The organism is Thermaurantiacus tibetensis (assembly GCF_015354055.1).
Lineage (GTDB): Bacteria > Pseudomonadota > Alphaproteobacteria > Sphingomonadales > Sphingomonadaceae > Thermaurantiacus > Thermaurantiacus tibetensis.
In genome coordinates this window covers 170,087-226,216 of the sequence record NZ_JACHTM010000003.1, presented here as the reverse complement: position 1 = coordinate 226,216, position 56,130 = coordinate 170,087, and the positions used below count along the sequence as shown (strand labels likewise).

The window sequence follows — 56,130 nt, the reverse complement described above, 5'->3', positions numbered from 1 at the left end:
GCGCCTGGTCGCCAAGCCGCTGCTTGCGGCGCCCGCGACGCTTGGCGCGCGCGGCTTCGTCGCCGTGCAGGATGGCTGCGCCCACGCCTGCACCTTCTGCGTGACGCGGCTCGCGCGCGGGGCCGCCCGCTCGGCGCCCGTCGAGGCCGTGGTCGAGGCGGTGTCCGCCCTCGTCTCCCGCGGCGCGCGCGAGGTGGTGCTGACGGGCGTCGACCTTTGCGGCTGGGGCGCGGACCTTCCAGGCGCGCCGCGCCTTGGCACGCTCGTCGAGGCGGTGCTGGCGCGCGTGCCGGCTCTCCCGCGGCTGCGGCTCTCCACCCTCGACCCGGCAGCCGTTGACGACCGCCTCGTCGCCCTCTTTGCCGAGCCGCGGCTGATGCCCCATGCTCATCTCTCGCTCCAGTCGGGCGACGACCTGGTGCTGAAGCGCATGCGCCGGCGTCACCTGCTGGCCGATGCCCGCCGCCTCGTGGCCAGGCTGAAGACCGTGCGCCCCGACATCGCCATCGGCGCCGACCTCATCGCCGGCTTCCCGACCGAGGGCGAGGCCGCGCACCGGGCGAGCCTCGCCGCGCTCGCGGCGCTCGACATCGTCCACGCCCATGTCTTCCCCTACTCGCCGCGGCCAGGCACGGCGGCCGCGCGCATGCCGCAGGTGCCCCCGGCAGAAGCGCGCCGCCGCGCGGCCGAGCTCCGCGCGGCTGCCTCGGCCCGGCAGCAAGCCTGGCTCGCCGGCTTCGTCGGGCGGACGCTCGAGGTGGTGAGCGAAGGCGCAGTCGGGCTTGCCCCGCACTTTGCCGAGGTCCGGCTTGCCGCGCCGCTGCCGCGGGGAGCGCTCGCGCGAGTCACCGTTCGCGCCGTTTCGGACGGGAGGCTGGTCGCATGACCGAGGGCGGCAGCACCGAGGTCACGGGCAGGGGCGGGTTCCTCGCCCGGCTGCGTGCAGGGCTCCAGCGCACCAGCGCGAAGCTCTCCGAATCGCTCACCCTTCTCGTCGGCACGCGCACCCTCGAGCCGGCCGACCTCGACGCGCTCGAGGAGACGCTGATCGCGGCCGACCTCGGGCCCGCGGTGGCCGCGCGCATCACCGACCGGCTGCGCGAGGCCCGCGTGGTGGGCGAGGTGGATCTTGCCGGGGTGAAGCGGATCGTCGTCGAGGAAGTGACGGCCATTCTCGCGCCGCTTGCCCGGCCGCTTGCCGTCACCGCCTTCCCGCGGCCGCACGTCATCCTCGTCGTCGGCGTCAACGGCACCGGCAAGACGACGACCATCGCCAAGCTCGGCCACCTCTTCCAGGAGGAGGACTATGAGGTGATGTTCGCCGCCGGCGACACCTTCCGGGCCGCGGCCGTGGAGCAGCTGAAGGTGTGGGGCGAGCGGCTCGGCGTGCCCGTGGTTGCTGGCGCGGAGGGGACGGACGCTGCCGGCCTCGCCTACCGCGCCATGGAGGAAGCGAAGGCGAGCGGCCGCGACGTGCTCCTCGTGGACACGGCTGGACGGCTCCAGAACAAGGCGGGCCTCATGGACGAGCTTGCCAAGATCCGCCGGGTGCTCGCCAAGCAGGACCCGAGCGCGCCGCACGATGTGGTGCTCGTGCTCGACGCGACGACCGGGCAGAACGCCCTCTCGCAGATCGAAGTGTTCCGCGAGGTGGCGGGTGTCACGGGGATCGTCATGACCAAGCTCGACGGCACGGCGCGCGGCGGCGTGCTGGTGGCGGCAGCCGAGACGTTCGGCCTGCCTATCCATGCGGTCGGGGTTGGCGAGCGGCTCGGGGATCTGCGCCCGTTCGACCCGCGCGCCTTCGCCCGTGCGCTGGTGGGGGAGGGGGCGTGACCGAACCCGCGCCGCCCGCGGCCGAACGCGCCCTTCCGCCGCTTGCGAAGCTTGCGCTCGATCTCGGGCCGCTCCTCGTCTTCTTCCTAGCCTACGCGCGCTTCGACATCTTCGTGGCGACTGGGGCCTTCATGGCAGCCTTTGCAGTGGCGGTGGCGGCAAGCTGGTGGCTTACCCGCCACGTGCCGGCCATGACCTGGTTCTCGGGCGCGCTTGTGGCAGTCTTTGGCGGGCTCACTCTTTGGCTCCACGACGAGACCTTCATCAAGGTGAAGCCCACCATCCTCTTCCTCATGTTCGCAGCCATCCTCGGCTTCGGCTCGCTCACGGGCCGCAACTACCTGCGGATGCTGCTGGGTGCGGCCATGCCCGGCCTTTCCGACCTGGGCTGGAGCCTGCTCCAGCGCCGCTGGGCGTGGTTCTTCCTCGCGCTCGCCGGCCTCAACGAGCTGTTCTGGCGCGGCTTTCCGACCGAGGTGTGGGTTCACTTCAAGGTCTGGGGCGACACGCTCCTCACCTTCCTGTTCGCAATCGCCCAGATCCCGCTCTTGAAGCGCCACGGGCTGAAGCTCGACTGAGCCTCAGCGCCGCTCGTAGCCCTTGAGCAGCTCGTGGAGCAGGCGCACGCCCCAGGCGGACGCGCCCTGCGGGTCGACGCCCTGGGTCGGGGCAAGGCGCCACGCGACGCCCGCGATGTCGAGGTGCGCCCAGGGGATGGCCGCCGGCGTGAAGGCCTCGATGAAGTGGGCGCCGAGGCTGGCGCCAGGGCCGGCGCCCTCGGTCGAGTTGCGCACGTCGGCGATATCGGAGCGGACGAGCCGGGCATAGGCGGGGTGGAGCGGCAGCCGCCACACGGCATCGCCGCTCGCCGCCGCGGCCGCCTCGATCCGCCGGCCGAGCGGCTCGTCGCGCGCGAAGAGCGCGGCATACTGGTCCCCGAGCGCGGCCGCCGCCGCGCCGGTCAGCGTTGCCATGTTGACGATGGCCGCCGGCCGGTCGCGGGCGGCATACTGATTGGCGTCCGCCAGCACCACCCGGCCCTCGGCATCGGTGTTGATGATCTCGATGGTCTTGCCTCCCAGGGTGCGCACCACGTCGCCCGGGCGAGTGGCATTGCCGTCGGGCATGTTCTCGGCGAGTGCCGCGACCGCCGTCACGTTGACTGGAGCGCCACGGCGGGCGGCGGCGAGCGTCGCCGCCATCACCCGCGCCGCGCCCGACATGTCGTACTTCATCCGCCACATGCCGGCGGCCGGCTTGATCGAGATGCCCCCGGAATCGAAGGTGATGCCCTTGCCCACCAGCGCCACGGGCGCGGCATCGCCCGCGCCGCGGTAGCGCACCACGAGGAGCCGAGGCGGCCGCCTCGACCCCTGCCCGACCGAGAGGATGCCGCCCATGCCGAGCCGCTGCATTGCGGCCTCATCCAGGACCTCGATGGACACGCCGCGCACGCCGCGGAACGCGTCGCGCACCCGCTCGACGAAGCTCTCGGGGTAGAGGACGTTGGCCGGCTCGGTGACGAGGTCGCGCGCGAACGTCACCGCCTCCACGAGGTGGGCGCCTTCGGCTCGGAACCGCGCTTCGGAGGCGGCCGGTTCGGCCGACACGAAGGTGGCGGGCTCGGTCGGCAGCGCGCGGCGGCCTTCGGTGCGGTAGCGGTCGAAGCGGTAGGCCCCGAGGCCGAAGCCCGTCGCAAGCTCCGCCGTCACGTCCGCGCCGTCTCCGGCGACGCCGGCCGCGAGCACCGAGACGGGCCCGCGATCCTCGCGCGTGTCCTGGCCGATCCGGCCGCCGAGGTCCTGCAGGCGGGCTGCTGCGAGCTTCGGCTCGGCGCCGTAGACGCGGATCCGCGCGTGGCCGGCCGCGTTGACGAGCACGAGCGTCTGGTCGGGCTTTGCTTCGAAGCCGGCCGCTGCAGCGCCATCGCGCACGGCGGCAGCGAGGGCGGCGGGCAGGCCCGAGGTGGCCGACGCCAGGTCTCCGGCGACGACGAGGGCGAGGGTTCCGCCGGACGCGGGCGCGGTGGCGAAGCGAATGGGCCGTGGCGCCGAGTTGGGAATGGTGGAGGGCGGCACGAGCGTGCCGGTCGCGGCAGCCGGAGGCACGGCGAGCGGCGGGGCGGCAGCGAGGAGGGCGGCGACGAGCAGGCGGGCGGCAGGGGTCATGACGTCTCCCGGAAAGGCGCGTGGGGCCTTCCAGAAAGCCGGTCCGGCGGGCTAGGGCAAGGGCGGACACGGGGAAGGAGAGACGCATGCGGGAGGCCCTTCGCTTCTACATCGACGGCGCGTGGGTGGAGCCGGCGCCGGGCTGGCAGCCGCTCGAGGTCATCAACCCGGCAACCGAGGAGCCGATGGGGCGCGTGGCGCTCGGGACCGCGGCCGACGTCGATCGCGCCGTTGCCGCCGCCCGCGCGGCCTTCCCCGCCTTCTCGCGCACGAGCCGGGCCGAGCGGCTGGAGCTGCTTGGCGCCATCGCGGCCGAATACCAGAAGCGCTACGCCGAGATCGCGGCCGTCATCACCGAGGAGATGGGGGCACCGGCGTGGCTCGCCATGCAGGCGCAGGCGGCGCTCGGGCTTGCGCATCTCCAGACGGCGATGGCCGTGCTCCGCGACTACCGCTTCGAGGAGGAGCGCGGCACGACCCTGCTTCTCAAGGAGCCGATCGGCGTCTGCGGCTTCATCACGCCGTGGAACTGGCCCATCAACCAGATCGCCTGCAAGGTGGCGCCGGCGCTCGCCGTCGGCTGTACCATGGTGCTGAAGCCCTCGGAGGTGGCGCCCTTCAACGCCATCCTCTGGGCGGAGGTGCTGCACGCCGCTGGCGTGCCGAAGGGCGTGTTCAACCTCGTGAACGGCGATGGGCCGACCGTGGGTGCCGCGATTGCTGCCCACCCGGAGGTGGACATGGTGAGCTTCACTGGCTCGACTCGGGCCGGAGTCGATGTCGCGGTGAAGGCCGCGCCCTCCGTCAAGCGCGTGCACCAGGAGCTCGGCGGCAAGTCCCCCAACATCATCCTGCCCGGTGCTGATCTTCAGAAGGCCGTCGGCGCCGGCGTCCAGACGATGATGATGAACTCGGGCCAGAGCTGCAACGCGCCCAGCCGCATGTTCGTGCCGCGCGCGCGGATGGAGGAGGCGAAGGCGGTCGCGAAGGCCACGGCCGAGGGCATGACGGTGGGAGACCCGACGGGCAACAGCCAGCTTGGCCCTGTGGTCTCGCAGGCGCAGTTCGATAAGATCCAGCGTCTCATCGAGACCGGCCTTGCCGAAGGGGCGACGCTGGTGACGGGCGGCCCCGGCCGGCCCGATGGACTGCCCCGCGGCTATTATGTGAAGCCCACCGTCTTCGCCGACGTGACGAACGACATGACCATCGCCCGCGAGGAGATCTTCGGCCCTGTGCTGGCAATGCTGCCATATGACAGCGTCGAGGAGGCGATCGCGCTGGGCAACGACACGCCCTACGGGCTTGCCGCCTATGTCCAGGGGCCCGAGGACGAGGCGCGGGCGGTGGCGCGCCAGCTTCGTGCCGGCCAGGTCATCCTCAATGGCGCTGCCCCCGACTTCATGGCCCCCTTCGGCGGCTACAAGCAGTCCGGCAACGGCCGGGAGTGGGGAGACCACGCCTTCGCCGAGTTCCTCGAGACGAAGGCGGTCATCGGCTGGAGCATGGCGCAGGCCGCCGAGTGACCTTCGCGGCCGCATGCGGCGCGGCGGCCCGTTGAGCCGGGCGCGCCGGTGAGGTGGCTTGCCCGAACCATGGCCGTCGCGGTCGCGGCGGTGCTGCTCCTCGCCGCGCGCGGCTACGCCGAGGCCACGCGCACGCCCCGGCTCGTGGAAGCGGCACTCCCCCTGCCCGGGCTTGCCGAGGGCACCGAGGTGCGGGCGCTCCTCATCGCCGACACCCACGGCGGGCTTCCCGACATGCCCCGTGGCCGGCTCGAGCGGATCGTGGCACAGGCCAACCGCGCAGGCGCCGATCTCATCCTCCTCCTCGGCGACTATCACACGGCGCATGCCTTCGCCTGGCCCGGCCGGCATCGGCTCGAGGACTCGCTTGAGCCCTTCGCGAAGCTGCGGGCGCCGCTTGGCGTCTTCGCCGTTCGCGGCAACCACGACAACTTCTGGACCGACCGCATCATGGGCCGGCTGGGTTCCCCCGTCCTCCTCGTCAACACCCACCGGGACGTGGGGCCGCTGGTGGTTGCCGGGCTCGACTCGGCCGCCTACCGGCCCGACCTTGCCAAGGCGCTTGCCGGGATCCCGCCGGGCCGGCCGGTGCTCCTCCTCGCCCACGAGCCGGAGCAGTTCGCGTGGATGGACGCGCCGCCGCGCCCGCTCGTGATGGTGGCCGGGCACACCCACGGCGGGCAGATCCGGCCGCCGCTCCTCTCGGCGCTCCTCGATCGTCTGCGCCCCTACCGCTGCCTGCGCGGCATCTGCCGGGACCGCGGCTGGACCCTGGTCGTAACCAGCGGCGTCGGGACCTCCTGGGTGCCGCTGCGGCTGGGGGTGCCGCCCGAGATGGCGCTTTTGACCCTTTACGCGCCCTCGGGCAGGAAGTCGGGCACCGAGAGGTAGCGCTCGCCGGTATCGTAGGTGAAGCCGAGGATGCGCGCGCCGCCAAGTTCCGCCAGCTTCTGGTGGATGGCGGCAAGGGTGGCGCCCGACGAGATGCCGACCAGCATGCCCTCGGTGCGGGCCGCCCGCCGCGCCCAATCTTTCGCATCCTCGGGGGCCACCTGGATCACGCCGTCGAGGAGGCGGGTGTCGAGGTTGCCGGGGATGAAGCCGGCGCCAATGCCCTGGATGGGGTGGGGCGCGGGCTGGCCGCCGCTGATCACGGGGGAGAGCGTGGGCTCGACGGCGAAGACGCGCAAGCCCGGCCACGCCTTCTTCAGCCGCTGGGCGCAGCCGGTGATGTGGCCGCCGGTCCCCACCCCGGTGATGAGCGCGTCGATGGGCGAATCGGCGAAGTCGGCCAGGATCTCCTCGGCCGTGGTGCGGGCATGGACGGCGATGTTGGACGGGTTCTCGAACTGCTGCGGCATCCAGGCGCCAGGAGTGCTCTGGACGAGCTCGATGGCCCGGGCGATTGCGCCCTTCATCCCGCTCTCGCGGGGGGTGAGGTCGAAGGTGGCACCATAGGCCAGCATGAGCCGCCGCCGCTCGACCGACATGCTCTCGGGCATGACGAGGATGAGCCGGTAGCCCTTGACGGCTGCCACCATGGCAAGGCCGATGCCGGTGTTCCCCGACGTGGGCTCCACGATCACCCCGCCCGGCTTGAGCAGCCCCTGCGCCTCGGCGTCTTCGATCATGGCAAGGGCGATCCGATCCTTGATCGAGCCGCCGGGGTTGGCCCGTTCGGACTTCACCCAGACCTCGGCGTCAGGGAAGAGGCGGGCGAGGCGGATGTGAGGCGTCTGGCCGATCGTCTCGAGGATGGACTGCGCACGCATGTTGCACTTCCTAGCCGCGTGCGGCCTTCAGGTCATCGGGAATGTCGAGCCGGTCGGCGCGTGCGAGCGCGGGGAACAGGCGCGCCCACAGCAGCGTCACGAGGAGCGCGAGCACGCCGCCCAGCACGGTCGCCTGGACTGCGCCGAGGAGAGCGGCGAGCGTGCCGGCGCGAAACTCGCCGAGCTCATTTGATGCGCTGATGAAGACGAGGCTGACCGCCGACACGCGCCCCCGCATCGCATCCGGCGTGTGGAGCTGGATGAGCGAGGCGCGCACGTAGACCGAGACCATGTCGGCCGCGCCGAGGATGACGAGCGCGGCAACCGCGACTTCGAGGTTGGGCGCAAGACCGAAGCCGATGGTGGCCACCGCGAAGATGCCGACGGAGGCGAAGAGCTTGCCTCCCACCCGGTTGCGGAGGGGGAAACGGGTGAGGGCAATGGCCACCAAGGCCGCGCCGATGGCGGGAGCCGCCCGCATGAGGCCGAGCCCCTCGGCGCCGACATGGAGGATGTCGCGCGCGTAGATGGGCAGCATGGCGGTGGCACCGGCCAGGATCACGGCGGCAAGATCGAGGCTGATGGCGCCGAGCACGATGGGGTTCCGGCGGACGTAGCGAAGCCCTTCGCCGACGGAGGCCCGGCCGGCGTCGCTGCGCGGCACGGGCGGGATGGCAAGGAGGGCCGACAGCGAGGCGACGAGAAGCAGGGCGGCAGCGAGGTAGGGGAGGGGCGCGGCGCGGTCGTAGAGCAGGCCGCCGGCCAGCGGCCCCAGCACGGCGCCTGTCTGGAAGCCGATCGAGGACCAGGCGATCGCCGTCGGCAGCACGGCGGGCGGGACGAGATTGGGGGCGAGCGCCGTCATCGCCGGGCCGGCGAAGGCGCGGGCGGCGCCCAGCGTCGCGGCCACTGCGAAGAGGGGCCAGAGCGGCGGCTGAGGCAGCCGGGCGAGGGTGAGCAGGGCAACGGCGCATGCCAGCTCCGCCGCGATCGCGGCGCGGGCGATCAGCCTCCGGTCGAAGCGGTCGGCGAGCTGGCCGACGAGGAGGGTGAGGCCGACGATGGGGAGGAACTGGGCAAGCCCCACCATGCCGAGCAGGAAGGCGGCTTCCGAGACCGGCATCGTCCGGCGGGCGAGGTCATAGACCTGCCAGCCGATGACGATGACCATCATCATCTGCGCGAGCGTCGCCGTCAGCCGGGCGAGAAAGAAGGCCCGCCAGGCGGGGAAGGCAAAGGGGGAGGGGCCAGTCATCGCGCCCCATGCCCGGGGGCGGCCGGCGAGGGGGGGCGGCTCAGCTGCCCTTGCCGGGGGCCGGCGAGAAGAACTGGTCGAACTTGCCGGGCTTGCCCTTCCACTCGTCGGCATCTGCCGGCGTCTGGCCCTTCACCGTGATGTTGGGCCATTCGGCGCTGTACTTGGCGTTGAGCTCGATCCACTTCTCGAGACCCGGCTCGGTGTCCGGCACGATCGCCTCGGCAGGGCACTCCGGCTCGCAGACGCCGCAGTCGATGCACTCGTTGGGGTTGATGACCAGCATCGACTCCCCTTCGTAGAAGCAGTCGACCGGGCAGACCTCGACGCAATCCATGTACTTGCAGCGGATGCACGCTTCGGTCACGACATAGGCCATCGGACACCCCTCTTGCGGAACGGTCAGGAGCTGACGCGCTAGCGAAGCGCCGGCGCTGCCGTCAACGCTCGCGTTCTTTGGCCAGGCCTAGGCTGCCTTCGGCAGCGCTGGCGCCCCGTCTCCCATGAGCAGCGTGTAGAGCTGGCGGGCTTCGGCGAACGGGCCGCGGCGGTCGGCAAGCGCTTCCACCCTCAGGGCGATCACCTGGTCCCCGCGCGGGAAGGCCAGCACGTTTCCGGGCCTGACCCGCGTGCAGCTGCGGTCGATGACGCGCCCGTCGAGCCGGAGGCGCCGGCTTTCGCACAGCGCCTGGGCGTCGCTGCGGCTGGCAGCCAGCCGCGCGTACCAGAGCCACTTGTCGAGACGCAGACCCGGACCATGGACCAATGCTCAACCTCCCGTGAGTTGCCGGAGTACGGAGAAGTGCGGCGAAGGTGGTGACCTGTCGCGGCGGCGTCGCCGCGCAGCGAAGGCGTAGTGGCCGTCCTGGTCGGTCACGCGGAAGCCGAGCGCCCGCATGAGGAGCCCGAAGTCCGCCGGAGACAGGCCCAGCGCGCCGGCCAGTGCCGGATCGGGCTGGATGCCGCGAGCCCCGGCGCGCTCGGCGAGACGCTGGGCGTGCAGCAGGCGCGCGGTGCGGTCGACCATGTCGACCCTGACCGCAAGCCCCGAGACCAGCCAGTAGCCGGCGACGGCAAGAAACCCCGGAGGCGCGCAAGGGTCCGCGGCAAAGGCGATCCGGCCGGGCGGCGGCGGGGGCGGTAGCGCGTCCGCCCGGGCGTGGACGCCCCAAAGCGCGAGGCGCCAGCGCGTCGCCTCGGGCTTGAGCACGCGGCCGATGAACAGGTGGACGACCCCCAAAGTCACGCCGGCCTTGCGCAGCAGCTGCCGGTCCTCGCGGGAGAGCGCGGCCAGAAGATCCTCGACGGCTGCGCGCGGCACGATCCCCATGGTCTCGACGAGCTGCACGGCGAGCCCGCGCGCAGGCGGTGACAGGCGGTCCGAGAGCGCCTCGAGCGCCGTCAGTGGCGCGAGATGGCGTTCGCGCGCCGCCGCGACCCACTGGCCAAGCCGCTCCTCCACGCGCGCCCGCTCGAGTGGCGGCAGGGCGTCGAGGCTGCGGTCGAGCTCGATCCGCGGCGCAAGTGCCGAGCGGCCGCGCCGGAGCGCTGCAACCCGCGCGCCGTTCCACGCGATGCGGGGCGGCATGGCGCCATCGAGGGCGAGCGCGAACGCCGAGTCGGGTGCGGCAGCGAGCGCGCGGGCGCGGGCGGCGAGCTCGCGCGCCAGCCGGCGTTCGGCGGCCGCGAGCAGCCGCCGCTTCTCTCCGGCACGTGCGGCCGGGTCGGGCGTGAAGGCGAAGCCGGAAAGGGTGCCGATGATCGCGCCGTCGACGAGGACTGCGCCGTCCGGGTCCACCGACACGGCGAGATCGGGGTCGCGCAGCTTGAGGTCGCGGATGAGGACGGCGGTGCGGCGGTCCACGAACCGCTGGGTGAGCCGCTGGTGGAGCGCATCCGAGAGCTTGTCCTCGACGGCCCGCGCCCGCTCCGCCCAGCCCTCGGCATCCTCGAGCCAGCCGGGACGGTGGGCGATGTAGGTCCAGGTGCGGGCCGCGGCGATCCGGTCGGAGAGGGTCGCGATGTCGCCGGCGACATTGTCGAGGACGGCGAGCTCGGAGCGGATCCATTCGCCCGGGAGATGGCCGTTGCCTTCGGACAGGTGGCGGAAGATCCGGCCGACGAGGCGGGCGTGGCGCTCCGCCCCGGTCTTGCGGTAGTCGGGAAGGCCGCAGGCGGCCCAGAGCCGCATCAGCCGGTCACGGCCCTGGGCCCGCTCCATCACCCACGGCTCGCCGGCCAGGCGCTTCAGCACGGCGACGTCGATCGCGTCATCGCCGCGGATCAGCTCGTGGCTTGAGGGACGGGCGTCGAGGCTCATGATGAGCCGGTGGAGCGACGTGTAGTCGAGCCGGGCGTTGCGCCAGTAGAGGCCCTTGAGTGGCGGGAAGACGTGGGTCTCGATCGCCTCGATCTCGTGCGGCTCGAGCAGCAGCGGGCCAGCCTCCCCGCTGCCGAGCTGGACCGTGCCGAAGCTGCCGTCCCGCTGGTGGCGGCCCGCCCGCCCGGCGATCTGGGCGAGCTCGCTTGCCGTGAGGCGGCGATGGCGGCGGCCGTCGAACTTCGCGAGCCCGGCGAAGGCGACGTGGGCGATGTCCATGTTGAGGCCCATGCCGATCGCATCGGTGGCAACCAGATAGTCCACTTCGCCCGACTGGTAGAGCGCCACCTGGGCGTTGCGGGTGCGGGGGCTGAGGCCCCCCATCACCACCGCGGCTCCGCCCTTGTGGCGGCGCAGCATCTCGGCGAGCGCGTAGACGTCCTCGGCCGAGAAGGCGACGACGGCCGTGCGGGGCGGCAGCCGGGAGAGCTTCTTCGGCGCCACGTGCTCGAGCTTCGAGAAACGCGGCCGCGAGCGGATGTCGGCATCGGGCAGGAGCCTGCGCACCAGGGGCCTTAGGGTCTCGGCGCCCAGGATGAGCGTCTCGGAGGTGCCGCGAAGGTGCAGCATGGCGTTGGTGAAGACGTGGCCGCGCTCGGGGTCGGCCCCCATCTGCCCTTCGTCGATGGCGACAAAGGGAAAGGCCCGGTCCGTCGGCATGCTCTCGGCCGTGCAGAGGAAGTAGCGGGCCCCTGGCGGCACGATCCGCTCCTCGCCCGTGAGCAGGGCCACCTGCGCCTTGCCCTTGAGCACGACGACCCGGTCGTAGACCTCGCGGGCGAGAAGGCGCAGCGGGAAACCCATCATGCCGCCGCTATGGGCGCACATGCGCTCGACGGCGAAATGGGTCTTGCCAGTGTTGGTGGGCCCGAGGAGGGCGGTGAGCTGCGAGGCGAGGGTCAAGCCGGGCGACCCGCAGTTTCGGAGGGCCGAGCGTGCCACGACGCCAACGCGACCGCAGGCCCCTGCCCCGCCCCTGCCGCGCCGCTGCCGAACCTGGTGCCGATGGCGCCCTCCAGCTGCTCTGACGCCACATATGGTGGCAGCCGCTTGCCTCGTGCGCAAGTCATAGTTTCATGACGCTCCCGCGACGGGGCGTCGCTTCAGGCGCGGTTCGCTTCGTCGCGCGCCCCGGGCGCCCTGCCGCAACGGCAACCGGGCCACGCTGCCTTGCCGTTGACCGCTGGCCTGAGGCTGATTCATGCGGGGAGTCATGCAGTTAAGAGGACGCGCTGGTAGGCTGCGGCAAGCGCCGGCGGCCCCGTGGGTGCGTCCCGCCCGCCGCGCCACCATGCAAGCTGGGAAGCAGGGTCGCCGTGACAGTCGCATGAACCGGTGCGCTGCTGCGCGCGAAGGGAGGGGCTGAGGCGTGGCGTTGCTGGCATCCGTGGCAGCGGTCGATGCGAGAACCTGGGCGCTGCCGCGCATCCGTGAGCCGGTCCTCCGCGACCTCGAGCTCGTCGTCGACCTTGGCGACCGCATCGGTTCGGCGCGCTGGTGGCGGGGTCTTGCCACCCTCGGCCTTCTCGTTGCCGGAACCGTGTCGGTCGGGCTTTCGGTCCCGCGCCTGCCCGCCGGTAGCGGCGAAGTTCTGACCGGCCCGCTTCTCGAGGAGCGCCGCGCCCTGCGCATCGGCGCGCTGGCCGACGGCAGCCCGCACGGGCGCGTCGTGGCGCCGGGGCCTGCTGCCGTCCGGCTTTCCGAGATCCCCGAGCGGCCGCGGATCGAGCTCGTCGCCCGCGTCGGCGCCGGCGGCAGCCTCGAGGCGGCCTTGCGTCGCGCCGGGGTGGGCCGGGAAGATCTCGACGCCATCCTGTCGCTTGCGGCAGGCGCTGGCGCTCCGCGCGCCCTGCCAGCCGGTACCGAGCTCGCCCTCGTGCTCGGCCGGCGCGAGACGCGGAGCGTCCCCCGGCCGGTTGAGAGCCTCGCGTTCCGGGCCGCCTTCGACCTTCGGCTGGCCTTCACCCGCGGCGAAGGCGGGCTTGCCGTCGAGCGGATCCCGATCGCCGTCGACTCGACTCCGGTCAGAATCCAGGGCGAAGTCGGCCGCTCGCTCCATGTCGCGCTCCGCGCAGCCGGCGTGCCGGCGGCCGTCATCGCCGACTACGTCCGCCAGCTCGGCCACGTGGTCGACATCCAGCGCGAGGTGCGCGGCCGCGATCGGTTCGACCTGATCGTCGCCCACCGGCAGGCCGAGACTGGCGAGCGCGAGTGGGGGCATCTTCTCTACGCCGGGCTCGTCGACGGCCCCCGCAGCGTCGCCCTCATGCGGTTCGGACCCAAGGGCGAGTTCTACCGCGAGAACGGCGAGAGCGCGCGGCGCGGTCTCATCCGCACGCCGGTCGAAGGCGCCCGCCTGTCTTCCAACTTCGGCATGCGCTTCCACCCGATCCTGGGCTACTCGCGCATGCACCAGGGGATCGACTTCGCCGCGCCCACGGGCGCGCCGGTTCTGGCGTCTGCCGGGGGCAAGGTGGTGGCGGCCGGCTGGGCAGGCGGCTACGGCAACCTCGTCGCCGTGCAGCACGGCCGCAATATGGTGACGCGCTATGCCCACCTCTCGCGCATCCACGTGAAGGTGGGCGATTCGGTCAGCCAGGGCCAGCGGATCGGCGCGGTCGGCTCGACCGGGCTCTCGACCGGCCCCCACCTCCACTACGAGGTCTGGGTGGACGGAAAGCCGGTCAACCCGGCGCAGGCGCGCTACCTGTCGGGCAACCAGCTCGAGGGCGCCGAGCTGCAGCGCTTCAGGGCCGAGCTGGCCCGGATCCGGCAGATCGCGCGGCCGCTTTCTTGAGGACGAGCGGCAGGCCGGCCACCACGAGGGCCAGCCCGCCAAGCCCGAGCCAGCCGGCAAGCTCGCTCTGCCCGGCGAGGACGCGAGCATAGCCGATGGATGACCAGAGCATCCACAGGCCGGCGGCGGCGAAGGGGATGGCGGGGAGGCGCAGGCGCCCGAGCCCGGCCACCCGGAACGGCACCAGCGCGACCAGCACGAGGAACAGCCAGAACACCGGCGCGGTGAAGGCCACCATCGCCTCGAAGCCGTCGCGGGCAAGGCCGCCGAGGCCGACGAGACCGAGGGCGACTGCGCCCTGCACCAGAAGGGAGACAACGGGAACGGCCCGCGCCGCGTCCCAGCGGCCGAGCGCAGCGAGTGCCGGAAGGTCACGCCCCAGCGCGCACATCGCCCGCGCGCCCGTGAGCGTCGTGACGTTCAAGGTCGAGAAGGCCGCGAGCGCGACGACGAGCGCCACGACGGCGGACCCTGCCGGGCCAAAGGCGGCCTCGGCGATCCGCGCAGCCGGCGCCGGTGTGGCGGTGAGGCCGTCGAGCCCGAGCGCGGCGATGTAGGACAGGTTGACCGCGACATAGAGCAGGGCAACGAGGAGGATGCCGCCGAGAAGCCCGCGCCGCAGCGCTCTCTCCCCGCCGCGAGCCTCGCCGGAAAGGTAGGCGGCCTCGTTCCAGCCGCCATAGACCAGCATCACGAACACGAGGGCAAGGCCGAGATTGCGGTCCCCGGCCGGGGTCTCCCCGGCCGCTGGCGCAAGGCTCCCCGATGGCAGCGCGAGGCCCGCCACCACCAGCGCGGCGAGCGCGAGGATGATGGCGAGGCTCACCAGCCGCTGCGTCCCGGCGCTCACCGAGAGCCCGGCAAGGTTGAAGAGGGTGACGAGCGCGACCGAGGCGAGCGCCCAGCCGAGCTCTCCGCCAGGCAGAAGCGTCGCGAGATAGGCCCCGGCGACGAAGGCGACGGTTGCCAGCGCGCCCGTCTGGATGACCGCCATCCGCGCCCAGACGAAGAGTCCGGCGATCACGCGCCCCCACCCTTCCGCAAGAAAGCGGTATTCCCCGCCAATCCCGGCCATGGAACGGGCCATCCCGGCATAGGTGACGCCGCCGAGGATGGCGATCGCGCCGCCGAGCAGCCAGAGGCCGAGGAAGGCCGGGAGGTCGCCGGCGAGCCGGGCAACGTCGGCCGGCGCGCGGAAGATGCCGGCGCCAATGACGATGCCGGCCACCATCATCGCGATGTCGAGCGCCGAGAGGCGCCGGGAGGTGTCCGCAGCGACTGTCAGCGGTTCAGCCGGCGATCCGGGTGGCAGTCCAGCCACGGCCGACGAGCCCGGCCTCGCCGAGTTCGCCGGTCAGCTCGCGGCCGTCGGCAAGCGTGAAGGTCACCTCCCGTCCGCGGACCCGGCCGCCGTTGAGCGGCCCGCCCCTGGCCGTCAGCTTCTGGTAGGTCTGGCTGATCGTCGCGGTGAACCGCTGGTTGCCGACCTCGAAGGCCCAGCGCCCGGCGAGGTTGGCGGGCACGATCCAGAGGTAGCCGGTCGCCTCGTCGGTGCGGATGGTCTCGTCGGGTTCCCAGTCCCCCATGTCGAAGGCGTGGCTCACCACCCGCGTGCCCGGCTTCATGGCGAGGATGGTTGGCCGCAGCTTCAGGTTGAGGTTGGGCAGGAGATAGAGGGTGACGACGGTGGCCGACGAGAAGTCGGACTGGAAGATGTCCCCCCGCTGGAAGGTCACGCGGGTGCGCACCCCGGCCCGCTCGGCATTGCGCCGCGCAAGCGCCACCATGTCGCCATTGTAGTCGATGCCGTGGGCCCGCGCGCCGAAATCCCGCGCAGCGGCGATGGGGAAGCGGCCGTCGCCAGAGCCGAGATCGACGACATAGTCGTCCTTGGTGACGCGGGCAGCCGTGAGCAGCGCCTTCACCAGGCTCTCGGGCGTGGGCACCCAGATCACGTCCTTGCCGGCCTGGCCGACCGAGGGGCGATACTGGTCGTCGCCGAGCTTTTCCTGCCCCTCGATCTCGGAAAGCGGGGTGACCGAGGGGATGGCGATGGCGAGCGGCGAATCGACCTCGGTCCCGAGCGGGTCTGGCGGCGAGACGGCAAGGGACAGCGGCAGGGGTGGCGCCGCCGGCACCAGGCGCACCTGCGCTGACACGCTGGTGGCCGGCACGAGGAGACCGAGAGAAACGAGAAGGGCAAGCGTGCGAGGGGGCATCGACCGTTCCCGAAGACGAGGCCTGCCGAGGGCGGCGACGGCGAGATAGGCGGGCCGCATCATGCCGTCCAGCGGGCAAAGATGGCGGTGGGCAGAAGGCTGCCACGTGCCTCCTCGGCAAGCGCCATCTCGCCCGCCGCGACGGCGCCGCCGAGCGGCCGGGTTGCCGTCTCGACGGCCCGGGCAAGCGCGAGCGCCGACAGGCGGACCGCGTAGGTGGTGACGATCATCAGCCGCCCCTTGCCGTCGAGAAGCTGAGCGCAGGCTGAAAGCAGGGGCAAGAGGTCCGTCTCGAGCGACCAGACCTCTCCGTTCGGTCCGCGGCCGTATTTCGGCGGGTCGAGCAGCACCGCCGTGTAGCGCCGTCCGCGCCGGATTTCGCGGGCGACGAAGCTGCGCGCATCCTCGACGATCCAGCGCACCGGCGCTGCTTCCAGTCCGGAGAGCAGGGCGTTCTCGCGTGCCATGGCGATCGCCTTGCGGCTGGCATCGACATGGACGACTTCGGCACCCGCCCGTGCTGCCACGAGGCTTGCGACACCGCTGTAGCCGAAGAGGTTGAGAAGGCGGGTGCCCGGGCCGCACGCGGCCGCAACCGCCTCCCAGTGCGGCGCCATGTCGGGAAAGAAGCCGAGGTGGCGGAAGGGCGTGGGCGTGGCCCAGAGGCGGATGCCCGCCTGCACGATGGGCCAGCGCGGCGGCAGGGAAGGGGAGAGGCTCCACCGGCCGCCGCCCGTCTCGTCGCTGCCGCCGGTGAAGATGCCGTCGGCCTGCCAGTCGTCCGAGGCCGGAGGCCACATGGCCTGGGGCTCGGGCCGGATGAAGCGGAACGGGCCGCAGCGCTCGAGCTTCCGGCCGTTGCCCGAGTCGACCAGCGCATAGTCGGAAGACGGGGCGACCGCGAGGGTCGAGAGCCTCACGGCAGGCGCTTGAGCGGCTTCGGCCCGACGCTGGCGAGCGCGACCGGGCCTTGGAGCATGGCCGCGCCCGCCGCCCGCGCGGCCTCGACCGTGACGCCGTCGATGGCGGCTTCCACCTCCTCGGGCGGAACGGCGCGGCCGTGCGCGAGGAGCGTCTGCCCCACCCAGCTCGCCTGGCCGGCGCAGCCCTCGAGGCCCATGAGAAGCCCGGCCTTGAGCTGGGTGCGCGCCCGGGCCAGCTCGGCCTCCGAAAGGGTGGCAGCCGTCGCCTCGGCCACCTCGCGGGCAAGTGCCGCCGCGCGCTCGGCATCCTCCGGGCGCGTCGCCAGATGGATCGTCATGAGCCCGAGGTCGGCGAAGGGCGCGTGGCTTGCCGACACGCTGTAGGCGAGCCCGCGCGCCTCCCTGAGCTCCTGGAACAGCCGCGAGGAGGCTCCCCCGCCCAGCGCGGTTGTGAAGAGTTCGGCGGCATAATGGTCGGGCGCGTGCACTCCCGGGCCGCGGAAGCCGAGCGCCACCTGCGTCACGTCGGCGCGCCGGCGCTCGCCGCGGACCTCGCCTTCGAACCGGGCGGGCGCGCAGGCCGGCGGCGGCTCGGCGGGGAGGGCAGCGAACAGCGGCGCGGCCGCCGCCACGACGTCGGCATGAGTCACGGCACCGGCTGCCACCAGTGCAAGCCCCGGCCCGCGGAAGCTGCGGTCGCGCCAGTGGCGCAGCGCCTCCGTGCCCAGCGCGGCAAGCGTCGCCGGCGTGCCGAGGATCGGCCGGCCGAGCGGCTGGCCAGGGAAGGCTGCCTCCTGCAGCAGGTCGAAGACGCGGTCCTCGGCCGCGTCGAGCGCCTCGCGGATCTCGGCGTCAACCACCTGCTTCTCGAGCGCGAGGTCGGCCTCGGCGAAGCGCGGCTGCATGACCATCTCGGCCAGAAGCTCGACGGCCAGCGGCATGTCGGCTGCCATCACCCGCGCATGGAACAGGGTGAGGTCGCGCGAGGTCCAGGCGTTGAGCGCGCCGCCCACGTCCTCGATCGCCTCGGCAAGGCCGCGGGCATCACGCAGCTCCGTGCCCTTGAAGAGCATGTGCTCGAAGAGATGGGCAAGCCCGTTCTCGGGCTCGGCCTCGTGGCGGGCGCCGGCGCCTGCGCAGAGCCCGACCGCTGCCGTCCGTACGCCCGGCATCGCGACCGTCGCGATAGTGAGGCCATTGGCAAGGCGCGTGGTCTCGGCCGGGGTCATGCGGGAAGCCCGTCGATGAAGGCGGCGACCGCCCGGGCATCGGCCGGCAGCCGCGTCATCCGCTCGGGCCGGTCGAAGAGGCCGGCAAGCCGGGCCGGAAGCATGGGGAACACGCCCGTCGCGGCCTCGACCGCCTCCGGGAACTTGGCGGCATGCGCGGTCGCCAGCGTCACGACCGGCCCTTCGACCTGATCGGCCAGGCGCCGGGCGGCCGCAAGGCCGATGGCGGTGTGCGGGTCGAGGAGCTGGCCCGTGGAGTCGAGCGCCCAGCGCAGCGTGGCCGCCATCTCCTCCCTGTCCACGCGCGCGGGCCGGAACAGGCGGGCGGCCTCCGCCCACAGCGGCTCGGGGATGGTCATGCGCCCGGTCGCCTCGAATGTGGCCATCGCGTCGGCCAGCGCCCGCGCGTTCCTCCCGTGGAGGTCGAACAGCAGCCGCTCGAAGTTGGACGAGACCTGGATGTCCATGGAAGGGCTCGCCGTCGGCTGCACGGCCCGGCGCGAATAGTCGCCAGCCCCCAGGGCCCGGGCGAGGATGTCATTCTCGTTGGTGGCAACCATGAGGGCGGAGACGGGCAGGCCCATTTGGTGCGCCACATAGCCGGCGAAGACGTCGCCGAAGTTGCCCGTGGGCACCGAGAAGGCGACCGGCCGGTCGGGCGCGCCGAGGCGGACGGCGGCGTGGACATAGTAGACCACCTGGGCGGCAAGCCGCGCCCAGTTGATCGAGTTGACGGCCGAGAGCCGGTGCCGTGCCCGGAACGCGGCGTCGTTGAAGAGCGCCTTCACGATCGCCTGCGCGTCATCGAAGGTGCCGGCGATGGCGACGTTGTGGACATTGGCGGCCTCCACCGTCGTCATCTGCCGCCGCTGCACCTCCGAGACCCGGCCCTCGGGGTGGAGCATCACGATCCTGAGGCCTGGAAGGCCGGCGACTGCGGCAATCGCGGCCGAGCCGGTGTCGCCCGACGTGGCACCGATGATGGTGAGCGGGGTGGGCTCGTCCTTGAGGAACCGGGCGAACAGCCGGCCGAGCAGCTGGAGCGCAAGATCCTTGAAGGCGAGAGTCGGGCCGTGGTGGAGCTCGAGGAGCCAGTGGCGGTGGTCGAGTTCGACGAGCGGAGTGACGGCCGCGTGGGCGAAGCTGCCGTAGGCGGCCGAGACGAGCGCCCGGAGCTCCTCCCGTTCGAGCGCGCCCCCGACGAAGGGGGCGAGCACCGTGACTGCGGTTTCCCCATAGTCGGCCGTGCGCAGCCCGTGGAACGTCTCGGCCTCGAGGCGGGGCCAGGCGTCTGGCACGTAAAGCCCGCCGTCGCTTGCGAGACCGGCAAGCGTCACGCCGCGGAAGTCGAGCGGGGGGGCTGCCCCGCGGGTCGAGACATGCTGCATGGGTGCCGGGCGGTTAGCCGCGGGCGTTCCCCGGTTCAACCGCCGCGCCGCCAGCGCACGACGTAGGCGCCGTAGATGGCGGCAAGGATGGCGGCGAAGCCGAACCACTGGGCTGCGTAGGCGCGGTGATTGTTGGGGATGGACTCGAGCGCTGGCGGCGCAGCGGCCTCGAGCGGCGCTGCTCCCGTCGAGGCGACCAGCATCCAGGCCGGCGAGCCGTCGCGCCCGACCAGTACGCCCTCGACTGGCCGAGGGTCCCGGGGCGGCCAGGCCCGCACCGCCTTCCAGCTGTCGGGGCGCTCCCCCCAGCCGATGGCGAGCAGCAGACCGTCCCCGCGGGACGCGGCGCCCTCCCGAGTGCAGCGGACCAGGGCGACATAGCCCGCACGGCCCGCGGCGTTCCGGCCGGCCTTGACCGTCGGCGGCGGCGGATCGCAGCCAAGCACAAGGCGGACCCGACGGAACTGGACGCGCTCCAGCTCGTCCCCGGGCCCGAGTGCTGCCACCGGCAGCGCCGCATTGGCGCGGAGCTCAGCGAGAAGCCCTTCCTTCCACTCCGCCCGCTGCAGCTGCCAGACGCCGAGCGCGACGAGGAGCGGCAGGGCTGCCGCCGTCATGAGGGTCGGCACGAGCGGCAGGCCGCGCCGGCGGCCCGCCCGCTCAGCCGAAATAGGGGGTGGCGGCCCGGCCGAAGTCCGAGCCCCAGATGTAGATGGCAAGGAACAGGAAGAGCCAGACGACGTCGACGAAATGCCAGTACCAGGCGGCCGCCTCGAACCCGAAGTGCTGGCGGGGCGTGAAGTCCCCGGCATAGGCGCGCCACAGGCACACGGCGAGGAAGATGGTGCCCACGATCACGTGGAAGCCGTGGAACCCCGTCGCCATGAAAAAAGTGGCGCCGTAGATGTTGCCCGAAAAGCCGAACTCGGCGTGGCTGTACTCGTAGGCCTGGAGCGCAGTGAACAGCACGCCGAGCCCGATCGTGACCCAGAGCCCCTGCTTCAGCCCCTTGCGGTCGCCGTGGATGAGCGCGTGGTGCGCCCAGGTGACGGTGGTGCCCGAGAGCAGCAGGATGAGGGTGTTGAGGAGCGGGTAGACGAAGGGGTCGAGCACTTCGATCCCTTTGGGCGGCCAGACGCCGCCCACGGCATCGCCTGCGGGCGGGAAGAGGGCGGCGTTGAAGTAGGCCCAGAACCAGGCGACGAAGAACATCACCTCGGAGGCGATGAAGAGCAGCATCCCGTAGCGGTGATGCAGCTGGACGACGGGCGTGTGGTCGCCGCTGTTGGCTTCGGTCCTGACGTCGGACCACCAGGAGAACATGGTGAAAAGAACGCCCAGTACGCCCGCACCGGCCAGATACTTGCCCCACCAGGCGTCGTGCCACCAGAAGGCGAAGCCTGCCGTCATCATCGCCGCCGCGATCGAGCCGATGATGGGCCAGGGGCTGGGAGGCAGGATGTGGTAATCGTGGGTCTTGCCGGCGGCCATGGTCGTCCTTTCGCGTGGGGCTCCCTAGCTCGCGAAGATGCCCGACGCTAGCGCCGCCCTGCGGCAATGGCTGCCATGCCGGTCGCGCGGATGCCGGCGGGCTCAGTGGGCGCCTCCACGGGGAAGAAGCTGTAGGAGAGGGTGATTTCCTTGATCCGGCTGGCATCCGGGTCGTCGCGGATGGCGGGGTCAACGTAGTAGATGACCGGCATCTCGACGGCCTCGCCGGGCTGGAGCGTCTGCTCGTTGAAGCAGAAGCACTGGATCTTGACGAAGTAGCGGCCCGCCGCCTCGGGCGTCACGTTGAAGGTGGCAACACCCGTCACCGGTGCGTCGCTCGTGTTGCGGGCGTGGTAGAAGGCCATGCGCCGCTCGCCGAGGGGAAGATCGACGAACCGCTCGGCCGGCCGGAAGTCCCAGGGCATGCCCCTGCGGACGTTGCCATCGAAGCGCACCCGGATCGAGGTTCCCGCCACCGGTTCCGGGGTCGCCGCGGCGTCGGCTGCAACCATCGGGGTGCCACCGAAGCCGGTCACCTGGCAGAACAGGCGATAGAGGGGCACGCTCGCGTAGGCGAGGCCGACCATGCCCGCGGCGACGCTGGCTGCGAGAAGCGCGGTGCGCCTGTTGGCGGCGGCCGCGCTCATGCGCTCATCCGCCCGATAGTGATGGCGTAGAACAGCATGACCAGGAGCGCGAGGACAACGGCGATCGCCACGTTGCGACGGCGGCGCCGGGCAAGGAAGGCCTCGAGCTGATCGGGCGTCCACGTCATGGCAACCACCGCGCGTCGGCGACGAGCGCGCCGAACAGCAGGAAGAGGTAGAGGATCGAGTAGCGGAACAGCGCCTTTTCCTCGGCCATCGCCCGCGGTTCGGTGATGGTCGAGCGCCGCACCCGCCAGGCAAGGAGCAGGAAGACGGCACCGAGCCCGGCAGCTGTAAGCCCATAGACGGCGCCGGCAAGGCCGAGCGGCCAGGGCGCGACGCTCACGGCGACGAGGGCGAGCGCATAGGCCCAGATCTGGCGGCGCGTCTCGGCCGTGCCGTGAGTCACGGGAAGCATCGGGATGCCGGCCTTGGCGTAATCGGGCGCCACAAACAGGGCGAGCGCCCAGAAGTGCGGCGGAGTCCAGAGGAAGATCACGAGGAACAGCAGCACCGGCATGAGCGTGACATCACCGGTGGCCGCGGCCCAGCCGATGACGGGCGGGAAGGCGCCGGCGGCTCCGCCGATGACGATGTTCTGCGGTGTGCGCGGCTTCAGCCAGACCGTGTAGACGAGGGCGTAATAGACGATCCCGGCTGCAAGCAGCGCTGCGGCCACGAGGTTGGTCGCAAGCGCCAGCGTCGTCACGGCACCGACCGCGAGGATGACCGCGAAGGCCAGCGCCTCGTCGGCGGGCAGGCGGCCCGCGGCGAGAGGCCGGGCGGCCGTCCGCCGCATGCGCGAGTCCGTGTCGGCCTCGATCCACTGGTTGAAGGCGCCCGCTGCCCCTGCGCCGACAGCGATCGCGAGGATCGCGACAGCGGCAAGCAGGGGATGAAGGGACACCGGTGCCGCGAGCAGGCCGCAGGCCGCCGAGAAGACGGCAAGCGACATCACCCGGGGCTTGAGCAGCGCGAGCCAGTCCCGCCAGTCGGCGGCCGAGAGGGCGCCGGCTGCCGCCACCGCGGCGGCCGGTGCCCCCGCCACGTCAGGACGGCGGCTCGCCATGCTCAATACGCCTTGACCCGGGTGAGGTCGGGCAGGGTTTCGAACTGGTGGAACGGCGGCGGCGAGGACAGGGTCCATTCGAGCGTGGTCGCACCCTCGCCCCACGGGTTGCTCGCCGCCCGACGTCCGGCAGCAAGCGACCAGATGACGTTCACGAAGAACACCGCCATGCCCGCCAGCATCACGAGGTAGCCCCAGGAGGCGACTTCGTTCCACCCCGCCATCGCGTCCGGATAGTCCGGGTAGCGACGCGGCATGCCCTGCTGGCCGAGGAAGTGCATCGGGAAGAAGATGATGTTCGTGCCGAGGAAGAACAGCCAGAAGTGCAGCTTGCCGAGGAATTCGTTGTACTCGCGGCCCGTCATCTTGCCGAACCAGTAGTAGAAGCCGGCAAAGATCCCGAAGGTGGCGCCAAGCGACAGAACATAGTGGAAGTGCGCCACCACGTAGTAGGTATCGTGCATGTAGGTGTCGAGACCGCCGTTGGCGAGAAGCACGCCGGTCACGCCGCCCACGGTGAACATGAAGATGAAGCCGAGCGCCCAGAGCATCGGCGTGGGGAAGCGCAGCGAGCCCCCCCACATGGTCGCGATCCAGGAGAAGATCTTGATGCCGGTCGGCACCGCGATGATCATGGTCGCGGCCGTGAAGTACATCTTGGTGTTCACGCTGAGACCCACCGTGAACATGTGGTGTGCCCACACGATGAAGCCGACGAAGCCGATCGCGACCATGGCGTAGGCCATCGCAAGATAGCCGAACACGGGCTTCCGGCTGAAGGTGGCGACGATCTGGCTGATGATCCCGAAGGCCGGCAGGATCATGATGTAGACTTCGGGGTGGCCGAAGAACCAGAAGAGATGCTGGTAGAGGATGGGGTCACCCCCGCCGGCCGGGTCGAAGAAGGTCGTGCCGAAGTTGCGGTCGGTGAGCAGCATGGTGATCGCGCCCGCGAGGACGGGAAGCGACAGCAGCAGCAGGAAGGCGGTGACCAGTACCGACCAGGCGAAGAGCGGCATCCGGTGGAGCGTCATGCCCGGCGCGCGCATGTTGAAGATGGTGGTGATGAAGTTGATGGCGCCAAGGATCGAGGCCGCGCCGGCCAGGTGCAGCGAGAAGATGGCGAGATCGACCGCCGGCCCCGGGTGACCCGAGGTCGAGAGCGGCGGATAGACCGTCCAGCCGGTGCCGGCGCCGATGCCACCCGGCGGGCCCGGCACGAAGAGCGAGATGCACAGGAGCACGAAACCGGCCACCGTCAGCCAGAAGCTGATGTTGTTCATGCGCGGGAAGGCCATGTCGGGCGCCCCGATCATGATGGGCACGAACCAGTTGGCGAAGCCGCCGATGAGCGCGGGCATCACCATGAAGAAGACCATGATGAGCCCGTGGGCCGTGATGAACACGTTCCAGAGGTGGTAGGCCTGATCGACGTTGCCTTCGGTGAACCAGGGCAGCACCTGCATGCCGGGTTGGGCAAGCTCCCAGCGCATGAAGCCGGAGAGCGCGCCGCCGATGATGCCGGCGACGATGGCAAAGATGAGGTAGAGTGTGCCGATGTCCTTGTGGTTGGTCGAGAAGAGCCAGCGCTGGACGAAGCTCAGCTTGTGCTCGTCTGCGGCATGGCCGTGGGCTTCGGCATGGGCGTCGAACGTTGTCGCCATCGGGTGTCCTCGTCTCAGGCGGCGGGATCGGGGGTGGAAACGGCAGCGGTCTCGGCCGGCGTGATGCCCTGCTCGGCCTGCATCTTTGCGACCCAGGCGTTGAACTGCTCCTCAGGCACCACTTCGACGGTGATGGGCATGAAGCCGTGCTTGGTGCCGCAGAGCTCCGAGCACTGACCGTAGTACACGCCCGGCCGGTCCACCTTGAACCAGGTCTCGTTGATGCGGCCGGGCACCGCGTCCATCTTGACCCAGAAGGACGGCAGCGCCCAGCTGTGCAGCACGTCTGCGGCCGTGATGAGCAGCTTCACCGTCTTGCCGGCCGGCACGACGACGCGATTGTCGGTCTCAAGGAGATAGGGCGCGCCCCGCTTGTCGGCCTCTTCCCGGTTCACCATCACCGCGTCGAAGCTGATGCCCCCATGGTCCGGATACTCGTAGCCCCAGTACCACTGGTAGCCCGTGACCTTGATGGTGAGATCGGCCTTGGGCGGATCATACTGGTTGGCGAGCAGCCGGAAGCTCGGCACCGCGATGATGACGAGGATGAGCGCCGGGATGAGAGTCCACGTCACCTCGAGGCGCACGTTGTGCGAGAAGGTGGCGGGCACCGGGTTGGCTCCAGCCCGGTAGCGCAGCACGGTCCAGACGAGGAGCGCGAAGACCAGCGCCGAGATGCCGAGCATCACCGGGTTGAGGAGCCAGTGCACCATCCGCAGCGCTTCCTCGCCGATGGGCGTCACCTGCGGCAGGATGTCGATCCCCCAGGGGGTGGGCTGGCCCATGCCGGGCTCCGGCCGGAGTGGGGTGTAGGTGGCGGCGACCGCTTCGGCTGCTGCGGGAAGATTGGCCATCTCGGGCGCGGGAAGTTCCTGCGCCTGGGCGGCGCCGCCCGCGGAGGAAAGAACCGCCAGCGTGGCGGCGCTCAGCAATCGCATCCGACCTCTCATCATCTCGTCATCCCCGCCCGGCTATATGCGGGCGGAACCCCCGTCACAAGGCAAAGCCGGTTCGCTGCGACACCGAAGCCAGGCCATGGCAGCCATGCAGGGCAGCCATGCACAGGCGGAGACCCCGGGGCAGGTGCAGCGCTGCCGCGGTCAGGCGGCGAGATTGTCGAACGAGGCCGTTTCCTTGCGCATCTGGGCGAGGATGGCCTTGCGCATGTCCTCGCCCTGGAGCATCGCCGCGTTCCAGACCGCGACATACTCAAGGCCCTGGTCGATCGTCAGGTCACGGCCGGCGTTCAGCACCTGCTTGATGCCGGCAATCGCGAGCGGGCTCTTCGAAGCGATCTCGCGCGCCATGGCAAACGCGGCCGCGATTGCGTCCTCGCGGGTCTCGTGCAGGCTGTTGACGAAGCCGAACCGCAGAGCCTCGGCGGCTGGCCAGCGGCGGCCGGTGTAGGCGAGCTCGCGCACCAGGCCCTGCGGCAGCAGGTAGGGGATGCGCTGGAGCGTGCCGACGTCAGCGACGATGGCGATGTTCACTTCCTGGATCGTGAAGAAGGCGTCCTTGCTGGCGACCCGGATGTCGCAGGCGGTGATGAAGTCCACCCCGCCGCCGACGCAGCCGCCGTGGACGGCGGCGATGACGGGCACCCGGCAGCGGTCCACCGCGTTGAACGTCTCCTGCATGTGCTTCACGTGACGGCGCAGCCGCTCGCGCGCCCGGCCGAGGTCGGGATGGGCAAGCGCCTCGGTGCCGCCCGCCCAGTTGAGGTCGAGCCCGGCGGTGAAGTGCCGGCCAGTGGACGAGATGACGACGGCGCGGATCTCGGGGTTCGAATCGATCTCGGCGAAGGCGGCCGGCAGCTCGTCCCAGAAGGCCCTGGTCATGGTGTTGAGCGCCTCGGGCCGGCAGAGCTCGATGTGGGCGATGTGGTCGGAAACCGCGTAGGTGAAGGTGGTGTAGGTCATTGCGTCCCTCGCGCGCCAATCCTAGGGGCAGGCGCATGACGCGCTTCACGGTGAACGGCAACCCCGTCAAGTACGAGCTCGCCGCCGACACGCCGCTGCTGTGGGCGCTGCGCGACGCCTCGAACCTGACTGGCACCAAATATGGCTGCGGCGCGGGCCTGTGCGGCGCCTGCACGGTGCACGTGGACGGCGAGCCGGTCCGCTCCTGCCAGGTCACCATCGGCGAGCTCGAAGGCACGTTCGTGACCACGATCGAGGGCCTCTCGCCGGACCGCTCGCACCCGGTGCAGCGCGCCTGGCTCGAGCTGCAGGTGCCGCAGTGCGGCTACTGCCAGTCGGGCATGATCATGGCGGCTGCGGCCCTTCTCAAGGCGAATCCGAGACCGACCCGCGACGAGGTGCGGCAGGTCATCACCAACCTGTGCCGTTGCGGCACCTATCCGCGCATCGAGGAGGCCATCCTCCGCGCCGCCGAGCTCGCCCGGGCGGGCTGAGCCTTGGAGGCTCCGGCCCGGCCGGCGGGCCAGCTCCTTCGCGTCCTCGGGCTTGCCTTCGGTCTTGCAACCGTCGTCGGCGGCGTCATTGGTGCGGGCATCCTCCGCCAGCCGGGCGTGGTGGCCGGCGCCGTGGGGGACCCGGTCGTCATCGTCTCGCTCTGGGTCGCGGGCGCCATCATGGCGGCCGTCAATGCCTTCACCGTCGTCGAGCTGGGCGCGAGCCTGCCGCGCGCCGGCGGCCCCTATGCGCTCGTCTCCCGTGGCCTCGGGCCCCGGGCTGGAGCACTGGTGGGCTGGGCTGACTGGTTCAATGGCATGTCGACGCTGGCCTTCCTGGCGGTTGCCTTCGCCGAGTTCCTGCAGCGCGCCGGCCTGTTTGCCGACCGGCCGCTCGGCCTCATCGCCGTTGCCCTCGTGCTCGCCGCCTTCGTCCTCAACTGGACCGGCACGCGCACCAACGGCTTCGCCCAGACCCTGCTCTCTGGGGCCAAGGGCGTGGCGCTGGCCCTCATCCTCGTCGGCCTGCTCCTCGCTCCTGCCGTGCCGCAGCCGCCGCCGTCGGAGGCGCCGGGCGCAGCGCTGGGGCTTGCCGCGCTTGCCCTTGCCATGCGCGCCATCCACAACAGCTACACCGGGTACCAGACGCCCATCTATGTCGGCGAGGAGCTCAAGAACCCCGCGCGCAACGTGGCCCGCGCGGTGTTCGGCGGTCTCGCCGTGGTGGCCGGGCTCTACATCCTCATCAACATCGCGCTCCTGCGGGTGCTGACGGTCGAGGAGATGGCCGCCTCGCCGCTCGCGCTCGCCGAAGGAGCGGTCAGGGCCTTCGGGCCGAATGGCGGGCTTGCGGTTGCCGCGTTCGGCGCGCTGTCGGTTGCCGCCTCGGTCAATCTGCGGCTCATGACCCACAGCCGCGGCGCCTTCGCCATGGCGCGCGACGGCGCGCTGCCCGCCCCGCTTGCCCGCGTCGCTCCCGGCGGCTCGCCGCGGGTGGCGCTTACCGTCACCATGCTGGGCGGCGTGGCGCTTGCCGCCTCGGGCGCCTACCTCGCCATCGTCGCCATCAACGCGCCCTTGCGGATCCTGATCGAGATCGCGCTCATCCTCACCCTCATCCGGCTGCGGCGGACGGCGCCGGAGCTGCCGCGCCCGGTCCGGATGCCGTTCTACCCGCTGCCCGCCCTGCTCGCGCTCCTCGCCAACACGGCGCTGCTCGTCGCGGTCAGCTGGGAGGACCCGCGGAACAGCGGCCTTGCGCTCGGTGCCGTCGCCCTGGCCGCCGCGTTCGTGTGGTGGCGCCGCTGAGCCCCGAGGAGGCCATCCGCCGGGCGCTCGCCGCTCGGAAGCCGGGCGCCACCATCTGCCCCACCGACGCCGCCCGTCTCCTCTCTCCGGCCGACTGGCGCGCCGCCCTGCCCGCAATCCACGCCGCCGCCCGCGCGCTCGCCACTGCCGGCAAGGTCCGTCTCACCCGGCGCGGCGTGCCGGTGGAAGACCCTCGGGGTGCCTACCGGATCGGGCTTCCGCGCCCGTCGCCGTCCGCGTAGCCGCCTGGGCGGCGGCACCGGGCCGGGGCATCGCCGGCCGCACCATCGCGCAGCGCGACGAGGGCGGCGGCATCGCGAAGGACAATGCCGCGGTACTTCACCGCCACGAGCCCCATCTCCTCGAGCTGGCGGAGCGTGCCGACGAGGGTCGTCCGGCCGAGAGCCGCCATCGCGGCGAGGTCGGCCTGCGGCACCTCGATCCGCCAGCCGTCGGCGAGATCGGCGCCGGCAAGGGTGACGAGGAGATCGGCCAGCCGCTCGAGGTTGCACTGGCGACGCAGCGTCGAGACGATCCGGAGCACCGTCCAGAGATTGAGGGTGGCGAGCCGCGTGAGCGCGCCCTCGACGCCGGCAACTCGCGCACGAGGGTGGCGAGCCTGGCCGAGGGCAGGGCGAGGAGAAGTCAGGCGTTGCCCGCCACGGCGGTGACCGCGCTGGCAAGCCCGGCCGGCGGCGTCAGGTTGGCGAGCACGAACCCGGGCGTGGCAAGGGCGAAGAGCCCGGGATCCTCCAGGCCGGCGGCAATCTCGAGCCGGACGGTTCCCGCCGCGATACCGAAAAGCCCTGTCGGCCCGCCCTTGGGGGTCGTAGATGCGCTCGCACCGGACGTATCGCCGCAGCGTCATGGCATCGAACACGGCCTCGCGGACGGCCTCGGTCTCGCTGGCGAGCCAGAGGCCCCGGCCGACGACGGCGCGCACGTCCAACCGTTCCATTGCCAACGCCCAATCCTCCGGTTCCGAACGGTCTGGCAGCCCAGGGGCTGCCACGAGCGCCGGGCGGCCTGACAACGGCGCAACGCGCAGCCGGCAAGCCGCCGATGGGATTGGAGACTGTCATGGCGCTTCCGAGGTTCCTTCTTCCCGCCCTGGTCGCGGCCGCCGCGCCGCTTTCCGCCGAGACCGCCACGCCGCCCAGGGGCCTCATGGGGCTCGATGCCGAGACCACCCGCAACATGGTCGAGGCCGGGCAGAAGGCGGACGCGAGCACCTTCGCAACCCTCCTGCAGGGGGCGCGGGACGAGAAGCTTGCAGCGCTCGAGCAGGATCCGGTCGACCGGGCGCGACTTGTCCGGGCGATCGAGACGGAGAAGGCCATCGAGACACTCCGGATCAACCGGATGCGCGACGCCGAGCTCGAAGCCTTCGCGCGGATGACGCCGGCCCAGCGCAGGCAGGTGGCGGCCGCCTCGCGGACGATGCGGCAGACCCTGCTCGAGATGCAGGCCCAGCCAGGAACTCGATCGTGCCAGGACCGGACAGGAGACAGGCGCGCGTGACGATACCCTTCCGTCCCGTCGTGGGCGCCGTTGCAGCGGCCGCCCTTGCCGGAGGCCAGCTCGTGCCTGCCCCGGCCCTTCTCGCATCCCTCGGGGCCACGGCTGTGCACGCCCAGTCGGACCGCACCGTCTCCTGCGCCTCGCGGGGCATGTCGCGCACCAACTGCCGCATCCCCGCCGGGGCCGCCTCGGTCACCCTGGTGCGGCAGGACAGCCGGGCCGTCTGCGCCGAAGGGCAGAGCTGAGGCTGGGGAGGCACGACGCTCTGGGTCGATGCCGGCTGCGCCGGGCTGTTCCGGGTCTCCTGCGGCGGCTTCGGTGGCTCCGGGGGCAGCCGGGGCGGCAGCTGGGGTGGCAGCGGCGGCAGCTGGCAGGACCAGGGCTTCGCCGGCGAGCTGCGCTGCGCCTCCGACAACTTCCGCGAACGCTTGTGCCGCGCCCGCACCCAGGGCCGGGCGACGCTCGTGCGCCAGCTCTCCTCCTCCGGCTGCGTCGAGGGCCAGACCTGGCGCGTCGAGCGCGGCGGCATCCGGGTGCGCGAAGGCTGCGACGGGGTGTTCGCCTACGGCGTCGGCAGCTTCTATCCGCAGGGCTTCGGGGGCAGCGGCGGCTCGTGGGAGCAGCCGTCGCAGCCGCATGGCCATGGCGGTTCCGGCGCAGCCGTGGCCGGCGGGCTCGTGGCGGGCGGCCTCATCGCCGCGCTGGTGGCCGCCGGCAAGTCGGCGGAGCATGGCAAGGGTCCGCCAGCCCAGCTCCAGGCGAGCCTGACCCAGTTCCCGGGCGCGTCCCGCACCGAGGCCCGGGCCTGCCTCGCCGAGGCGGCGCGCCAGGTGGGGGCGACGGGAGGCAGCAGCGTCCGGCTCGACCGGGTCATCTCCTCGCGCCGTCAGCCCGATGGCGCGTGGCGCCACCAGGCGCTCCTCACCAAGGTCTGGCCCGACCACCGCCGGCAGATGCGGATGGACTGCGTGGCGAGCGGCAGCCGGGTCCGCGTCTTCGACGTCAGCTGACGCCTGCGGCTGCCCCCCGTCTCCGCGTCGTCGGGCCGGCAACGCGGGAACGGGGGGCGCGGCGGCAGCTCAGGCGGCCGCGAGGCTGCGCCGGCGCCGGAGCGCCGAGCCGACGATGCCGAAGCCCGCAATCAGCATCGCCCATGTCGCCGGCTCGGGGATCACCGGGGGCGGCGGGGATGCCGAGGGGATGCCGATGGTGAAGCCCGACCAGAGCGGGAGATCCTCGGGGGCCACCACGTCCATCGTGAGGGACGATGTGGGCGTGGGGAAGACGAACCGCAGCACGCCATGCCAGTTGAACCCGGCGATGTTGGGCGACACCACGAACGGGTTGAGCGTGCCGATGCCGAAGAAGCCGGTGCCTTCGTCGATGATGGTGAAGGGGTCGCTGAACAGCCACGCCGTGGGGAAGAAGTCCCCCAGGCTCACCACCAGCATGTAGAGCTCGCTGATGTTGCGGTCGAACTTGAGCTCGTAGATCGTGCGCGAGCTTGGGGCGAGCAGGTGGTTGTTGAGCGGCAGGTTCGGGAGCGCGTCATAGGCCGCGAACGGGCTGCCGCCCACGCGCCAGTAGTCGTTGCCGTCGGGCGCGCAGGTGGTGCACTGGGCGTAGCCGATCTCGCCGAAGGCGCCGCCGAGGATCTTCCCGTAGGTGACGTTGACGCCGCCGACGGTGCCGGTTGCGGTGGTGACATAGAATGGGGTCGTGACAACGCTGTGCCACGTTGTCCAGTCGATGGTGGCCGATGCCGGCGCGGCGACAAGACCGGCAAGGCCAAGCGCAAGCAGGCGTGACTGCATGGTGACCTCTCCTCTTGACACAATCGGGCAGGGAACGCCCCGCCCGACTTGACTTATGCAAGGCGCGTGCCACATGTCACGGTGTCGCGTTCTCAGAGGCTTAGCCGAGAACTTGGCCCGCGGCCTGTCAAGTTTTTTGACAGGCAGCGAGACCTGAAAGAATTCTGCAACAGAGGCTGACGCCTCTTCGCCCCGCTGGCGCGTCTCGCGCCGGCCGGCCCGGAGGGTCAGATGTCGGCGAAGCAGTGCGTCTCAGCCGCGGCACCGGGGTGGGTGACGGCGCCGAGATGCGCCGGCCCCACCGTCTTCGCATAGCGCCAGAGCGCGCCCGACTGGTAGGCGTGGGCGCGGGGGCTCCAGCGGCTGCGGCGGTCGGCAAGGGTTGCCTCGTCGACGAGGAGGTCGATCGTGCCGGCCTCGGCATCGATCCGGATGAGGTCGCCGTCCTCGACGAGGGCGATCGGGCCGCCGTCGGCTGCCTCGGGACCGACATGGCCGATGCAGAAGCCGCGCGTTGCGCCCGAGAAGCGGCCGTCGGTGACCAGCGCCACCCGGTCGCCCATGCCCTGGCCGTAGAGGGCGGCAGTGGTCGAGAGCATCTCGCGCATGCCGGGGCCGCCCTTCGGCCCCTCGTAGCGGATCACGAGGACCTCGCCCTCGCGGTAGTCGCGGCGCTCGACGGCCGCGAAGGCCTCCTCCTCGCTGTCGAAGCAGCGCGCCGGCCCCTCGAAGCGGAGGTTGGTCATGCCGGCCACCTTCACGATGGCGCCATCGGGCGCGAGGCTGCCCCAGAGGCCGACCACGCCGCCGGTGGGCGACAGCGGGTGCGATGCGGGCCGGATCACCTCCTGGTCGGGGTTCCAGCGGATGTCGGCGAGGTTCTCGGCGACCGTCCGCCCGGTGACGGTCAGGCAGTCGCCGTGGAGGAGGCCGGCCTCGAGCAGGGTCTTCATCACCATGTAGACGCCGCCGGCGGCGTGCATGTCCTTCGCCACGAAACGGCCGCCGGGCTGGAGATCGGCGAGCCAGGGAGTGGTGCGGAAGATTTCGGCCACGTCGGCCAGCGTGAAGCGGATGCCGGCCTCGTTGGCCATGGCGGGAAGGTGCAGCGCCGCGTTGGTCGAGCCGCCGGTTGCAGCAACGACCCGGGCGGCGTTCGCGAACGCCCGCACGTCGCAGATTTCGCGGGGGCGGATGTTTCGCTCGAGGAGGTGCATCACCGCGCGGCCGGCGGCGCGGGCGATGTCGGCGCGGCTCTCGTGGGGGGCCGGCGCCATGTTCGAGTTGGGGAGCGAGAGGCCGATGGCTTCCGCCACGCAGGCCATGGTGTTGGCGGTGAACTGGCCGCCGCAGGCGCCATCGCCGGGGCAGGCGACGCGCTCGAGCGCCTCGAGCCGCTGCAGCGGGCAGGTGCCCGCGGCATGGGCGCCGACCGCCTCGAACACGTCTTTGATCGTCACGTCGCGGTCCTCGAAGCGGCCGGGGAGGATGGAGCCGCCATAGACGAAGACCGAGGGCACGTTGAGGCGGAGCATCGCCATCATCATGCCCGGCAGGCTCTTGTCGCAGCCGGCGAAGCCGACGAGCGCGTCGTAGCAGTGGCCGCGGACCGAAAGCTCGATCGAGTCTGCGATGACCTCGCGGGAAACGAGGCTCGCCTTCATGCCCTGGTGGCCCATGGCGATGCCGTCGGTGACGGTGATGGTGTTGAAGCGGCGCGGGGTGCCGCCGGCCTCGATCACGCCTTCGCGCGCAATGTCGGCCTGGGCGTCGAGCGCGGTGTTGCAGGGCGCGCTGTCGTTGCCGGCCGAGACCAGGCCGACGAAGGGGCGCAAGATCTCCTCGGCCGTCATGCCCATGGCGTAGTAGTAGCTGCGGTGCGGGGCCTTGGCGGGCCCCAGGCTGACATGGCGGCTGGGAAGCTTCGACTTGTCGAACGGCATGGGGTCTCCCGCGGGCCTGTTTCGGCTGCTGTTCGCCGGGACCGGGGCCTCGTCAAGCCCCGGCCGCGCGGGGCCACGCCTGCGGCAGCCGCGATGGCCAGTCGCGCGTGTCAAGTTTTTTGACAAACCTGCGGGATGCGATCCCTCTAACCCTTTGGATTTCCGAAGAGGAGCGACTTGGCATGTTTCTTGCTGCGCTTGGGGCAGGCCGGTTCGAATCAGCTTCGGTCGGTCAGTTCTGGAGGTGCAGATGCCCGGTCTTCGTAACATCTCTCTTGCCCTTGCCGCAGCGCTCGCGGGCGCCGCTCCCGCGATTGCGGCAACGCCGATCAGCGGCTCTATGCAGGTGGGTACGCAGGCATCCGTGGGCACGGCGACCGGCACGGATTCCGACGCGGCCAGCACCGGGCCATCGCTTGCCACGCTTTCCATCCGCGCCTTTGCCGAAGCGAGCGAGGACCCGGCCAGCGGTTGGGCCGTTGCCAGCGGGATCGCGGGCTGGACCTCTCCGACCGAGGGGTGGTTCGGCCTGGTGTGGGGCTGGAACCTGGAATCGGATGACCTAGTGTACTTCTGGTTCGAGACCAACACGCTGCGGCCGAACTGGACATACCGCTTCATCGCCACGGCCGACGGCGTGTTCACCGGGAGCTACGAGATCGTGGCCTCGGGCATGACGTTCGGCCTGCAGCCGCTCTACGGAGATGACGACATGCCCTTCGGGCCCTATGGCGGCGATCTCTCCGATCCAAGCGGCTCGGGCACGTTCAGCGTGCCGCTGGTGGGCGGCCAGACCTACACCATGTCCTTCTTCCAGTTTGGCAACCTCTCCTCCAGTGGCGGGACGAGCTTCGCTGCGGATGCGGTCGCGAACGTGCGGTGGCAGATCCTCTACCGCAGTGCGCCGCCGATCCCCGAGCCGGCGACCTGGGCGATGCTGGTTGCCGGCTTCGGGCTGCTGGGCACCAGCCTACGCCGCCGCCGCCTGTCAGCCGCGTAGCAGCAGGCCGGCAAACAGGGCGATGCCGATCCCGACGACGAGGAGCTTGACCGCGCGGTCGGGCACATGGGCGATGAGGCGGGCGCCGAGATAGCCGCCCGCCATCGAGGCTGCGCCGAGGACGAGCGCGGGTGCCCAGGCCACTTCGCCCGAGGCGGCGAAGACGGCCGCGCCAGCGAGGTTCATGGCGGCGGCAAACGCATTCTTGTTGGCCTGCGCTGCTTTGACCGTGGCCCCGGCCAGCGTGAAGAGCGCGAGCATGAGGAAGCCGATGCCGCCGCCGAAATAGCCGCCGTAGACCGAGACGAGCGACTGGGCGGCCAGCACCGGCCCCCTGCCGAGATGGGCGGCGGAGACCGGCCGGCCGAAGGCGCCGCGCGCAAAGAGGAGGGTGGCGGCGAGCACCAGCCAGGGCAGCATGGCCGCGAACAGGGCGGTGGGTGTCTTGAGGAGGAGCCAGGCGCCGAACGCGCCACCGCCGAGGCTGATGGCAAGCAGCACGCCGAAGCCGGTGGCGCCCACGGGCCCGGTCAGACGGCGGTTGGCAAGCGCGGTCGTGATCTGGCCGGGGAAGAGCGCGACGGTCGACGTGAGGTTGGCCACGCGCGCGTCGAGCCCGGTCAGCATGAGGGCAGGCAGCGTCACGAACGAGCCGCCGCCGGCGAGCGCGTTCTGAAGGCCCGCCCACAGGCCGGCCAGCAGCAGGATCCACGCGCTCTCCAGGCTCCCCATCGTCCCCCCGCCTTGCCGCTCGGCCCCGTGCCGGGCTATCGCGGCGCCCGGCTAGAGGCGGAGAGCCGCATGGGGAAGCGCTATTTCGGCACCGATGGCATCCGGGGGCTTGCCAACGGCGACCGGCTGACCCCCGAGCTGGCGCTCAAGGTGGGCCAGGCCGCCGGCACCCGCTTCCTGAACGGCGGGCACCGCCACCGCGTGCTCATCGGCAAGGACACGCGGCTCTCGGGCTACATGCTCGAGCAGGCGTTGACGGCGGGGTTCACCTCGGTCGGCATGGACGTGGTACAGGTGGGCCCGCTGCCGACGCCCGCAGTCGCCATGCTCACGCGCGAGATGCGTGCCGACCTCGGCGTCATGATCTCGGCCAGCCACAACCCTTTCCACGACAACGGCATCAAGCTGTTCGGGCGCGACGGCTACAAGCTCTCGGATGCCGACGAGGAGGCGATCGAGGCCCTGATCGAGGCGGAGCTCCCGCGCGCGCAGCACCAGGCCATCGGCCGGGCCCGGCGCATCGACGACGCCCGCGGCCGCTACATCCACGCCGTCAAGGCGAGCTTTCCCGAAGGCGCCCGGCTCGACGGGCTGAAAGTGGCGCTCGACTGCGCCAATGGTGCGGCCTATCGCGTCGCCCCCGAGGCGCTCTGGGAGCTCGGCGCCGAGCTTGTGACGCTCGGGGTGGAACCCAACGGCCTCAACATCAACGACGGCTGCGGCTCGACCCACCCCGAGGAGCTCGCCGCCGCGGTGACGGCAAGCGGCGCCGACATCGGGATCGCGCTCGATGGCGATGCCGACCGCCTCATTCTCGTCGACGAGCGCGGGCGCATCGTCGATGGCGACCAGATCCTTGCGCTCATCGCCCGTTCGCTCGCGAGCGCCGGGCAGCTGCGGGGGGGCGCGGTGGTCGCGACCGTCATGTCGAATCTCGGCCTCGAGCGGCATCTGGCGGGGCTCGGGCTCGGGCTCGTCCGCACGCCGGTCGGAGACCGGCACGTGCTCGCCGAGATGCGTGCGCGCGGCTGCAACCTCGGCGGCGAGCAGTCGGGGCACATGATCCTCGCCGACCATGCAACGACGGGCGACGGCCTCGTCGCCGCGCTCCAGGTGCTCGCGGTGCTGGTGGCGCAAGCGCGGCCGGCAAGCGAGGTGCTCCACCTCTTCGACCCGGTGCCCCAGCTCCTGAAGAACGTCCGCTTCGAGCGGGGCCGGCCGCTCGAGGACCCGCGCGTCAAGGCCGCGATCGCCCGGGCCGAGGCGGAGCTCGGTACGCGCGGCCGTCTCCTCGTCCGGCCGTCGGGCACCGAGCCCGTGATTCGGGTGATGGCCGAGGCGGATGACGAGGCGCTGGTCGCCCGCGCGGTCGAGGACGTGTGCGAGGCAGTCAGGGCAGCGGCCTGAGCATGCCGGCGCGCGTATTGACGATCGCCGGGTCGGACTCCGGCGGCGGGGCGGGTCTCCAGGCCGACATCAAGACCATCACGCTGCTCGGGGCCTATGCGGCAACCGCGGTCACGGCCGTGACCGTGCAGGACACCCGCGGCGTCGCCGCCATCCACCCGGTGCCGCCCGAGATCGTCGCGGCGCAGGTGCGCGCGGTGCTCGCCGACATCGGCGCCGACGCGGTCAAGATCGGCATGCTGGGCGATGCCGCGACCATCGGGGCGGTTGCCGATGCGCTCGAGGGGTTCGCCGGGCCGGTGGTGCTCGATCCCGTCATGGTGGCCAAGGGCGGCGCGCCCCTTCTTGCGCCCGAAGCCGTGGCGGCGCTTGCGTCGCGGCTGCTACCGATGGCGGCCGTCGTCACGCCGAACGCCCCCGAACTCGAGGTGCTGGCCGGCGCCGAGGTCGCCGACGAGGCCGACCTCGTCCTCGCCGCCCAGGAGCTGCTGGCCGCCGGCGCGCGTGCCGTGCTGGCCAAGGGGGGCCACCTCGAGGGCGCCGAGGTGGCCGACTGGCTCGTGACCCGCGACGGCGCCCGCCGGTTCACGAGCCCCAGGATCCTGACGCGCCACACCCACGGCACCGGCTGCACGCTGGCGAGCGCGCTGGCGACCGGGCTGGCCCAGGGCCGGCCGCTTGCCGAGGCGGTCGTGCTTGCGCGCAGCTTCGTGGCCGAGGCGATCGCGCATGCGCCCGGCCTCGGGGCCGGGCACGGGCCGCTCGGGCACAACTGGCGGCTGGTGCCGGCGTGAGGGGCTCGTGAGGGTCTTCGGCGTCGACGAGGTGGGGCGCGGCCCGCTCGCCGGGCCGGTGGTGGCCGCTGCCGTGCTCCTCTTCGCCGACATCCCGGGTCTCGCCGATTCCAAGACCCTCTCGCCCGCACGGCGCTTTGAGCTCGACCGCGCGGTCCGCGCAGGCGGGCAGGTCGCGCTGGGCAGCGCGTCGGTTGCCGAGATCGACCGGCTCAACATCCTCGAGGCCACGCTTCTCGCCATGGCCCGGGCCGTCCATGCGCTTGCCGCCCGCTCGGGCCCGCCCGACCTCGTCCTCGTCGACGGCAACCGTGCGCCACCGCTTGCCGCCCCCGTGCGGACGGTCGTCGGCGGCGATGCGTCTGAGCCCGCCATCTCCGCTGCCTCGATCGTTGCCAAGGTGGCCCGCGATGCCCTGATGGTGGCGCTCGACGCCCTGCACCCCCCTTATGGCTTCGCCGCCCACAAGGGCTATGGCACCGCAGCGCATCTGGCGGCGCTCGCCCGGCTCGGGCCGTGCGCCGCCCACCGCCGGAGCTTCGCGCCCGTCGCCAAGTTTCTCAGGATCTGAGTCTTCCCCGCAACACCCCAGATGTAGGGGCCGTTCCTGCCATGGGGACTCAAGCCGTAGCGCTCGGGCGAGCGGGCGAGACTCCGGCTGGGGATAGTGCCGGAACCGCATGACTTGACTGCGGATTCCGCGCCGTTGCAGCGTTCTGGGGGCCGTTCGACGGAAGGCGGGGGCAGGCATGATCATCACCGGCGACTGCGTGGCGGAGATGGCGCGGCTGGCGCCCGAGTCCGTCGACCTCGTCTTCGCCGACCCGCCCTACAACCTCCAGCTCGGCGGCGACCTCGTCCGGCCGGACGGCAGCGAGGTCGACGCCGTGACCGATGCGTGGGACCGGTTCGAAAGCTTTGCCGCCTATGACGCCTTCACCCGCGCCTGGCTCCGGGAGGTGCGCCGGGTGCTGAAGCCCGACGGGGCGCTGTGGGTCATCGGCACCTACCACAACATCTTCCGCGTGGGCGCCGCGCTTCAGGATCTTGGCTACTGGATCCTGAACGACATCGTCTGGCTCAAGGCGAACCCGATGCCGAACTTCCGCGGCACGCGCTTCACCAACGCGCACGAGACGCTCATCTGGGCAGCGCGTTCGAAGCAGTCCCGGCCCTTCTTCGCCTACCAGGCGATGAAGGCCCTCAACGAGGGCGTGCAGATGCGCTCCGACTGGTGGCTTCCCATCTGCACCGGAGCCGAGCGGGTGAAGCGCGCGGGGCAGAAGGCGCACCCCACCCAGAAGCCCGAGGCGCTGCTCCAGCGGGTGCTTTTGGCCACCACGCGGGAGGGGGACCTGGTGCTCGACCCCTTCGCCGGCACCGGGACGACGGGGGCGGTCGCGAAGCGGCTTGGCCGCCGGTTCCTCCTCATCGAACGCGAACCCGGCTACGCCGAGCTCGCTCGTGCCAGGATCGAGGCGGTCGCACCCCTGCCGCCCGCCGACCGCGCGGTCACCGCCGAGGCGCGCGCGGCGCGGCGGGTGCCGTTCGGCGCGCTGGTCGAGACGGGGCGGCTCAAGCCCGGCGACACGCTGGTCTGCCCGCGCCGGCGGTTCCGCGCCCGGGTCCGGGCCGATGGCAGCCTTACCCTCGAAGGGGGGCGGACCGGGTCCATCCACCAGGTGGGGGCGGCAGTCCAGGGCCTGCCGTCGTGCAACGGCTGGACCTTCTGGCACGTCGAGCGGCGGGGCACGCTGGTGCCCATCGATGCGCTCCGCGCGGAGCTCCGCGCTGCGACCGGGGACTGACGGGAGCGGGCTCGGGCCCGCTTGTCTTGTTACAACGTCTCATCTACCGAGCCCGCGTTCACCATCACGCGGAGGATGCGATGCGGGCTGTCCTGCTTGCCACTGCCATGGGCCTCGCGCTCCCGGCTGCTGCCGGGGAGGCGCCGCCGGCCGACACCCACGTGGACTCGAACCCCGAGATCGTGGTGACGGCGCCCTATCCGCGCGAGACCTTCTTCGTGCTCTCGGGAGTCTCGATCCTTGCCGGCACGCCGCTTGCGCGCGAGACGCGCCCGACGCTCGGCGAGACGCTCGCCCGCCTGCCGGGCGTGTCCTCCACCTACTTCGGCCCCAATGCCGCGCGGCCGGTGCTTCGCGGCCTCCAGGGCGAGCGGGTTCGTGTGCTCACCGACGGCATCGGCAGCTTCGACGTCTCGAACACCAGCGTCGACCATGCGGTGGCCCTTTCGCCGTTCGCTGCCGACCGGATCGAGGTCATCCGCGGGCCCGAGGTGCTTCTGTACGGCTCGTCTGCGATCGGCGGGGTGGTCAACAGCCTCGACCGGCGCATCCCGCGCGGGGTGCCCGAGGCCGGGTTCCACGTCGATGCGCTCGGCGGCTTTGCCAGCGCCGCCAAGGAGGCGACGCTTGCCGGCAGCCTCGATGTCGCGGTTGCGCCCCGGTTCGTCGTGCATGTCGACGGGAGCTTCCTCGACGTGCGCGACCTGGCGGTTGGCGGGTTCGTCTATTCGCGCGCCGTCCGCGAGGAAGCCGCCGCCGCGGGCCTCGACCCGGAGGAGTTCAATCTGCGCAGCCGTCTGCCCAACAGCCAGGCGAAGACCTGGGACGTGGCGGGCGGCGCCACCTGGTTCTTCGCCAGCGACTCCTCTGTCGGCGTCTCGGTCACCAGGCTCGAGAGCCGCTACGGCGTGCCCAACCGGCTCGCGCTCGGCCACGACCACCATCACGACCACCATCACGAGCACGAGCACCACCACGCGCACGAGGACATCAGCCTCGACATGCGCCAGACTCGCGTCGACCTCCGCCTCGATGCGGCGCTCGGGCAGGGGTTCCTCGAGCGCGTGCGCCTGCGGGGCGGCTTTGCCGACTATGTGCACGACGAGATCGAGGACATGGGCGAGATCGGCACCACCTTCGCCTCCAAGGCCGGCGAGATGCGCCTCGAGCTGGTGCAGCGCGAGGCGGGAGGCTGGAAGGGCGCGAGCGGTGTCCAGTTCCTGTCCCGCCGGCTCGATGCCCGGGGCGAGGAGGCCTACATCCCCGAAAACCGCACGCGGCAGTTCGGGCTGTTCACGCTCCAGGAGTTCGACCTCGGGGCGCTGCGGGCGGAGGTCTCTGGCCGCTACGAGCGCAGCGAGGTCCGCTCGGAGGCAGTCGGGTTCGACCGCGGCTTCAACGCCTTCTCCGCTTCCGTCGGCGCCTCCGTGCCGGTCGGCCCGAGGCTCCGGGCCGGCGTCGCCTTCACCCATGCCGAGCGCGCGCCGGCCGCCGAGGAGCTGCTCGCGGATGGCCCGCACTTCGCCACCCAGGCCTTCGAGGTCGGGGACCCGACGCTTGCCAGGGAGCGGTCGAACGGGGTCGAGGCCACCTTGCGCGGCCGGGGAGAGGGCTGGCGGGCCGATCTCGCCGTCTACCACAGCCGCTTTGGCAACTTCATCTTCCTGAGCCCCACCGGCGACGAGGAGGACGGGCTGCCGGTCTTCGCCTTTGGCGAGGATCGGGCGCGCTTCACCGGCTTCGAGCTGGATGGCGAGCTCAGGCTGGCGCGCTTCGGCAGCACCGAGCTGCGCGGCACGTTCCTTGCCGACTGGGTGCGGGCGACGCTCTCCGGCGGAGGCCCGGTGCCGCAGATCCCGCCGTTGCGCGTGCTGGCCGGGCTTGAGGCCGATCACGGCCTCTTCACCGGCCGGATCGAGGTGGAGCACGCGACCGCGCAGGAGCGGGTGGCGGCCTTCGAACGGCCGACCGATGCCTGGACCATGCTCAACCTCTCGGTCGGCTGGAAGCCATGGGGGCGGGAGAGCCGGTCCCTCCTCCTCGTGCAGGCGAACAACCTGACCAACGCCGATGCCCGCCGCCACGCGAGTGCCATCAAGGACTTCGCCCCGCTCGCGGGGCGCGACGTGCGCCTGTCCGCCCGCGTCAGCTTCTGACCTGCGCGAACCGGCTCAGAGCTGCTGCGGGTCGGCGGTCAGCTCGAGGGTGAGCCAGAGGTCCGCGCGCGCGACTCCGGTTGCGTCGGCCACCGCCGCGTCCATGGCGGTGCGCAGCCGGTCCACCTCGCCGACGGTTGGGGCCATGTCGGGCGGGGCAAGGAGCACCACCTCGACGAAGAGCGCGCGGCCCGACTTCTCGATGTGCGTCTCGAAGGCGGGAAAGCCCCGGCCCTCCACCACCCGGCCGACGGCCGAGCGCACCGCCTCGTCGAGCGCTGGCGGGACCACGGCGAAGATTTCGAGGAAGGCCGCGCGCGCCTCGCCAAGCGGCATCGGCAGGAGGAGAAGGGCGAGCACGGCGAGGATGGCCGGGTCGGCATAGGGTGCGAGCCACTGGAGCGGCGTGCCCTCGACGAGAAGCGCGGTCGCGAAGGCGGCAAGCAGGGTGGCGGTGATGAGGCCCGACATGAGCCAGGCGGTGACGTCGAGCCGGACGAGCCCCGAGTCGATCCGCTCGGCCTCGCGCCGCATCCACCCCCACATGACGAAGCAGATGAGCGCCACGGCAGCCGCATAGGCGAGCCCGAGCCCGAAGTCGGGCAGGTAGCCGCCGCGGAGGATGGCCGCGACCGAGGCCGCGAGCGCGTAGCCGACGGCAAGCAGGAGGAGGCTCGCCTTGAGCCCGATGACGAGCGGCTCGAGGTGCCAGAAGCCGAACTGGAAGCGTCGGTTGCCGCCTGCCGGGATCAGCCGGGCAACCACGAGGGTGAGCCAGGTGACGGCCGCGTCGATGAGCGAGAACACGCCGTCGAACACGATCGCCGTCGAGTTCGCGAGGAAGCCCATGCCGATGCCGAGCAGCGCGATGAGGAGGGTCGCCAGCACCGAGGCGCGCAGCAGCCGCGCCTCGAGCTCCGAGCGCAGCCGCATGACCCGGGTGATCGAGACCATCCGCGGCTCCCCCGCCTGACCCCGGCGGCCTCCATGGCGGCTCAGCCGCCGTGGAGGAAGTGGATCACGTCGCCGTCCTGCACCACATAGGCCTTGCCTTCCGCGCGCAGCCTTCCGGCCTCGCGGGCGCGAGCCTCGCCGCCGAGCGTGACATAGTCGTCGTAGGCGATGACCTCGGCGCGGATGAACTTCGCCTCGAAGTCGCTGTGGATGACGCCCGCCGCCTCGGGCGCCGTTGCGCCGCGGCGCACCGTCCAGGCGCGCGCTTCCTTCGGCCCTGCCGTGAAGAAGGTGACGAGGCCAAGGAGATCGTAGCCGGCGCGGATGACGCGGGCGAGGCCGGTCTCGGCAAGGCCCAGGTCGGCGAGGAAGGCCGCCCGCTCTTCCGGGGGGAGGGTCGCGATCTCGGCCTCGATCGCCGCCGAGACGGTGACGCAGCCGGCGCCCTCGGCCCGCGCCTTTGCCTCGACACGCGCTGCATGGGCGTTGCCGCTTGCAGCAGCCGCTTCCTCGACATTGCAGACATAGAGCACCGGCTTGGCGGTGAGCAGCTGGGCCTGCGCAAGGTGCCGCGCCTCATCCGCGTCGCGGGGAACGGCCTGGCGCGCCGGCCTGCCCGCGCGGAGCAGCTCGAGCGCTTCGGCGAGGATGCGGGCTGCCGCCTTCGCCTCCTTGTCTCCGGCTTGCGCCTTCTTCTGGAGCGTAGGCACGCGGCGCTCGAGGCTCTCGAGGTCGGCGAGCATGAGCTCGGTCTCGACCGTCTCGGCGTCCGCGAGCGGGTCCACCCGGCCCTCGACGTGGGTGATGTCGGCTGATTCGAAGCAGCGCAGCACGTGGACGATCGCGTCCACCTCGCGGATGTTGGCGAGGAACTGGTTGCCGAGCCCCTCGCCCTTCGACGCTCCGCGCACGAGGCCGGCGATGTCGACGAAGGCAAGGCTCGTCGGCACCACCCGCGCCGAGCCGGCGATCCGCGCGATGGTCTCGAGCCGCGGGTCGGGCACGGCCACCTGGCCGACGTTGGGCTCGATGGTGCAGAAGGGGTAGTTGGCGGCCTCGGCCGCCGCCGTCTCGGTCAGCGCGTTGAAGAGCGTGGACTTCCCCACGTTCGGAAGACCGACGATGCCGCAGCGGAACCCCATTGCCCCCTCCGTGTCAGGCGGCCCGGCCCTGGCGGAGCGCCAGGTCGTTCATGAAGCGCACGGCATCTCCCTCGGCGAGGAGCGGTGCGAGCGCGGCGATGTCGTCGAGGAGGGCGGCGAGCTGCCCTTCCTCCGCCTTCGCCCAGTTGCCGAGCACGTGCGGCGTCACGCGGTCGCGATGGCCGGGGTGGCCGATGCCGATGCGCACGCGCACGAAGTCCGGCCCGATGTGGGCGGCGATGGACTTCAGCCCATTGTGACCGGCCGTTCCGCCGCCTGCCTTCACACGGACCTGGAAGGGCGCAAGGTCGAGCTCGTCGTGGAAGACGGTGACGTCTCCGGCGTCGAGCTTCAGGTAGCGCACTGCCTGGCCCACGCTCCGCCCGCTCTCGTTCATGAAGGTCATCGGCTTCAGGAGCATGACGCGCGTGGACCCAAGGCGCCCCTCGCTGGCATGGCCCTCGAAGCGCGCGCGCCAGGCCGGGAAGCCGTGCGCGGCGTGGATGGCATCGACCGCCATGAAGCCGACGTTGTGGCGGTGGTGCGCGTAGGCCGGGCCGGGGTTCCCCAGCCCGGCGAACAGGCGCACGCTCAGCCCTCGGCCCCGCCCTCGGCCGCGGCTTCCTCGGACTTGAGGCCCGAGGGCGCCACGATGGTGGCGATGGTGAAGTCGCGCTCGATGACCGGCCGCGCACCCTCCGGCAGGGTCACGGCCGAGATGTGGATCGAGGTGCCGATGTCATAGCCGGTCACGTCGACCACGAGGGAATCGGGGATCCGGTCGGCCGGAACCTTCAGCTCGACCTCGTGGCGCACGACGTTCAGGACGCCGCCGCGCTTGAGACCCGGCGAGGCGGCCTCGTTCACGAAGGTGACCGGAACCGCGACCGTCACGGTCGAATCCGCCGCAATCCGGAAGAAGTCGGCGTGGATGGGCCGGTCGGTCACCACGTGGAACTGGACGTCGCGCGGCAGCGTGCGGTGGAGCTGGCCATCCACCTCGATCTCGACGACCGAATTCATGAAGTGGCCGGTGGCCAGCTGCTTCACCAGCAGCTTCTCCTCGACATGGATGGCAAGCGGCGGCTCCTTGCCGCCGTAGATGACCGCGGGCACGCGGCCTTGCCGGCGCATCGCGCGGGAGGCTCCCTTGCCAACCTTCGCGCGTGCTTCCGCCGGCAGCGTCAGCACTTCGGACATGTTCGACTCCATCTGGCCCCGCCGCCTCCAGGGTGCGGCCGGGGCCGCGGCGCCATAGGCGAAGGGGCCGGGGCACGCAAGCGGGCGCGGCCCTGGCGTGAACGGCGGCGCCTCGACCGGTGCGGGCGGGCTGCAAGTGCGTTGCGGAAACCCCTTGCCTCGCCGCTTGTCTGCCGCTAGCTGCAATCGAGAACAACTTGCAAGAAGGGGACTCCATGCATTGTCACGCCCACGCCGCCTGCCTTCTTCTGGCGCTTGCGGCGCCTGCCGCAGGCGAAGCGCGGGCCGGCCCCGCCGCCGCAGCGGGAACTGCGGTCGCGGGTGGATCGGCCGAGGCGACGGCGGCCGACGACGGAGCGACTGCCCCCGCTCCCGTCACCCTGTCGCTCGCTGCCGCCTCCACCCCTGCGGACATCATCGTCATCGGCGACCCGGAGCGGCTCTTCGAGATCTCGGGCTCGGCTGCGATCGTCACCCGCGAGGACCTGCTCCGCTCGCGCGTCTTTACGGTGAACGAGGCGCTGCGGCAGGTGCCGGGCGTCTTCCCGCGCGAGGAGGAGGGCGCCGGCATGCGCCCCAACATCGGCATCCGGGGCCTGAGCCCGACGCGCTCGACCAAGGTGCTGCTGCTTGAGGACGGCATCCCGCTCGCCTTCGCCCCCTATGGCGACAACGCCACCTACTACCACCCGCCGATCGAGCGGTTCGATCGGGTCGAGGTGCTCAAAGGGGCGTCGCAGATCCGCTTCGGGCCGCAGACGATCGGTGGGGTCATCAACTACATCACGCCCGCGCTTCCCGACCGGCTCACGGTCGAGGGTGGCGCCCAGGGCGGCAACCTCGGCACCTGGGCGGTCGACGGCAGGGTCGGCGGGCCGTTCGCGGGTGGGAAACTCCTGTTCCAGGGCGTCCACAAGGAGTCCGATGGTGCCCGCGAAAACCAGAAGCTCCGCTTCACCGACCTTTTCCTGAAGGGCGCGTGGGACCTCGGCGAGCGCCAGTCGCTGACCCTCAAGGTCTCGCGCTTCGAGGAGGGAAGCCGGGTCACCTATTCCGGCCTCCGCCGCGACGAGTTCGCCGCCGACCCGCGCCAGAACCCCTTCGTGAACGACCGGTTCGACACGGTGCGCTGGGGCGCGAGCCTTGCCCACCGCGCCGAGCTTGCCGAAGGTGTCGAGCTGCGGACCACCGGCTACTATTTCCACTTCGCCCGCGACTGGTGGCGCCAGTCCTCGAACTCGGGCCAGCGCCCGAACGACGCCTCCGACCCGGCCTGCGGCGGCATGGCGAACCTCTCGACCGGCTGCGGCAACGAGGGCCGGCTGCGCGCCTATGACACCTGGGGCATCGAGACGCGGCTCACCCTCGACCACGCCCGCGCGCTCGGCGGGCGCATCGGCGGCGAGACCGAGGTGGGCCTCAGGTGGCACAGCGAGGACCAGGCCCGCCGCCAGTGGAACGGCGACACGCCGACCGCGCGGACGCCCGGCACTGGCATCAACGCCGGCGTGCGCGAGAACAACCTGCGCGAGGCGCGCGCGTTCTCGGGCTTCGTCCAGTCGCGGCTCGACTTCGGCCGGCTCGCCCTCATTCCCGGCGTGCGCGGCGAGCTCGTGGACTACACGCGGATCAACCTTCCCGTGGACGTCATCGCCGGCGGCCGGCCGACGGGTGCGAAGACCGCGATCACGAGCGCCTCGACCCGGCTGTCCAAGGTCATCCCGGGCTTCGGCCTCACCTACGACCTTGCCGACCGCCTCCTTCTCTACGGCGGCATCCACCGCGGCTTCGCCCCGCCGCGCGTCGAGGACATCCTGACGGTGACGGGCGGCTCGCTCGATCTTGAGCCCGAGCTCTCGTGGAACGCCGAGCTCGGCATCCGCGGCGACATCGGCCGCGGCGCCTTCGTCGACCTCGCGCTCTTCAACCTCGACTTTTCGAACCAGATCGTGCCGGCCTCGGTCGCCGGCGGGGTGGGGGCGACGCTGACTTCGGCCGGGGAGACCCTCCACCGCGGGCTCGAGTTCGCCGGGAGCTGGTCGAGCCAGGCTGCCGGCCTCACCCGCGAGACCAACGTCTACGGCCGCGCGGCCGTCACCTGGGTCGCGACCGCGCGCTACGCCTCGACCCGCATTGCCACGCCGCCCTGCTTCGACGGGCGAACGCCGGGAACCCCGGTTGCAACCGGCGCGGGGCCACGGCCCTGCGGGGTGGCGACCGACGTCGAGGGCAACCGCCTGCCCTACAGCCCGGAGTGGATGCTGAACGCGGCGCTCGGCATCGAGCGCCGGGGCGCGCGGGTGCAGGTGGAGGTGGTGGGCCAGGGGGCCGTCTTCGCCGATGACGTGAACCTCATCCCCGTCACGCCCGACGGCCAGCGCGGCCGAATCCCCGGCTGGGCGGAGGTGAACCTCGCCGCCTCCTATGGGCCGCCGGAGGGCAACTGGGAGGTCTTCGCCACCGTCAAGAACGTGGCCGACAGGCTCATCGTGGTGGACCGCGCCCGGGGCATCCTCCCCGGCATGCCGCGCCTCGTTCAGGCCGGCGCGCGGGTGAAGTTCTAGCCGCCTCGTCTGGCCGCCTCGGGCGACCGAAAGGAAAGGGGGCGCGGAGCAGGTCCGCGCCCCCGGATGCCTGATGCGAGGTGCTCAGGCCGCGGCCAGCGCCCGGCGGCGGCGCAGGCCGGCGCCCACGAGGCCGAAGCCGGCGATCATCATCGCCCAGGTTCCGGGCTCGGGGATGGCGCCCGGAACCCGCATGGCGGTCAGGATCGCGCTCTTGACCGAGGTGTTGTCGATGTAGCGGCCGTCGTTGTGGCCGAGGATCGCGGCAAGCCCCGGGTCGATCCCGACGACCCGCTTCTCGAACGCCCGGGCACCAACGCCATGCGCCCAGAAGAGCGTGTTCTCGTTGGTGTGGGTGCCATAGTGCCAGCGCACCCCCGGCAGCACGCCCTGGCCCCGGTTCTCGATCGGCTGGAACGCGACGAGGTGCGAGTCCGGGCCCATCGGCATGCCGTTGCCGTGGTCGGTGAGCACGATGATGAGCGTCTCGTCCCACGAGGACCGGGTGTTGACCCAGTTGACCGCAGCGGCGACGGCGCGGTTGAAGTCCACTTGCTCCTCGATGATGCGGCCGGTGTTGTTGGCGTGCGCCATCCAGTCAACGGCGCCGCCCTCGACCATGAGGAAGAAGCCCTTGGACGAGGCGGTCGAGAGGTGGTTGATGGCACCGATCGTCATCGTCTCGAGCGTCGGCACCGAGCCGATGAAGGCGACGCCCGAGGGGTTGGCCGGATCGGCGCCGGCAACCGCCGCGCTGCGGTTGGCCTGAAGCGTGTCTCCCGTGCGGGCGAGCCCGAAGAGCGGGCCGGCGAAGCTGATCGCGCCGCTGGCGAGCGCCTCGAAGTCGGCCTTCGTCTCGATGAAGTTCCAGCCCGCGCTGCCGTCGGCAAGGGCATTGTACTGGGCGACCGACATATAGGTCGTGCCCGGCGTCGACCGCGCCTGGCCGCTGCTGTTGTACCAGGGGTGGCCGCCGCCCATGATGAGGTCGAGCGCGCCGCCCTCGATCATCTGCTGGGCGATCTGGTGGTAGTTGTTGCGGCTGATGTTCTGGGCGCCGAAGGCAGCCGGGGTGGCGTGGGTGAAGGGCACCGAGCTGATCGCTCCGGTCGCAAAGCCTTCGGCCTTCAGTCGCTGGGTGATGAACGGCACGGGGTTGCCGAAGTCGTCGAAGTTGATGGCGTTGTTGTAGGTCTTGATGCCGGCGGCAAGCGCGGTGCCGGCGGCGGCCGAGTCGGTGTAGTCGGCCTTGACGTACTGGTAGCCCCGGAAGTGGTTGGGCGGGCCGACCGGGGTCGTGTCCCAGGCGACCGCAGGGTCATAGCTGATCTGCGGAAGGCCGGTGCCCGTCGGGGTGACCGAGGTGTTGAGCGGATAGGTCGTCATGCCGAGCTTGACCGCGAAGCTGTCATAGGGCTGCAGGCCCTTGGCGCCATGCTGCCAGTAGCTCGCCATGTCCCAGGTGCCCCAGCTGGCACCGTCGGAAATGAAGAGGATCACGTTCTTGGCCCGGGGCGCGGGCGAGGAGGCGACGGCCGGCAGGGCTGGCGCCAGGAGCGCGAGCGCAAGACCGGCACGGAGGATCGAAGTCGACATCGGGTGCTCCAACTGTTGCGGATGCCGTGCGGTACGAGCGACGCCCCCACCGCTCCGACCTTCTGAACATGCATTAAGGATGTTTCGCGACGTTGACCGGCCGGTGACTCCGCGATGACGGCGGTGCGCTGCCGTGGCTGGGCCGGTCAGTTCCGGCGGCGCGGCGCCCGGGCGGGCGCGGGGGGTGGCAGCAGCACGCGCTCGGGCGCAAGGCCATAGCGGCGCTCGAGGAGGTCGACGAGGTTGCCGGGGCCTGCGAGGTGCCCGGCGCCGACGGCCAAGAAGACCCGCCCGGGCTTCTGCATCCGCTCGGCGATCCAGGCCGCCCAGCGCGCGTTCCGGTCGCCGAGCAGCATCTGCTTCAGCATGGGCGAGCCCTCGAAGTCGCGGTTGATCCGCTCGGCCAGCCGGTCCTTCCGGCCGGCAAGCCAGTCGGCGACCATCGCCTCGGTCTCGGCCCGGGAGTCGGCCAGGCCGTCGAGCGTGGCGACGAGGAAGAGCCGCTGGTCGGCCTCGGACAGCGCGTCGAAGTAGGTGAGCTGCTGCTCCACCGTCTCGAGGCCTTCGACCGGGATTTTGCGGAGGCGGGCCCGCTCGATCAGCACTGCCTCCACCCCGATCGCCGGGTCGAGACCGTTCGCCGCCGACTGGAGGTTGGCGAGCGTGAGCGCCACGAACCAGGTCTTGAAGCCGTCGAGCGGGCCGGGCTTCAGGCGCGCGAGCGCGGCCTCGAGCGCCGGCCGGCTGGTCTCGGGCACGCGGGCCGCCACCGGCTCGGGCTGCGGGCGACGGGCCATGCGGAGCGTGAGGCCCATCATCGCGACGGGATCGCCGGGGAGCACCGTCTCGAGGATAAGGAGATCGGCGCGGTCGAGCGCGTCGACGACATGCGGGCGGAACCAGCCGGTGCCGCGGGGCAGTGCGTGCACGGTTCCGAAGATGTGGATGGTCGTGTCCTCATCCGCGAGCACCCAGAGCGCGGGCGTCGCCGGCTCGGGCGCGGGCCGGGCCGCAGCCGCCCCGCCTGCCGCAAGGAGCAGCCCGAGGACGAGGAGGAGGAGCCTCACGCCGCCGCCGGCACCTTCTTCGGCCAGTACCGGTCCTTGAGCAGCCGCTTGTAGAGCTTGCCGGTCTCGTGGCGGGGGAGCTCGGGGTCGAAGTCCACGCTCTTCGGGCACTTGATGGGCGACAGCCGCGCCCGGCAGTAGGCGATGAGCTCGGCCTCGAGCTCGGGGCCTGCATCGGCCCAGTTGCGCGGCTGGACCACCGCCTTCACCGCCTCGCCCAGCTCCTCGTCGGGGACTCCGATGACGGCCACGTCGGCCACCTTCTCGTGCATCACCAGCACGTTCTCGGTTTCCTGCGGGTAGACGTTCACGCCGCCCGAGATGATCATGTAGCTCGCCCGGTCGGTGAGGTAGAGGTAGCCGTCCTCGTCGACGTAGCCGATGTCGCCGAAGGTGGCGCCATGCTCGCCGGTGACTTCGGCGGTCTTCTCCGGCGCGTTGTGGTAGGAGACCGGCGGGCCGCCGTGGAAGAAGATCCGCCCCTCCCGGCCAGGGGGCAGCAGATTTCCTTCCTCGTCGACGATGCGGATCTCACCGAGCAGCGCCTTGCCCACGCTCCCCTTCTTCCTGAGCCACTCCTCGGGGCCGATGGCCGTGAACCCTGCGCCTTCGGTGGCCGAATAATATTCGAAGATGCGCGGCCCCAGCCAGTCGATCATCTTCTCCTTGACTTCGATGGGGCAGGGGGCCGCCGCGTGGACGATGGCCTTCAGCGACGAAAGGTCGTAGCGCGTGCGCACCTCCTCGGGCAGCTTCAGCATGCGGACGAACATGGTGGGCACCACCTGGCTGTGCGTCACCCGGTGGCGCTCGATGAGGGCGAGGTAGAATTCGGGGTCGAACTTCTCCATCACGATGACGGTGCCGCCGAACTGGTGCACGGCCATGCAGTAGCGCAGCGGCGCGGCGTGGTAGAGCGGCGCAGGCGAGAGGTAGACCGTCTCGGGGCCGAAGCCATAGAGGTGGGAGACCAGCATGAGGAGCGCGTTCGGCTGGTCGATCGGGCCTTCGGGCAGCGGCCCGGTAATGCCCTTGGGCCGGCCGGTGGTGCCGCTGGAATAGAGCATGTCGCGGCCCGAGCTCTCGTCGGCGATGCGGGTGGCCGGCTGGGCGGCGAGGCTGTCCTCGAGGCTGGCGAAGCCCGGGATCTCGCCGCCGCGGGCGAAGCGGTGGGGCACCTCGGGCAGCGCCCGTGCCACCCCCTCGAGCTCGGCCGAGACGACGAGGAGCTTCGCCCCCGAATCCGACACGATGTACCCCGCCTCGTCGGCCGTCAGCTTGGTCGAGATGCAGGTGAACACGAGGCCCGAGCGCTGGGCCGCCCAACAGAGCGGCAGGAAGTCGATGCAGTTGAGGAGCATGTAGGCAACCGTGTCGCCCCTCTTCAGGCCGCAGGCGCGGAACAGCTGGGCGGCCTGGTTCGAGCGCGCCTCGAGCTCGGCGTAGGTGAGCGACTTGCCGGTGCCGGCCATGATCACGGCGGGCTTTTCGGGCGTGGCTGCGGCATGATGGAACGGGTGCACGGTCTCTCCTCCTTCGGCCGCCTTGTCGTCGGCCACGGGGCCCTTGGCAAGCGGGAACCGGCGCGGCCGAGGGGTGTCCGTGCCCAGCGGGGTGACCGTGGCAACAGGGAGGTGCGCGCCGCGGTCCGCCGTGCCAAGGGGAGCCGGAGGGAGCCCGCCCATGCCCGTCTTCACCCGCACCTGCCACATCTGCGAGGCCAATTGCGGCCTCCTCGTCGAGCTGGAGGACGGCCGCGTCGTCTCGATCAAGGGCGACCCCGACGACGTGCTCTCGCAAGGGCACATCTGCCCCAAGGCAACGGCGATCGCCGACATCGAGGCCGACCCCGACCGGCTGCGCACGCCCTTAAAGCGCGTCGGGGGCGACTGGGTGCCCGTCTCGTGGGAGGAGGCCTTCGCCGACATCGGCGCCCGCTACGCCAGCCTCAAGGCGCGGGGCTTCGAGGGCGCGCTCTACATCGGCAACCCGAGCGCCCACAATTACAGCCTGGGCATGGCCTTCCCGGGGCTCAAGAAGGCGCTCGGCACGCCCAACGTCTTCTCCGCCTCGACCGTCGACCAGATCCCGCAGCAGCTGGTGAACATGCTCATGTTCGGCCACAATGCGCTCTGGCCCATCCCCGACATCGACCGGACCCGGCTCATGGTCATCGTCGGCGCCAACCCCTTCGCCTCGAACGGCTCGACCTGGACGGTGCCGGGGGTGCGCGCGCGGGTGAAGGCGCTGCAGGCGCGCGGGGGCCGGCTCGTTGTCGTCGATCCGCGCCGCACCGAGACGGCGGAAACCGCCGATGCCCACCTCTTCATCCGCCCGGGCACGGACGCGGCCTTCCTTGCCGCGCTCCTCCTCGCCCTCGACGAGGCGGGGCTCGTGCGGCCCGGCCGGCTGGCGACGTTTCTCGACGGGCTCGAGGCTGCGCTGGCCGCCCTGCGCCGGTTCGCGATTGCCGACCTTGCCGCCTTCTCGGGCGTGGCCGAGGCCGAGATCCGCGCGCTCGCCGGGGCCCTCGGTTCGGGGGAGCCGGCCGTGGTCTACGGCCGCATGGGCGTATCGACCGCCGCCTTCGGGACGCTCAACCACTGGCTGATCCAGCTCTTGAACATCGCGACCGGCAATCTCGACCGGGAGGGCGGCGCCATGTTCTCCTCGCCCGCCATCGATCTTGTTGCCGGCTCGGGGCCGGGCAACCGCGGCCGCTACCGCAGCCGCGTCTCCGGTCACCCCGAGCTTCTCGGCGAGTTCCCGGTGGTGGCGCTCGCCGAGGAAATCACCACCCCTGGCGAAGGGCAGGTGAAGGCGCTGGTCGTCGTCGCGGGCAACCCGGTCCTGTCCTGCCCCGACGGCGGCGCGCTCGACCGGGCGCTCCAGACGCTCGAGCTCATGGTCTCGGTCGACATGTACGTCACCGAGACCAGCCGCCACGCCCACTACATCCTCCCGCCCTGCGGGCCGCTTTCCAAGGACCATTACCCGCTCGCGCTGGGGCCGATCGCGGTCAGGAACTTCGCCAAATATTCGCCCGTCCTTCTGCCGGTGCCCGAGGGCGAGAAGACCGACTGGGAGATCGTGACCGAGCTTGCCCGCGCGATCGCGGGAGCACGCGGGCTTCCCCCCCAGAACCCGGTGCCGCCGCGGGTGATGCTCGATGGCATGCTGAAGCGCGGCGGGCTCAGCCTCGCGGCGCTCGAGGCCGCGCCCCACGGCCTTGACCTTGGGCCGCTCGAGCCTGGGCGGCTGCCGGGGCGCCTGCGCGAGGGCGTCATCCGCTGCGCGCCCGCCGAATGCCTTGCCGATCTCGACCGGCTGGCCGCAGCCCTGGCCGAGCCGGCGCACGGCCTCCTTCTCATCGGCCGGCGCCACATCCGCTCGAACAACAGCTGGCTGCACAATGCGCGCCGCCTCATGAAAGGACCGGAGCGCTGCACGCTCATGATCCACCCCGAGGACGCTCGCGCGCGGGGGATCGCCGATGGCGACCGGGTGCGCGTCTCGAGCAGCGCGGGCGCCGTCGAGGTGCCGGCCGAAGTGACGGAGGCCATCATGCCCGGCACCGTCTCGCTGCCCCATGGCTACGGCCACGGCCGCGCCGGAGTCCGGCTCTCGGTCGCGCGGGAGCGTCCGGGCGCCTCCATCAACGATCTGACGCGGCGCGACCGCTTCGACCCGCTCTCAGGGAACGCCGCCTTCAGCGGCACGCCGGTCGAGGTCGTGGCCGCCTGAGGCGTTCGGGCTTCGGGCTTTCATTGGCGCGCGGCAGCCGCTAACGCCCGCGCCCGTGGCCCTGCCTGCCAGCTTCCAGGACTTGATCCTCGCGCTCCACGCCTACTGGGGCGCCCGCGGCTGCGCCATTCTCCAGCCCTACGACATGGAGATGGGGGCCGGCACGTTTCACCCGGCGACGGCTCTTCGCGCGCTGGGGCCGCGCCCGTGGAAGGCCGCCTATGTCCAGCCCTGCCGCCGCCCCGGCGACGGCCGCTACGGCGAGAACCCCAACCGGCTCCAGCACTACTACCAGTATCAGGTGATCCTGAAGCCGGCGCCCGCCGACATCCTCGAGCAGTATCTGGGCTCGCTCGCCGCGATCGGCCTTGACCCGGCGGTCAACGACATCCGCTTCGTCGAGGACGACTGGGAAAGCCCGACGCTCGGCGCCTGGGGCCTCGGCTGGGAAGTCTGGTGCAACGGGATGGAGGTGACGCAGTTCACCTATTTCCAGCAGGTTGGCGGCCATGACTGCAACCCGGTTGCAGGCGAGATCACCTACGGGCTCGAGCGGCTTGCCATGTACATCTTCGGCATCGACCGGGTCTATGACCTGCCGTTCAACCGGGAGGGCCTGACCTACGGCGATGTCTTCCTCGAGGCGGAGCGGCAGTTCTCGGCCTACAACTTCGAGAAGGCCGACACGGAGATGCTCTTCGACGGGTTTCGCAAGGCGGCCGCCGAGTGCCGCGCGCTCGTCGAGGCCGGGCTGCCGCTTCCGGCCTATGACCAGGCCATCCGGGCGAGCCACCTGTTCAACCTGCTCGACGCGCGCGGGGTCATCTCGGTTGCCGAGCGGCAGGCCACGATCGGCCGGGTGCGCGACCTCGTGAAGGCGGTTGCCGATTGCCTCGTCGCGCGGGAGCAGGCGGGTGGCTGACTTCCTCCTCGAGCTGCTCACCGAGGAGATTCCGGCCCGCATGCAGCCGGAAGCCGCCGTGCAGCTTGGCGAGCGGTTCCGGACCCTCCTCGACAAGGCGGGTCTGCAGGCCGAGGCGGTGGAGACCTACGTCACCCCCCGTCGCCTTGCGCTCCTCGCCCGCGGCCTGCCGCCGGCGAGCGCACCCGTGGTCGAGGAGCGGCGCGGCCCGCGGGCCGATGCGCCCGACGCGGCGATCGCCGGGTTCCTGAAATCGACCGGGCTCGCCCGCGACCAGCTCGAGGAGCGGGAGACCGACCGGGGCCGGTTCCTGTTTGCGACCCTCCGGCGCGAGGGCGAGCCCACGGCTGCCCTGCTGGCCGAGCGGCTGCCGGCGCTCCTTGCCGGCTTCGCCTGGCCGAAGGCGATGCGCTTCGAGCCGACCGGCTTCCGCTGGGTGCGGCCCCTGCGCGGCATCGTGGCCCTTCTCGACGGCGAGGTCGTGCCCTTCGCGGTGGCAGGCGTCGCTTCGGGCCGGGAGACGATGGGCCACCGCGTCATGGGCGGCGGCACGGCCCTTCGCATCGACTCGCCCCGCACCCACGCCGCGCAGCTCGAGGCTGCGTTCGTCCTGCTCGATGCCGAGGCGCGCAAGGCCCGCATCCGCGAGGGTGCGCGCAAGGCGGCAGCCGCAGCCGGCCTCGCGCTCGTCGAGGACGAGGGGCTGGTCGCCGAGAACGCGGGCCTTGCCGAATGGCCGGTGCCGCTGCTCGGCCGCTTCGACCCGGCCTTCCTTGCCGTGCCGCCGGAGCTTCTCGTGCTCACCATGAAGGTGAACCAGAAATATTTCGCCTGCGTCGATGCCAGGGGACAGCTGGCGCCGGCCTTCGTGTGCATTGCCAACCTCGAGGCGCCCGACGGCGGCCGGGCGATCGTGGCGGGCAACGAGCGGGTGCTGGCGGCAAGGCTCGCCGATGCCCGCTTCTTCTGGGAGCAGGACGTGAAGGTGCCGCTGGATGCGCAGGCGGCGAAGCTCTCCGGCATCCTCTTCCACGAGAAGCTCGGGACCATGGCCGAGAAGGTCGAGCGGGTCGCGAGGCTGGCGCGCTGGCTGGTCGAGACCCACCCCGGGCAGTTCCCGGGCGCGACCCCCGGTCTTGTCGAGCGGGCCGCGCGGCTGGCAAAGGCCGACCTGGTGACGGGAACGGTGGGCGAGTTCCCCGAGCTTCAGGGGGTCATCGGCGCCCACATCGCGGACGCGCAGGGCGAGCCGGCGGAAGTGGTCGCCGCCTTGCGGCAGCACTACGCCCCCGTGCCGGAGGGAAGCGTACCGGTGGCGGTCGCGCTCGCCGACCGGGTGGACACGCTCCTGGCATTCTTTAGTGTTAGCCTCATACCATCGGGTTCAAAAGATCCGTTTGCCTTGCGTAGAGCAGCGCTCGCGTCACTTGATATTATCATTGGCCATTCTCTACGAATGGATATTCTCAAGGTTTTCGAATTTCATTTTCTGAATGTGATAAGTACTATAGCGACTCAAGCTGCAAGACAAAGCGATTTGTTTTCTAACTTAAAAATTCTTGAGGAAAATCTCCCGGATTGGAGCAGGAACTCGAGTTATCGTGACGCCATCGAAGCGCTGGGTTTGACGTCAATCTACTTTGAGTATAATGTTGATGCAACTCAGCAGCTACTGACTTTT

50 protein-coding genes and 3 pseudogenes (2 of these 53 only partly in view) are annotated in these 56,130 nt (G+C 71.3%); 22 read left to right on the top strand and 31 right to left on the bottom strand.

Annotated elements, in window-relative coordinates; genetic code table 11:
* The 3 genes in view from H3H34_RS09680 to H3H34_RS09670 are tightly spaced (each overlapping or abutting the next) and all read left to right on the top strand, a layout consistent with a single transcriptional unit that may run on beyond the window.
* A protein-coding gene (locus H3H34_RS09680) for a radical SAM protein (protein WP_194745082.1) crosses the window boundary here: on the top strand, positions 1-886 show its 3' portion. It extends 230 nt beyond the left edge of the window; 886 of the gene's 1,116 nt are visible here — the last part of the coding sequence; the start codon falls outside the window, past its left edge; the stop codon is at positions 884-886.
* Complete coding sequence (ftsY, locus tag H3H34_RS09675) at positions 883-1,836, top strand: signal recognition particle-docking protein FtsY (protein ID WP_194745081.1); 954 nt, start codon at positions 883-885, stop codon at positions 1,834-1,836. The genes H3H34_RS09680 and ftsY overlap by 4 nt, the downstream gene beginning before the upstream one ends.
* The gene (locus tag H3H34_RS09670) at positions 1,833-2,414 is read left to right on the top strand and encodes a septation protein A (RefSeq protein WP_194745080.1); all 582 of its coding nucleotides are present in this window, start codon (positions 1,833-1,835) and stop codon (positions 2,412-2,414) included. Before ftsY ends, H3H34_RS09670 begins: the two co-directional genes overlap by 4 nt.
* A 3-nt stretch (positions 2,415-2,417) precedes the next feature.
* Here H3H34_RS09670 and H3H34_RS09665 read toward each other — a convergent pair whose 3' ends face one another.
* Positions 2,418-4,004 (bottom strand): leucyl aminopeptidase family protein, encoded by a 1,587-nt coding sequence (locus H3H34_RS09665; RefSeq protein ID WP_194745079.1) that lies wholly within the window; start codon positions 4,002-4,004, stop codon positions 2,418-2,420.
* An 86-nt stretch (positions 4,005-4,090) separates the two neighbouring features.
* Here H3H34_RS09665 and H3H34_RS09660 point away from each other — a divergent pair, with 86 nt between their 5' ends.
* Together H3H34_RS09660 and H3H34_RS09655 are read left to right on the top strand one after the other, a co-directional pair.
* Positions 4,091-5,530 carry an aldehyde dehydrogenase family protein gene (locus tag H3H34_RS09660; RefSeq protein WP_194745078.1) on the top strand — a complete coding sequence of 480 codons (1,440 nt, stop codon included), beginning with the start codon at positions 4,091-4,093 and terminating at the stop codon, positions 5,528-5,530.
* A gap of 69 nt (positions 5,531-5,599) precedes the next feature.
* Complete coding sequence (locus H3H34_RS09655) at positions 5,600-6,421, top strand: metallophosphoesterase (protein WP_194745077.1); 822 nt, start codon at positions 5,600-5,602, stop codon at positions 6,419-6,421.
* Here H3H34_RS09655 and cysK read toward each other — a convergent pair.
* From cysK to H3H34_RS09630, 5 genes are all read right to left on the bottom strand, one after another.
* A complete protein-coding gene (cysK, locus tag H3H34_RS09650; RefSeq protein ID WP_194745076.1) occupies positions 6,382-7,302 on the bottom strand; it encodes a cysteine synthase A in 921 nt (306 codons plus the stop codon). The two genes, H3H34_RS09655 and cysK, sit on opposite strands and share 40 nt — an antisense overlap.
* A 10-nt stretch (positions 7,303-7,312) precedes the next feature.
* Entirely contained in the window at positions 7,313-8,557 is a 1,245-nt protein-coding gene (locus H3H34_RS09645) for an MFS transporter (RefSeq protein WP_194751909.1), read from the bottom strand.
* Positions 8,558-8,597: 40 nt separating this feature from the next.
* Positions 8,598-8,936 (bottom strand): ferredoxin FdxA, encoded by a 339-nt coding sequence (fdxA, locus tag H3H34_RS09640; protein WP_194745074.1) that lies wholly within the window; start codon positions 8,934-8,936, stop codon positions 8,598-8,600.
* Positions 8,937-9,023: 87 nt separating this feature from the next.
* Complete coding sequence (locus H3H34_RS09635) at positions 9,024-9,323, bottom strand: S4 domain-containing protein (RefSeq protein ID WP_235945658.1); 300 nt, start codon at positions 9,321-9,323, stop codon at positions 9,024-9,026.
* Between the two features lie 3 nt (positions 9,324-9,326).
* Complete coding sequence (locus H3H34_RS09630; RefSeq protein ID WP_235945656.1) at positions 9,327-11,840, bottom strand: helicase-related protein; 2,514 nt, start codon at positions 11,838-11,840, stop codon at positions 9,327-9,329.
* A gap of 466 nt (positions 11,841-12,306) precedes the next feature.
* Between H3H34_RS09630 and H3H34_RS09625 the strand changes: the two genes are divergently transcribed.
* Positions 12,307-13,734, top strand: a complete 1,428-nt coding sequence (locus H3H34_RS09625; protein WP_194745073.1) for a M23 family metallopeptidase — start codon at positions 12,307-12,309, stop codon at positions 13,732-13,734.
* Here H3H34_RS09625 and H3H34_RS09620 read toward each other — a convergent pair.
* The 13 genes from H3H34_RS09620 to H3H34_RS09565 form a co-directional block, all read right to left on the bottom strand.
* Entirely contained in the window at positions 13,685-15,055 is a 1,371-nt protein-coding gene (locus tag H3H34_RS09620) for an APC family permease (protein WP_194745072.1), read from the bottom strand. The two genes, H3H34_RS09625 and H3H34_RS09620, sit on opposite strands and share 50 nt — an antisense overlap.
* The gene (locus tag H3H34_RS09615) at positions 15,024-15,953 is read right to left on the bottom strand and encodes a class I SAM-dependent methyltransferase (RefSeq protein WP_194745071.1); all 930 of its coding nucleotides are present in this window, start codon (positions 15,951-15,953) and stop codon (positions 15,024-15,026) included. Before H3H34_RS09615 ends, H3H34_RS09620 begins: the two co-directional genes overlap by 32 nt.
* A gap of 59 nt (positions 15,954-16,012) precedes the next feature.
* The gene (locus tag H3H34_RS09610; RefSeq protein ID WP_194745070.1) at positions 16,013-16,873 is read right to left on the bottom strand and encodes a class I SAM-dependent methyltransferase; all 861 of its coding nucleotides are present in this window, start codon (positions 16,871-16,873) and stop codon (positions 16,013-16,015) included.
* On the bottom strand, positions 16,870-18,105 hold the full coding sequence (locus H3H34_RS09605) for a M16 family metallopeptidase (protein WP_194745069.1): 1,236 nt from the start codon (positions 18,103-18,105) through the stop codon (positions 16,870-16,872). Before H3H34_RS09605 ends, H3H34_RS09610 begins: the two co-directional genes overlap by 4 nt.
* The gene (thrC, locus tag H3H34_RS09600; RefSeq protein ID WP_194745068.1) at positions 18,102-19,493 is read right to left on the bottom strand and encodes a threonine synthase; all 1,392 of its coding nucleotides are present in this window, start codon (positions 19,491-19,493) and stop codon (positions 18,102-18,104) included. The genes H3H34_RS09605 and thrC overlap by 4 nt, the downstream gene beginning before the upstream one ends.
* Before the next feature lie 35 nt (positions 19,494-19,528).
* Positions 19,529-20,110, bottom strand: coding sequence for an SURF1 family cytochrome oxidase biogenesis protein (locus tag H3H34_RS09595; protein ID WP_194745067.1), 582 nt, complete (start codon positions 20,108-20,110; stop codon positions 19,529-19,531).
* 43 nt (positions 20,111-20,153) lie between these two features.
* Positions 20,154-20,984, bottom strand: a complete 831-nt coding sequence (locus tag H3H34_RS09590) for a cytochrome c oxidase subunit 3 (RefSeq protein WP_194745066.1) — start codon at positions 20,982-20,984, stop codon at positions 20,154-20,156.
* Positions 20,985-21,031: 47 nt separating this feature from the next.
* On the bottom strand, positions 21,032-21,631 hold the full coding sequence (locus H3H34_RS09585; RefSeq protein ID WP_194745065.1) for a cytochrome c oxidase assembly protein: 600 nt from the start codon (positions 21,629-21,631) through the stop codon (positions 21,032-21,034).
* Positions 21,628-21,759 (bottom strand): hypothetical protein, encoded by a 132-nt coding sequence (locus H3H34_RS13885; protein ID WP_268978309.1) that lies wholly within the window; start codon positions 21,757-21,759, stop codon positions 21,628-21,630. The genes H3H34_RS09585 and H3H34_RS13885 overlap by 4 nt, the downstream gene beginning before the upstream one ends.
* A complete protein-coding gene (locus H3H34_RS09580; RefSeq protein ID WP_194745064.1) occupies positions 21,756-22,700 on the bottom strand; it encodes a heme o synthase in 945 nt (314 codons plus the stop codon). Before H3H34_RS09580 ends, H3H34_RS13885 begins: the two co-directional genes overlap by 4 nt.
* 2 nt (positions 22,701-22,702) lie before the next feature.
* Positions 22,703-24,364, bottom strand: coding sequence for a cytochrome c oxidase subunit I (gene ctaD / locus H3H34_RS09575; protein ID WP_194745063.1), 1,662 nt, complete (start codon positions 24,362-24,364; stop codon positions 22,703-22,705).
* A 14-nt stretch (positions 24,365-24,378) separates the two neighbouring features.
* Positions 24,379-25,302 (bottom strand): cytochrome c oxidase subunit II, encoded by a 924-nt coding sequence (gene coxB / locus H3H34_RS09570; RefSeq protein ID WP_235945654.1) that lies wholly within the window; start codon positions 25,300-25,302, stop codon positions 24,379-24,381.
* A 162-nt stretch (positions 25,303-25,464) separates the two neighbouring features.
* A complete protein-coding gene (locus H3H34_RS09565; RefSeq protein WP_194745062.1) occupies positions 25,465-26,283 on the bottom strand; it encodes a crotonase/enoyl-CoA hydratase family protein in 819 nt (272 codons plus the stop codon).
* 35 nt (positions 26,284-26,318) lie between these two features.
* Between H3H34_RS09565 and H3H34_RS09560 the strand changes: the two genes are divergently transcribed.
* Genes H3H34_RS09560 through H3H34_RS09550 form a run of 3 tightly spaced genes read left to right on the top strand, consistent with a single transcriptional unit; the run spans position 26,319 to position 28,327 of the window.
* Positions 26,319-26,777: a (2Fe-2S)-binding protein gene (locus H3H34_RS09560; protein ID WP_194745061.1), complete on the top strand. Its 459-nt coding sequence runs from the start codon at positions 26,319-26,321 to the stop codon at positions 26,775-26,777.
* Between the two features lie 3 nt (positions 26,778-26,780).
* Positions 26,781-28,085 (top strand): APC family permease, encoded by a 1,305-nt coding sequence (locus tag H3H34_RS09555; protein WP_194745060.1) that lies wholly within the window; start codon positions 26,781-26,783, stop codon positions 28,083-28,085.
* A complete protein-coding gene (locus H3H34_RS09550; RefSeq protein WP_194745059.1) occupies positions 28,070-28,327 on the top strand; it encodes a DUF3253 domain-containing protein in 258 nt (85 codons plus the stop codon). The genes H3H34_RS09555 and H3H34_RS09550 overlap by 16 nt, the downstream gene beginning before the upstream one ends.
* Here H3H34_RS09550 and H3H34_RS14020 read toward each other — a convergent pair.
* On the bottom strand, positions 28,288-28,629 hold the full coding sequence (locus H3H34_RS14020) for a helix-turn-helix domain-containing protein (RefSeq protein ID WP_194745058.1): 342 nt from the start codon (positions 28,627-28,629) through the stop codon (positions 28,288-28,290). The two genes, H3H34_RS09550 and H3H34_RS14020, sit on opposite strands and share 40 nt — an antisense overlap.
* 536 nt (positions 28,630-29,165) lie before the next feature.
* On the opposite strand from H3H34_RS14020, the gene H3H34_RS09540 reads away from it, so the two are divergent.
* The 3 genes and pseudogenes from H3H34_RS09540 to H3H34_RS13340 all read left to right on the top strand — a co-directional run.
* Positions 29,166-29,606: a hypothetical protein gene (locus H3H34_RS09540; RefSeq protein ID WP_194745057.1), complete on the top strand. Its 441-nt coding sequence runs from the start codon at positions 29,166-29,168 to the stop codon at positions 29,604-29,606.
* A complete protein-coding gene (locus H3H34_RS09535) occupies positions 29,603-29,851 on the top strand; it encodes a hypothetical protein (RefSeq protein WP_194745056.1) in 249 nt (82 codons plus the stop codon). The genes H3H34_RS09540 and H3H34_RS09535 overlap by 4 nt, the downstream gene beginning before the upstream one ends.
* Positions 29,852-29,872: 21 nt before the next feature.
* A pseudogene (locus H3H34_RS13340) lies at positions 29,873-30,616 on the top strand (DUF3011 domain-containing protein); the annotation flags it as partial.
* Positions 30,617-30,685: 69 nt separating this feature from the next.
* On the opposite strand, the gene H3H34_RS09525 reads toward H3H34_RS13340, so the two are convergent.
* Together H3H34_RS09525 and ilvD are read right to left on the bottom strand one after the other, a co-directional pair.
* Complete coding sequence (locus H3H34_RS09525) at positions 30,686-31,420, bottom strand: PEPxxWA-CTERM sorting domain-containing protein (RefSeq protein WP_194745055.1); 735 nt, start codon at positions 31,418-31,420, stop codon at positions 30,686-30,688.
* A 227-nt stretch (positions 31,421-31,647) separates the two neighbouring features.
* A complete protein-coding gene (gene ilvD / locus H3H34_RS09520) occupies positions 31,648-33,363 on the bottom strand; it encodes a dihydroxy-acid dehydratase (protein ID WP_194745054.1) in 1,716 nt (571 codons plus the stop codon).
* A 250-nt stretch (positions 33,364-33,613) separates the two neighbouring features.
* Here ilvD and H3H34_RS09515 point away from each other — a divergent pair, with 250 nt between their 5' ends.
* Positions 33,614-34,363 (top strand): PEPxxWA-CTERM sorting domain-containing protein, encoded by a 750-nt coding sequence (locus H3H34_RS09515; protein ID WP_194745053.1) that lies wholly within the window; start codon positions 33,614-33,616, stop codon positions 34,361-34,363.
* On the opposite strand, the gene H3H34_RS09510 is transcribed toward H3H34_RS09515, so the two are convergent.
* Entirely contained in the window at positions 34,352-35,095 is a 744-nt protein-coding gene (locus H3H34_RS09510; RefSeq protein WP_194745052.1) for a sulfite exporter TauE/SafE family protein, read from the bottom strand. The two genes, H3H34_RS09515 and H3H34_RS09510, sit on opposite strands and share 12 nt — an antisense overlap.
* Before the next feature lie 69 nt (positions 35,096-35,164).
* On the opposite strand from H3H34_RS09510, the gene glmM reads away from it, so the two are divergent.
* The 5 genes from glmM to H3H34_RS09485 all read left to right on the top strand — a co-directional run bounded on the left by glmM (position 35,165) and on the right by H3H34_RS09485 (position 41,260).
* Positions 35,165-36,502: a phosphoglucosamine mutase gene (gene glmM, locus H3H34_RS09505; RefSeq protein ID WP_194745051.1), complete on the top strand. Its 1,338-nt coding sequence runs from the start codon at positions 35,165-35,167 to the stop codon at positions 36,500-36,502.
* Between the two features lie 17 nt (positions 36,503-36,519).
* Complete coding sequence (gene thiD, locus H3H34_RS09500) at positions 36,520-37,296, top strand: bifunctional hydroxymethylpyrimidine kinase/phosphomethylpyrimidine kinase (protein WP_328831765.1); 777 nt, start codon at positions 36,520-36,522, stop codon at positions 37,294-37,296.
* A 7-nt stretch (positions 37,297-37,303) separates the two neighbouring features.
* On the top strand, positions 37,304-37,867 hold the full coding sequence (locus H3H34_RS09495; protein WP_328831762.1) for a ribonuclease HII: 564 nt from the start codon (positions 37,304-37,306) through the stop codon (positions 37,865-37,867).
* Positions 37,868-38,045: 178 nt separating this feature from the next.
* Complete coding sequence (locus tag H3H34_RS09490; protein ID WP_194745048.1) at positions 38,046-39,104, top strand: site-specific DNA-methyltransferase; 1,059 nt, start codon at positions 38,046-38,048, stop codon at positions 39,102-39,104.
* An 80-nt stretch (positions 39,105-39,184) separates the two neighbouring features.
* Positions 39,185-41,260: a TonB-dependent receptor gene (locus H3H34_RS09485; RefSeq protein WP_194745047.1), complete on the top strand. Its 2,076-nt coding sequence runs from the start codon at positions 39,185-39,187 to the stop codon at positions 41,258-41,260.
* Between the two features lie 15 nt (positions 41,261-41,275).
* On the opposite strand, the gene H3H34_RS09480 is transcribed toward H3H34_RS09485, so the two are convergent.
* The 4 genes from H3H34_RS09480 to H3H34_RS09465 are packed head-to-tail and all read right to left on the bottom strand — an operon-like array spanning position 41,276 to position 44,556.
* A complete protein-coding gene (locus H3H34_RS09480) occupies positions 41,276-42,214 on the bottom strand; it encodes a cation diffusion facilitator family transporter (RefSeq protein ID WP_194745046.1) in 939 nt (312 codons plus the stop codon).
* A 41-nt stretch (positions 42,215-42,255) separates the two neighbouring features.
* Positions 42,256-43,356: a redox-regulated ATPase YchF gene (gene ychF / locus H3H34_RS09475; RefSeq protein ID WP_194745045.1), complete on the bottom strand. Its 1,101-nt coding sequence runs from the start codon at positions 43,354-43,356 to the stop codon at positions 42,256-42,258.
* Between the two features lie 13 nt (positions 43,357-43,369).
* Positions 43,370-43,945 (bottom strand): aminoacyl-tRNA hydrolase, encoded by a 576-nt coding sequence (gene pth / locus H3H34_RS09470; RefSeq protein ID WP_194745044.1) that lies wholly within the window; start codon positions 43,943-43,945, stop codon positions 43,370-43,372.
* A 2-nt stretch (positions 43,946-43,947) separates the two neighbouring features.
* Positions 43,948-44,556 carry a 50S ribosomal protein L25/general stress protein Ctc gene (locus tag H3H34_RS09465; RefSeq protein WP_194745043.1) on the bottom strand — a complete coding sequence of 203 codons (609 nt, stop codon included), beginning with the start codon at positions 44,554-44,556 and terminating at the stop codon, positions 43,948-43,950.
* 215 nt (positions 44,557-44,771) lie between these two features.
* Here H3H34_RS09465 and H3H34_RS09460 point away from each other — a divergent pair, with 215 nt between their 5' ends.
* Positions 44,772-47,120: a TonB-dependent receptor family protein gene (locus H3H34_RS09460; protein WP_194745042.1), complete on the top strand. Its 2,349-nt coding sequence runs from the start codon at positions 44,772-44,774 to the stop codon at positions 47,118-47,120.
* An 84-nt stretch (positions 47,121-47,204) separates the two neighbouring features.
* Here the strand turns inward: H3H34_RS09460 and H3H34_RS14175 are convergent.
* The 4 genes and pseudogenes from H3H34_RS14175 to H3H34_RS09445 form a co-directional block, all read right to left on the bottom strand.
* A pseudogene (locus H3H34_RS14175) lies at positions 47,205-47,303 on the bottom strand (PEPxxWA-CTERM sorting domain-containing protein); the annotation flags it as partial.
* A gap of 270 nt (positions 47,304-47,573) precedes the next feature.
* Positions 47,574-48,506 (bottom strand): annotated as a pseudogene (locus H3H34_RS14170) (alkaline phosphatase); the annotation flags it as partial.
* Positions 48,507-48,862: 356 nt separating this feature from the next.
* Positions 48,863-49,783 (bottom strand): TraB/GumN family protein, encoded by a 921-nt coding sequence (locus tag H3H34_RS09450; RefSeq protein WP_194745040.1) that lies wholly within the window; start codon positions 49,781-49,783, stop codon positions 48,863-48,865.
* On the bottom strand, positions 49,780-51,306 hold the full coding sequence (locus H3H34_RS09445; protein ID WP_194745240.1) for an acyl-CoA synthetase: 1,527 nt from the start codon (positions 51,304-51,306) through the stop codon (positions 49,780-49,782). The genes H3H34_RS09450 and H3H34_RS09445 overlap by 4 nt, the downstream gene beginning before the upstream one ends.
* Positions 51,307-51,466: 160 nt before the next feature.
* On the opposite strand from H3H34_RS09445, the gene H3H34_RS09440 reads away from it, so the two are divergent.
* The 3 genes in view from H3H34_RS09440 to glyS are tightly spaced (at most 55 nt apart) and all read left to right on the top strand, a layout consistent with a single transcriptional unit that may run on beyond the window.
* Entirely contained in the window at positions 51,467-53,527 is a 2,061-nt protein-coding gene (locus tag H3H34_RS09440; RefSeq protein WP_194751907.1) for a molybdopterin oxidoreductase family protein, read from the top strand.
* 55 nt (positions 53,528-53,582) lie between these two features.
* Positions 53,583-54,449 (top strand): glycine--tRNA ligase subunit alpha, encoded by an 867-nt coding sequence (locus H3H34_RS09435; protein WP_194745038.1) that lies wholly within the window; start codon positions 53,583-53,585, stop codon positions 54,447-54,449.
* On the top strand, positions 54,442-56,130 hold the 5' portion of the coding sequence (gene glyS, locus H3H34_RS09430) for a glycine--tRNA ligase subunit beta (protein ID WP_194745037.1). 504 nt of this gene lie beyond the right edge of the window; only the first 1,689 of its 2,193 coding nucleotides appear in the window; it begins with the start codon at positions 54,442-54,444; its stop codon lies off the right edge, out of view. The genes H3H34_RS09435 and glyS overlap by 8 nt, the downstream gene beginning before the upstream one ends.

Excerpts from the sequence above, each read along its gene's own strand:
- ftsY (WP_194745081.1), top strand. The coding sequence starts at position 883 with ATGACCGAGGGCGGCAGCACCGAGGTCACGGGCAGGGGCGGGTTCCTC.
- H3H34_RS09665 (WP_194745079.1), bottom strand. The coding sequence starts at position 4,004 with ATGACCCCTGCCGCCCGCCTGCTCGTCGCCGCCCTCCTCGCTGCCGCC.
- H3H34_RS09660 (WP_194745078.1), top strand. The coding sequence starts at position 4,091 with ATGCGGGAGGCCCTTCGCTTCTACATCGACGGCGCGTGGGTGGAGCCG.
- H3H34_RS09655 (WP_194745077.1), top strand. The coding sequence starts at position 5,600 with ATGGCCGTCGCGGTCGCGGCGGTGCTGCTCCTCGCCGCGCGCGGCTAC.
- cysK (WP_194745076.1), bottom strand. The coding sequence starts at position 7,302 with ATGCGTGCGCAGTCCATCCTCGAGACGATCGGCCAGACGCCTCACATC.
- H3H34_RS09645 (WP_194751909.1), bottom strand. The coding sequence starts at position 8,557 with ATGACTGGCCCCTCCCCCTTTGCCTTCCCCGCCTGGCGGGCCTTCTTT.
- fdxA (WP_194745074.1), bottom strand. The coding sequence starts at position 8,936 with ATGGCCTATGTCGTGACCGAAGCGTGCATCCGCTGCAAGTACATGGAT.
- H3H34_RS09615 (WP_194745071.1), bottom strand. The coding sequence starts at position 15,953 with ATGCCCCCTCGCACGCTTGCCCTTCTCGTTTCTCTCGGTCTCCTCGTG.
- H3H34_RS09605 (WP_194745069.1), bottom strand. The coding sequence starts at position 18,105 with ATGACCCCGGCCGAGACCACGCGCCTTGCCAATGGCCTCACTATCGCG.
- thrC (WP_194745068.1), bottom strand. The coding sequence starts at position 19,493 with ATGCAGCATGTCTCGACCCGCGGGGCAGCCCCCCCGCTCGACTTCCGC.
- H3H34_RS09595 (WP_194745067.1), bottom strand. The coding sequence starts at position 20,110 with ATGACGGCGGCAGCCCTGCCGCTCCTCGTCGCGCTCGGCGTCTGGCAG.
- H3H34_RS09590 (WP_194745066.1), bottom strand. The coding sequence starts at position 20,984 with ATGGCCGCCGGCAAGACCCACGATTACCACATCCTGCCTCCCAGCCCC.
- H3H34_RS09585 (WP_194745065.1), bottom strand. The coding sequence starts at position 21,631 with ATGAGCGCGGCCGCCGCCAACAGGCGCACCGCGCTTCTCGCAGCCAGC.
- H3H34_RS13885 (WP_268978309.1), bottom strand. The coding sequence starts at position 21,759 with ATGACGTGGACGCCCGATCAGCTCGAGGCCTTCCTTGCCCGGCGCCGC.
- H3H34_RS09580 (WP_194745064.1), bottom strand. The coding sequence starts at position 22,700 with ATGGCGAGCCGCCGTCCTGACGTGGCGGGGGCACCGGCCGCCGCGGTG.
- ctaD (WP_194745063.1), bottom strand. The coding sequence starts at position 24,364 with ATGGCGACAACGTTCGACGCCCATGCCGAAGCCCACGGCCATGCCGCA.
- coxB (WP_235945654.1), bottom strand. The coding sequence starts at position 25,302 with ATGCGATTGCTGAGCGCCGCCACGCTGGCGGTTCTTTCCTCCGCGGGC.
- H3H34_RS09565 (WP_194745062.1), bottom strand. The coding sequence starts at position 26,283 with ATGACCTACACCACCTTCACCTACGCGGTTTCCGACCACATCGCCCAC.
- H3H34_RS09560 (WP_194745061.1), top strand. The coding sequence starts at position 26,319 with ATGACGCGCTTCACGGTGAACGGCAACCCCGTCAAGTACGAGCTCGCC.
- H3H34_RS09540 (WP_194745057.1), top strand. The coding sequence starts at position 29,166 with ATGGCGCTTCCGAGGTTCCTTCTTCCCGCCCTGGTCGCGGCCGCCGCG.
- H3H34_RS09525 (WP_194745055.1), bottom strand. The coding sequence starts at position 31,420 with ATGCAGTCACGCCTGCTTGCGCTTGGCCTTGCCGGTCTTGTCGCCGCG.
- ilvD (WP_194745054.1), bottom strand. The coding sequence starts at position 33,363 with ATGCCGTTCGACAAGTCGAAGCTTCCCAGCCGCCATGTCAGCCTGGGG.
- H3H34_RS09515 (WP_194745053.1), top strand. The coding sequence starts at position 33,614 with ATGCCCGGTCTTCGTAACATCTCTCTTGCCCTTGCCGCAGCGCTCGCG.
- H3H34_RS09510 (WP_194745052.1), bottom strand. The coding sequence starts at position 35,095 with ATGGGGAGCCTGGAGAGCGCGTGGATCCTGCTGCTGGCCGGCCTGTGG.
- glmM (WP_194745051.1), top strand. The coding sequence starts at position 35,165 with ATGGGGAAGCGCTATTTCGGCACCGATGGCATCCGGGGGCTTGCCAAC.
- H3H34_RS09490 (WP_194745048.1), top strand. The coding sequence starts at position 38,046 with ATGATCATCACCGGCGACTGCGTGGCGGAGATGGCGCGGCTGGCGCCC.
- H3H34_RS09485 (WP_194745047.1), top strand. The coding sequence starts at position 39,185 with ATGCGGGCTGTCCTGCTTGCCACTGCCATGGGCCTCGCGCTCCCGGCT.
- H3H34_RS09480 (WP_194745046.1), bottom strand. The coding sequence starts at position 42,214 with ATGGTCTCGATCACCCGGGTCATGCGGCTGCGCTCGGAGCTCGAGGCG.
- ychF (WP_194745045.1), bottom strand. The coding sequence starts at position 43,356 with ATGGGGTTCCGCTGCGGCATCGTCGGTCTTCCGAACGTGGGGAAGTCC.
- H3H34_RS09465 (WP_194745043.1), bottom strand. The coding sequence starts at position 44,556 with ATGTCCGAAGTGCTGACGCTGCCGGCGGAAGCACGCGCGAAGGTTGGC.
- H3H34_RS09460 (WP_194745042.1), top strand. The coding sequence starts at position 44,772 with ATGCATTGTCACGCCCACGCCGCCTGCCTTCTTCTGGCGCTTGCGGCG.
- H3H34_RS09440 (WP_194751907.1), top strand. The coding sequence starts at position 51,467 with ATGCCCGTCTTCACCCGCACCTGCCACATCTGCGAGGCCAATTGCGGC.